Raw genomic sequence first — 57671 nt, forward strand, 5'->3', positions numbered from 1 at the left:
ATCTCGGCGATGACGGCGTCAGCCTCCTCGCCCAGCTGCTCGCACATGTACTCCCCGGCGCTGTGGCCCATGCCGTAGTTGTCACCCAGGACGGTGACGCGGGCGGCGTTCGGGTCGGAGAACTCGCGGTCGACGTTGATGACCGGGATGCCGGCCTCCATCGCCTCGAGCGCGACACCGGTGAGTGCGGCGCCGTCGAAGGGCAGGACGACGATCGCGTCCACGCCGTCGTTGATGAACGTCTCCATCTGGCTGATCTGGAGGTTGACGTCGTTGGTGCCCTCGGCCATCCGGAAGTCGATGTCCTCGTACTTCTCGGCCTCGGCCTGGGCCAGGCTGCTGATGGCGCCCATCCAGCCGTGGTCGGCGGCGGGAGCGGAGAAGCCGATGGTGACGGTGTCACCCGTGTCGTCGTTGCTCGAGCCGGCCTGCTGGGTGCCGGACCCGGTGGCGGCGTCGTCGCCCTCGACGTCCTCGGGGGTGTTGCCGGTGCAGCCGGCGAGGAGCAGGGCGGCGGAGACGCCGGCCACGACGGCGAACCGGCGGCGGGTGGTACGTGCGGACATGAGGGTCCTCCTTGAACGGGATGGGCTGGTACTGCTGACAGGGATGGAGTGGTCGGGCGAACGAGGGATGCGGCGGCGCGCTAGCTGGAGCCGCGGGCGGCGAAGCGCTGCTGGAGCAGCACGGCGAGGACGATGATCGTGCCCTGCGCCACGGCCTGCACCGAGGTGGACAGGTTGTTGAGGATGAAGATGTTCCTCAGCATCGCGAAGATGAGGACACCGAGGACGGTGCCGACGATGGTGCCCCGGCCACCGATGAGAAGCGTGCCACCGACAACCACTGCGGCGATGGCGTCGAGCTCGAAGAGTGAGCCGTGGGTCGACGTCCCGACTCCGGTGCGCGCGAGCATGGTGACGGCGGCGATACCGGCCGCCAGGCCGGAGAGGGCGAAGAGGTACATCGTGTGGCGCTGGACCTTGATACCCGCGAGCCGCGCGGCCTCGGGGTTACCGCCGACGGCGATGGTCCGGCGCCCGAAGGTCGTGCGGTTGAGCAGGACCCAGCCGAGTGCGGCAATGAGGGCGAACATCCACACCGTCATCGGCAGACCGAGGATGTCCGCGCCGAAGAAGTCCTTGAAGCCGGCGACGCTCTGTCCGTCCCTCAGGTCCCGGTGAGGGATGAGCTGGGTCTGTCGACCGGAGATGATCTCGGCGAGACCGCGGGCGCCGACGAGCATGGCGAGGGTGGCGATGAAGGACACCACCCGCCCGTAGGCGACGATGACCCCGTTGATGAGGCCCGCCGCTGTCCCCACCGCCAGAGCGGTGACGACGATGACCAGCCAGTGCGTGTCGCGCGCCATCGCCTGGGTCGCCAGGGTCGTGGCCCAGACGGTGGCCAGGCCCATGACCGATCCGACGGACAGGTCGATGCCGCCACCGGTAATGACGAAGGTCATGCCGATGCTGAGGATGCCGATCGTCGCTGCGAGGGCAAGGATCGTGGTGATGTTGTTGGCGCTGAGGAACCGCTCCCCCGCGGTCGCCACACCGGCCACGCCGATGAGGACGACGGCGATGACGAGGCCGAGGTTGCGCAGCACGCCGGAGCCCCCGCCTCGCCGGGGCTTGGTCTGCTGACCCGCGTCCGGGACGAGGTCGCGGTTCGTGGGCGGCAGGGCCGGGGAGCTGGCCCCGGCCGCGGAGGTGTCTGCCGCTGCGTTCTCACTCATGCGTGAGTCCCTTCCATGACGAGGTCGAGCACTCCGTGCTCGTCGATCTGGTGTGCGGGTCCGTGGTGGACCACGCGGCCCTCGGCGATGACAAGGACGTCGTCGGCCAGACCGAGGACCTCCTCGATCTCGCTGGAGACCATGAGCACCGCAGCCCCTTGGGCGGCGAGGCGTCGGATGAGGGCGTAGATCTCCGCGCGCGCGCCGACGTCGACGCCACGGGTGGGCTCGTCGAGCAGCAGGACGTCGCAGCCGTGCACGAGCCAGCGGGCGAGCATGGCCTTTTGCTGGTTGCCGCCGGACAGCGTCCGGATTCGCCGCTCACCGTCCGCCGGAGCCACCTGCAGGTCCTTGATCTGCTGCTTCGAGGCGCGACGCTCCGCGCGCTCGTTGAGGAAGCCGGACCGGGCGAAGCGCGCAAAGGTGGACAGGGTGATGTTGCGGTAGACCGGCTCGTCCAGGAGCAGGCCCTGGCTCTTGCGCTCCTCGGGGGCGAGGCCGATCCCCGCGCTGACCGCCCCGGGCACGGAGCCCGAGCGCAGCTTCTTCCCCCGGACCCGTACGGTCCCGGTCGCGGCCTTGCGCGCGCCGTAGACCGTCTCGAGGATCTCAGAGCGCCCCGCTCCGACCAGGCCGGCGAGGCCGACGATCTGGCCGGCCCTCACGCTGAAACTCACGTCCTCGAAGACGCCCGCCAGGGAGAGGTTCTCCACCTCGAGCAGGGCCTCGCCTCGCTCGTGTGTGCCGGGTCCGCCACCGAAGTCACCGATGACGTGACGGCCGGTCATGAGCTTGATGAGCTCGGTGGTGGGGGTGTCGGCGACGGTGAGGTTCTCGGCGACTGTGCGGCCGTCCTTGAGGACGGTGATCCGGTTGCCGATCTGGCGGATCTCCTCGAGGCGGTGGGAGATGTAGACGATGGCGACACCGTCCGCCTGGAGCGCACGGACGACCCGGAAGAGGTTGTCCACCTCCTCCGGGTCCAGGACGGCGGACGGCTCGTCCATGACGATGACGCGCGCGTCGTGGGAGAGCGCACGGGCCATCGACACCACCTGCTTGCCGGCGGCGGACAGGCGCCCGACCTCACGGCTCGGCGAGATCTCCGGGTGGCCGAGCCGTTTGAGCAGCTCACGGGTGCGGCTGTGAGCCTCGGACCGGCGAAGCAGCCCACCCCGGGACAGCTCGTGCCCGAGGAAGATGTTCTCCGCCACGCTCAGTCCGTCGACGACGTCGAGCTCCTGGTACATCGTGGCGATGCCGAGCTCGATCGCGGCCGTGGGCGAGCCGATGGTGACGACTTCGCCGTTCCACCGGATCTCCCCGGAGTTCGGCTGGTGCGCACCGGCGAGGACCTTGATGAGCGTGGACTTGCCTGCGCCGTTCTGGCCCAGGAGGCAGTGCACCTCGCCGGCGTGGACCTCGAGGTCCACGCCGTCGAGGGCCTTGGCGCCCGGGAAGTGCTTGACGATGTCGGTGAGCTGGAGCAGCTGTGCTGGGGGGTCTGCTGTGACCATGGCGACACTGTATGGGGGCATTCTGTTGTCCGTCAATCAAAAGTCGGGAAGAAGGGAGATAGTTACGTGAGCGTGACCTGGCGAAGCATCGGTGGTTTACTCAGTGCATGGTCACACTTCCGACAGACCTCAAGGAGCGAGGTGATGTCCGGCGCGAAGCCGACCCGAGGTCGGCCGGGACGCTGTTCCAGCTCGTCCGCGACGGGCGGCCCCGGACCCGAGCAGATCTCGCGGCCGTCACCGGCTTCGCGCGTCCGACGGTGGCCGCGCGCATCGACGAGCTGCTCAGCTCCGGCCTCATCGTGCCGGCAGGCGAGGCGTCCTCGACGGGCGGACGTCCTCCGGCCACCTTCGCCTTCAACCCCGGCGCACGCATCATCCTGGCGGCCGACCTCGGCGTGAGCCACGGCCGCCTGGCCATCACCGACCTCGCGTCGGAGGTCCTGAGTGAGCGGTCGCTGGAGATCGCCATCGCCGACGGGCCCCAGGTGGTCCTGGACGCCGTGACGACAGCGCTGTGCGAGATGGTCGATGAGCTCGAGCGGCCGGTGTCCGACGTCGCCGGCGTGGGCATTGGTCTGCCCGGCCCTGTCGAGCACCGACTCGGTCGCGCCATCAGCCCACCGATCATGCCCGGCTGGGACGGCTTCGACGTGTCGGGCCACGTGGCTCGCACACTGCCCACGCCGGTCCTCGTCGACAACGACGTCAACATCATGGCGCTCGGTGAGCACGCCGCCCGGTGGCAGGACGTCAAGGACCTCGTGTTCATCAAGATCGCGACGGGCATCGGTGCCGGGATCATCTCCGACGGCGAGCTGCGGCGTGGCGCCCTGGGCGCCGCCGGGGACCTCGGCCACATCGCCGTGCCCCGCGGCCGGCAGATCCCCTGCCGGTGCGGCAACGTCGGGTGCCTGGAGGCACTGGCGAGCGGACTCGCCGTGGTCGAGTCCCTGCGCGCGCAGGGCGTGGACATCCAGCGCACCGCACAGATCGTCGACCTCGTCCGGTCGGGGAACATCACCGCGAGTCAGACGGTGCGCCAGGCCGGTCGCGACATCGGTGACGTCGTCGCCGGCTGCGTCAACCTCCTCAATCCCTCGGTCATCGTCATCGGCGGGATCGTCTCGGAGGTGGGCGAGCACCTGCTCGCCGGCATCCGCGAGGTCGTCTACAGCCGATCCCTTCCGCTGGCCACGCAGCACCTGCGCATCGTGGCCTCGCAGACCCAGGGTCGCGCCGGTGTCCTGGGGGCCTCGCAGATGGTCTCCCAACAGGTCCTGTCGGCACCGGCGATCGACCAGCTCCTCGCCAGGTCCTGAGACGTCAGCGGTCCAAGGGCTCGGCGACGCGCATGTCGCGGAAGTACACATCGTCGTCCTCACCGTGATGCTGAAGGCCGACGTGACCGGACAGGTCACCGTCGGAGCGGTCTGAGACAAAGTCGTTGACGAGCACGCCGTTGAGGTGGACCGTGACGGTCCGCTCCTCGACGGTGATCTCGAAGGTGTTCCACTCCCCCGGTGGCCGCGGCGCCCGTGCGACGGCCGCGCCGTCAGCGCCCTGGCGGCGGTTGGTCACGCCGATCGTGCGGTCGCGCGCATCCGTCGCGTCGATCTGGATCTCGTAGCCCTCGTCCACTGCCACTCACGGGTCCTCGCCCGGCTCGGAGAAGCCGATGAAGACCCCGGAGTTGTCGTCCCCCACAACCCTCCAGTGGAGCCGGAGCCGTACCCCCCGAGCTCCTCGGGGAACCACAGCAGGCCCGTCCCACCGACGGTGCGCAAGGAGCAGTCCTCCTGCAGCTCGAAGCAGCCCGGACCGGCCATGCGCCAGCTGTCCAGACTGCCCTGGATGCCGCCGAAGAGAGCACGAGGGCTGCCGCCGTCCGACCCCGTCGAACATGTGCCTGCTGAAGCACATCGCCCACTGCGATGAGCCCCTCTGGTGCTGGGAGAGCCGGGGCCCGCAACCGATGTGGCCGCGGGCCCCGGCCCTCACTCGGTCACAGCGCGATCACCTGACCCAGGGGTGCCATGGCGGTCACCCTGACCTGGGGAAGGCGGCGCAGGCCGAGGCTGTCTCGACCGTCACCGTTCCAGTCACCCACGAAGGCCTCGTCGGTGGCGCGACCGTAGGTCACCACGACGTCCGCCGGCCCACCGGCCAAGGAGTTCTTCGCGTAGTAGACCGCACCCCGACGCACCGCCAGCGTGTCCTTGCCGTCACCGTCCCAGTCACCAGCAAGCGTGACGTCCCCGGCACGGCCGTAGTGGAACTCCACGTCCGCACGGCCACCGGCAATGGAGTTCTTCACGAAGTACTGACTGCCCCGACGCACCGCCAGGGTGTCCCTGCCGTCACCGTCCCAGTCACCGACCAGGACCGTGTCACCGGCCCGGCCGTAGTGCACGACCACGTCGGCCGGCCCACCGCGCAGGGAGTTCTTCACGAAGTACTCCCTGCCCCGGCGCACCGCCAGCGTGTCCTTGCCGTCGCCGTTCCAGTCACCCACCAGCACCGTGTCACCGGCCCGGCCGTAGTGGAACACCTCGTCAGCCACCCCGCCCCGCGGGGCGTTGGAGACGTAGAAGGCGTTGCCACGACGCACCGCGATGGAGTCGGTGCCGTCCGCGTCCCAGTCCCCGATGAACACCTCATCGGTGGCCCGGCCGTACTGGAAGGCGTAGTGCGTGGTGCCGCTCCAGTCGTTGGTGAGGAAGAACCCGTGCGTCAGGGTGGGATCCGGTACCTGACCGCCACCGCCGGTGAACGTGAACGTCCACTGCGTGCTTGCACCCTCGGCGAGCACGAAGCCCTCCGCGGCGCGCGCAGTCACGGTGACCGCCCCGGCACCCTTGTAGGTACCGGCCGCGACGACCTTGCCGCCCACCAGGTACTCCACGCCCTGGACCGCGGGGACCGTGTAGGTGTCGTCCTTGGTCCCGGCCGCGTCGGTGAAGGTCACCGCCGCGGGCGTCACCTCCACCGGCTCCGGCTCACCGCCGCCGGTGGTGAACGTGAACGTCCACTCCGTGCGCGCACCCTCGGCGAGCACAAAGCCCTCCATGGCACGAGCTGTGACGGTGACCGTCCCGGTGGCCTTGTGGGAACCGGCCGCGACGACCTTGCCGCCCACCAGGTACTCCACGCCCTGGACCGCGGGGACCGTGTACGTGTCGTTCTCGGTCCCGGACGCGTCGGTGAAGGTCACCGCCGCGGGCGTCACCTCCACCGGCTCCGGTTGCTCGTCGCCGACGACTCGGAAGTAGTCGAAGGTGACGGTTCGGTTGTCGGTCGAGGCGGTACCAAGGGCGAAGAGCCCGACCTTGCCGCTGGCAGCGGCAGGGGCGTTGGGGATCGAGGGGAACTCGGTCCACTCCTCGCCGTCAGCGGAGTAGGAGGCGGTGAAGTCGTTGCCGACCTTCGCCAGGCGCAGGTGCCAGACGGCCTGGTCCACGGCCGCGGCCGGCTGCGGGTTCTGGATGACCCCGCCGACCTCGCTGAGCGCCTCGAGACCGAGCGTGAGCGCGCTCCCGGGGTTGTTGCGGGCCGAGATGTCGAACTTGACGTAGTTGTCGTCGTCGACGTAGACGATCAGACCGCCCTGCTCGTACTGGCGTGTGAGCGTCGAGGCGTCGACCTTGGTCTCCACCGTCCAGTCACCGTCGAGCTCCTGCACGACAAAGTTGCTCGGCGTGCCGTTGTCGGTGCCGTAGATGTCACCGGTGGTGGCGTCCAGCTCGAGGTGTCCGTCCACGACCCGCATGTGCTCCGGGTCGGGGCGGACGATCTCCCAGCGGCAGCCGTCGATGGAGCTGCCGTCGAACTCGTCGGTCGGGTCGACCGGCGGCACGGTGTCGTCCGGAGTGATGTGGAAGTAGTCGAACTCCACGTCGACCGGCGCCTGCGTGCGGCCCGCGCCCTGGAGGGCGAACAGACCGATCTTCGGGTTGTCGATGCCCTCGAGGGACTTCGTCTCCGACATGCCGGTGAAGTCGGTCCCGTTCGAGCTGTACGAGGCGGTGAGGTTCTCACCGTCGCTGACGAAGCGCACCCACACCGTGCTCGGGTAGTCGCCACCCACCGCAGGGCTCATCGAGGCGTTGACCTCGTTCGGGGCGCCGGCCTCCTCGCGGATGAACTGGAAGACCCGGCTGGCCGGGTCAGATCCCGACGTGCTGCGGCCGGAGAAGACCATCTTGGCGTAGTTGTCGTCATCGCCGTAGATGAGGAGGCCGCCCTGCTGGTAGGCCTCCGCACCGTTCAGCGTGAGCCGAGTGGTCGCGGTGAACGGTCCCTCCGGCAGGTCCTGCAGCACGAGGTTCGGCACGGCGCCGTTGTTCGTGCCGTAGATGTCCGTCGCGGACGTCGGGATGACGAGCGCGCCGTCCTCCACCCGCAGGTCCTGGTTGACCCGGACGGACTGGTCCCAGCGCCCCGTGTCGAGCGCGTCACCGTCGAAGCCGTCGGAACGACCGTCAAGGCACTGCAGGCCCGGCGCGTTGACCGAGACCTGGACGACCTCGACCGTCTGGGCGCCGCGCGCGTCGGTCACCGTGACGGTCGCGGTGTAGCGACCAGGCACGGTGTAGGTGTGCGAGGTCTGGGCCGTGTCGGCCGTGGACCCGTCACCGAAGTCCCATGCGTAGGTGAGGGGTGTGTCGCCGTCCGGGTCGGTCGCCGTGGCGGTGAAGCTCACCGCCAACGGTGCCATGCCCGTCGTGGCTGTGGTCGTGACCTCGACCTGCGGGCTCTCGTTGTCCGTGACGCCCTTGCCGATGAACTGGACCCAGTTGACGTTCGCCTGGCCGGCCGTGATGACGAAGTAGAGCGGACCCGTCTCCGTCGTCACGTTCTCGGGCAGCTCGAGGTCGTAGTTGGCCCACGACTGCCACCCGCCCGCGGGGATGGTGACCGAACCGATCGAGTCCCCGTCCGGCGCACCGGTGCGGATGTCGACCGTGCCACCGGGCTGCGAGGCGCCGCGGACGCGGATCGAGTCGATGCCGGTGAGGTTTGTCGGGTCGAAGGAGAACCAGTCGTCCTTCTCCGCGAAGCCGATGTTCTGGCCGCCATCGGTGTCCTCGGTCTCCTCGACCTCGACACCGGGGTCACCCGTGCTCGTGGAGCCCTCGAGACGTCCGGTCTTCGCGAAGTACTCGGCCTCCTTGCGCTTGGGCTGGAGGATGAGCACCTCCTGGGAGGTGAGGGGGTCCACACCTTCGGCGCCCTTGTCGGTGTACGTCACGGTGATGACACCGAAGATGTTCGCGCCGATGTGGCCGGTGTCCCCGTTGATCGGGATGGCACCCTCGCAGCCGCGGTACTGGTCGTACGGGTGGGCGTGCTCGTCATGGCCGAGGGCCGGCTGGACGATGACATCCTCGCAGTCGATGTCCCCGTCCTCGGGGTCGGTGACCTTGATCTTGTACCGGACGACGTCGCCGAAGGTGAAGAAGCCACCGTTGGGCGGCATCTCGACGGTGATCGTCGGCGCCGTGTTGCCCGCCGAGATGAGGACGGTCGCGGAGGTCGCGACCCCGTCGGCGTTCGTCACGGTGAGCTTGGCGGTGTAGTTGCCCGCCTCCGTGTAGGTGTGGGTCGGGTTGGCCTCCGTCGACGTCTCGCCATCGCCGAAGTCCCAGGCGAGGGTGACCGCGCCACCGTCGGGGTCACGCGACCCTGCCGAGCTGAAGGTCACCTCCAGGGGGAGCGGACCGTTCGTCACGTCTGCCGCCGCACGCGCGATCGGCGCCCGCTGGCCGGAGAGGTAGTCGATGCGGTAGACGCCGGAGTCGGCGTTGTTGCCACCGAAGCCCGTGCCCCACTCGATCATGTAGAGCGCGCCGTCGGCACCCCACTCGAGGGCGTGCGGACGCCGGACGGCCATGTTCTCCAGGATCCGGTTGATGTCGACGACCTCAGTGGTGGCCTCGTTCACCTGGAAGGTGAAGAGCTTGTTGGTGTTCCACTCGGCGAAGACCGCCTTACCCTCGAAGTACGCGGGCCACTTGCGGGCCGAGCCGAGGTCCTCGTCGTAGACGTAGACGCTGCCGGCCATCGGAGCGCCGCCGCCGGGACCGATCTCCGGGGCGTTGTTGCGCTGGTTGTTGTTCTGGTACCAGATGGTCGCCGGAATCGCCGGCGGCAGCTGGGTCATCCCGGTGTTGTTGGGCGAGTCGTTGGTCGGCCCGTTCTCGCAGTCAAAGGCCGGGCCGGACTGCTGGGTCGCGAAGTTGTAGTCGCGGTACGCGTCGTTGGCGCCGACGCAGTACGGCCAGCCGTAGTTCCCCGGCTCCTGCACGATGTTCCACTCGACCATGCCGGCCGGTCCGCGGTTGGGGTTGGCCGAGCCGGCATCCGGACCGTAGTCGGCGACCAGCAGCGTGTCGGTGCGCGGGTCGAGACCGATCTTGAACGGGTTGCGGAAGCCCATCGCGAAGATCTCCGGGCGCGTCTTGTCCGTGCCGGGCGCGAACAGGTTGCCCGTCGGGATCGCGATCGTGCCGTCGTCCTGCGGGGTGATCCGCAGGATCTTGCCGCGCAGGTCGTTGGTGTTCCCCGAGGTGCCCTGGGCGTCCCACGCCGCACGGCCGGGCCGCTCGTCGATGGGGGTGAAGCCGCCGGAGTCGAAGGGGTTGGTGTTGTCGCCCGTCGCGATGTAGAGGTTGCCCTCGCCGTCGAACTGGAGGGCACCACCGGCGTGGCAGCACTCGCTGCGCTGGACCTCGATCTCGAGAAGGACCTTCTCGCTGGCCATGTCCAGGGTGTCCCCGTCGAGGGTGAACCGGGAGACCCGGTCCGAGGACGATCCCTGCGGCGAGTAGTAGAGGTAGAGCCAGCCGTTGTCCTCGAACGCGGGATCGAGCTCGATGCCGAGAAGGCCGAACTCCTGCACCTGCGTCACGGGGAGCGTGCCGGCGGTCACCGTGCCGCCGTCCGGCTGGATGACCTGTACCCGGCCGTCGCGCTCGACGTAGATCGTGCGCCCGTCGGGCGCGGGCGCCAGATCCATCGGGTTCTGGGTGTTGAGGTCGAGGGCGACCTTGTCGAAGCTCTCGTCCAGCGTGGCGGAGCAGTCGGCGTCGACGGCCCCGGCCGCGGTCTGCAGGCCCTTGAGGAGGTGCTCGCGGAACAGCGGCTCCTGGAAGGAGGCGTCGGTGTGCCCGCCGCCCGTGTACCAGGAGCGGCCGCCGTCGTAGTCGTGGCACCAGGCGATCGGGTGGTCCGGCGCCATCGCGCCGCTGCCGGCGTCGTACGTCGACTCGTCGAGGGAGGCGAGGACGTGGACGTCACCGCGCGGGTTGGTGCGGAAGGAGTACCACTCGTCCGTCCGCTCCCACTGCGCGGGCAGGTGCGCGGTGGAGGGGTGCGCCGGGTCCTCGACCACGACCGTCGCGGTCGGGGTCCCGGGCGGGTGGCTGGCGAAGTAGGCGCCGACGAGCTCGCCGTACCACGGCCACTCGTACTCGGTGTCGCTCGCGGCGTGGATGCCGGCGTAGTTGCCACCGCCCTGGATGTACTCCTCAAAGGCGGTCTGCTGCGACGCGTTGAGGACGTCACCGGTGGTGGAGAGCCACACGACGACGTCGTACTGGGCGAGGTTCTCCGCGGTGAACGCGCCGGCGTCCTCCGTGGCCGTGACCTCGAAGTTGTTCTCCTCGCCGAGTTCCTCGATGGCGGCGATGCCCGCGGGGATCGAGCCGTGGCGGAAGCCCGCCGTCTTGCTGAAGACGAGCGCGCTGAACTCCGCGTCGTCCGCCGGCGGCGGGTCCACCACCTCGGCGTTGGCGCCGCTCATCGCGAGCGGGAGCACCAGGGCACTGGCGAGCACGGTGCTCGCCCCCCGGGCCCACCACCGCCCGATCATTGGTCGACTGACCACGTTTCCTCCTCGAAACTGTGTGTCGGAAAAGCTCATGCCACGGCCAGCACTGGCTGTGGCGAGAAGCCGCCGGCGAGGGATCGCCTCACGGTCGACGGTTCACGAAAAGTCGGTCATGCGTGGTCCGCAGGATAGGGCGCTTTTTGGGTATCCGTCAACCAAAAGGCAGTCTCAGTCACACCGTGATCTGTGGTCGTGCGAGCGACGGGGCAGCGGGTGCTCGGCACCGGCCGACGACACCCTGCCCGCGCGCCCCTGGACCGGGCCGTCCTCCCGCGACCTGGAAGGGCTTGGCGCCGTCACGGACGAGGGCCCACAGCCGCAACGGCTGTGGGCCCTCGAACCGCTGACTGGTCAGACCGCGATCACCTGCCCCCTGGGCGCCAGCATGGCCCCTGCGGACACGGCGCGCCGCCGCAGGCCCAGCGTGTCGGTGCCGTTGCCGTCCCAGTCCCCGACGAACGCCTCGTCGGTGGCACGTCCGTACACGACCGTGAGGTCTGCCGGGCCACCGGTCAGGGAGTTCTTGGCGAGGTACACAGAGCCGCGCCGCACGAGGAGCGTGTCGGTGCCGTCACCGTCCCAGTCGCCGGCCATCGTCGTGTCCCCGCTCCGGCCGTAGCTGAACACGGTGTCGGCCGGGCCCCCGGTGAGGGAGTTCTTGACGAAGTACTCGCTGCCCCGACGCACGGTCAGGGTGTCCGTGGCGTCGCCGTCCCAGTCACCGACGAGCACTGTGTCCGCCGGACGCCCGTAGTGGACGACCACGTCGGCGGGGCCACCGGCGAGGGAGTACTTGATGAAGTACTGGTTGCCGCGGCGGACCGCAAGGGTGTCCGTACCGTCGCCGTCCCAGTCCCCGACGAGCACCGTGTCCCCGGGCCGTCCGTAGACGAACACGTGGTCGGCCGCACCGCCGCGCGGGGCGTTGGACACGAAGTACTGGTTGCCCCGACGCACCGCGATGGAGTCCACCCCGTCGCCGTCCCAGTCCCCGATGAGGACCTGGTCCGAGCTCCGTCCGTACTGGAAGGCGTGATGGGTGGTCCCGTCCCAGTCGTTGCTCAGGAAGAAGCCCTCACCTCCCGGCTCCGGGCCCGGTTGCGCCGTGGAGAACGTGTGCGACCACTCGGTGGTCGCACCCGCGGCGACGACGAAGCCCTCCAGGGCCTGCGCAGCCACGACCACCGTGCCCGACCCCGGGTAGGAGCCCGGCTCGACGACCGCGCCGTTGACCAGGTACTGCACGCCCACGTCGCGCGGGACGGTGTAGCGGTCGTCGGCACTGCCGGCCTGGTCGCTGAACGTCACCCCCTGGGGGGTCACCTCCACCGGCCGGGAGCCGACCTCCCCGGCCGGTTGACCGGTGAGGTACTCGAAGCCCGTCGTCACGAAGTCCTCACCGTCAGGAGCGACGTCGTACTCGAGGACGTAGTAGGCGATCTGTGCGTGGTCCCGAGCGGCAGCAAGAATCTCCTGCAGGGCCACGTCTCCCTCACCGAGGTTGGTGAAGGACGGGCCGTCCTCCGCGCCGAGGTTCGTCGCGTCCTTGATGTGGAGCAGCTCGATGCGGTCCCCGTACTCCTCGATGAGGGCCGGCACGTCGATCCCGGCGTGCGAGGCCCAGGCCACGTCCAGCTGGAAGGTCACGTACTCGGAGTCGGTCTCCTCCACGAGGATCTCCCACGCCGACATCTCCTCACCGCCGTGGTTGTACACGGTGGTGAACTCCCTGGCGTGGTTGTGGCCGAAGAACTTGCCGATGCCGGCCTCCACCGACGCGCGACCGAGCCGGTTCATCGTCTGCGCCGTCTGCAGCGTGCGCCCGTAGGTGCTGATCCCCGGCTGGGCGAAACCGCCCGAACCGACGTACTCCTGCCCCACCGTCTCGACGAACGCGAGCGTCTCGTCGAACGTCGCCTCGTTCGTGCTGTAGTGCGAGGAGGGGACGCCCAGCCCGATGAGGTCGGTCATCGCCCGGAACTGCTCGGCGGTGTAGCCACCGAAGGTCCCACCGTACGGCTCGATGTTCCTCAGCCCGATCTCGGCGAGCCGGGCGAGCACGGACGGGAGTCCGGCCTCGTTGACCCACGGGATGAGGGAGTACATCTGGACCGAGACCTTGTCCACGGGGACGTGGACGGGATCGGTCGGGACATCCTCGCCGATGACCCGGAAGTAGTCGAAGGCGAGGGTCGTCGGCGCCGCCTGCTGGGCGCCGAGGGCGAAGATGCCCGGTCCCGCGTCCCCGACGGCGCCGTTGGCCACGGCGCTGGGAAGGTCGGTCCAGGTCGCGCCGTCCGGGGAGTAGGCACCGGTGAAGGTGTCCCCGTCCTTGCTCAGCCGCAGGTAGAAGGCGTGGTCACCGGACTGCGTGAGGTCGTTGATGTCCTCCTGCGGGTTCTGGATGACGCCGCCCACCTCGCTGCGCAGCTCCACGCGGAACCCGTCGCCGCCCGTCGAGACGGCGTCGAGCTTCACGTAGTTGTCGGCGTCGCCGTAGACGATGAGACCACCTTGCTGGTACGTGCTCTCCAGCGATCCGGTGAACTTCGTCTCGACGGTCCACTCATCGCCCTGTGCCTGCAGCGAGCGCAGCACGTTGGGCACGGTGGAGTTGTCGGTGCCGTAGAAGTCGTTGTCCGTCGTGGTGAGCCGCAGCGCGCCGTCACCGACCTCGAGCAGGTCCTCCTCGCGGTCGATGACCTGCCAGCGGCACGGGTCGAGGTTCTCGCCGTCGAACTCGTCGCTCGCCGGGATCTCGGCCGTCGGGTCCTCGCAGACCGGGTCGGGGTCGGGTGCCTCACCGGACATGCCCTGGCCCTCGAAGTGGATCTCGTCGATCTCCACTGCTGCGTCACCGGCGACGACGAAGTACACCGGGTCCGGTCCCCCGACGGGGGTCACGGCAGCGGTCGCGGAGCTCGTCCACCCGTCGGTCGCCCCGAGCTCGACGGTCGCGATGAGCTCGCCGTCGACAGCTCCCTTGCGCAGCTCCACGGTGCCGGCACCCGTCGAGGTGTAGCGCAGCGAGACCTCGTCGATGTTCGTGAGGTCCATCGGCGCGAAGGAGATCCAGTCGCCGTCGCCGAGGCCACCCGCCGCGCTGCCGCCATGGGCGCCCTCGCGGTCCACGACCTCGACGCCCTCGCCCTCGGTGAAGAACTCCGCCTGCTGGTGGCGCAGCCGCAGCATGGCCTCGTCGTCGGACGACAGGGCCGGCAGACCCTCGGCACCGAGGTCGGTGTACGAGGCGTTGATGACGCCGAAGACGTTGGCGTCCAGGCCGTGCCCCTCGTCGCGCGGGGTGGTGATGGTGCCCTCGCAGCCGGTCGCCGAGCTCAGCGGGTGGCCGTGCTCGTCGTGGCCGAGGATGTACTCGACCCGGACGCGGGAGCAGTCGATCTCGCCGTCCTCGGCGTCGGCGACGGTCACCCGGAAGGGCACCTCGTCCCCGAAGCTGAAGATGCCGCCGTCGACCGGCAGCTCGAGGGTGACCTCGGGCGCGGTGTTGCCGACGATGACGTTGGTCGTGATCGTGCCCGTGCGGAGCTCCTCACCCTCGCCGGCGCTCACGGTGAGCCGTGCGGTGAAGACGCCCGCCGTCTCGTAGGTGAAGCTGGCCGTCGGCTCGGTCGAGTCGATCTCGCCGTCGTTGTCGAAGTCCCACGCGTAGGACAGCGGCATGCCCTGCGGGTCGGTGGACGCGGTGCCGTCGAACTCGACGGTCAGGGGGGGCTGCCCGTTGTTCGCCGACGTCGTGATCCTGGCGACCGGGTTGGGGCTGTCGGCCACGTAGTCCACGCGATAGAGCGCGGAGTCCCAGGCGCCGGAGAAGAACCCGCCGCTGCCGTAGTCGAGGACGTAGAGCGCACCGTCCGGCCCGAACTCCATGGCCATCGGCGTCGAGGGGTTGAGCCAGTCGAGCGACGGGACGATGTCGACGAGACCACCCTCGTCGTCGATGACGAACTCCCGGATCCAGTCACGGCCCCACTCGAAGTTGAGCGTCTTGCCGTCCCAGTACTCCGGCCACTTGCGGTCGGAGTCGAGCTCGGGGTCGTAGCGGTAGGTCGGGCCGCCCATGGGGGCCTCGCTGCCGCTGCCCAGGTCCGGGACCGACCCGTCGTCGTAGGCGAGCCACGCCGGCCGCGCCGCCGGGAGCTCGGTGAGGCCGGTGTTGTTCGGGCTCTCGTTGACCGGGTTGGCGCAGTCGAAGGCGTCGCCCGAGACGCCGGAGCCTGCCGGCTCACCGCGGGGCGGGAACTCGTAGTCGATGTAGGCGTCGTTGTCGCCGTGGCAGTACGGCCAGCCGTAGTTGCCGGGTTCCTTGATGAGGTTGAACTCGACCTGGCCGCCCGGACCACGGCCGGGGTTCGCGCTGCCCGCATCCGGCCCGTAGTCACCGAGGTGGACCCAACCGGTCTCCTTGTCCACCGCGAAGCGGAAGGGGTTGCGGAAGCCCATCGCGTAGATCTCCGGCCGCGTCAGCTCCGTCCCGGGGGCGAAGAGGTTGCCCTCGGGGATCGCGTAGGTACTGCCGGGGCCGGGCTCGGCGCCGCCGGCGATGTCCTCCATGACGTCGATGCGCAGCAGCTTCCCGCGCAGGTCGTTGGTGTTGCCCGCGGAGCGCTGAGCATCCCACGCAGGGTTGCGGCCCTCGCGCTCGTCGATCGGGGTGTAGCCCTCCGAGGCGAAGGGGTTGGTGTCATCACCGGTGGACAGCCACAGGTTGCCCTGGGCGTCGAAGTCGATCTCCCCGCCCGCGTGGCAGCAGGTGCCGCGGGAGGCCTCCACCCTGAGGATCTCCTCCTCGGACTCGAGGTCGAGCACGCCGTCCTCGGCCAACCGGAAGCGCGAGAGCCGGTTGTACCCGTCAAAGGGCGCGAAGTCCTCCGGGGCGCCCCACTCCGGCGCGTCACCGGCCGGGGTGTCGAGCGGTGGGGCGTAGTACGCGTAGACCCATCGGTTCTCCTCGAAGCCCGGGTCGATGGCGATGCCCTGCATGCCGTCCTCGTCGTGGCTGTACACCGGCACGGTGCCCGCCACGCGCGTCCCGCCGTCGCCGTTCGTGTAGAAGACCCGGCCGTCGCGCGCGGTGTGGAGCACGTCGCCGTTCGGCAGCACGGCCAGCGCCATCGGCTCGCCGACGTTCTGCTCGCCCTGCACGAGGGTGACCTTCTGGTAGGAGCTGGCGACTGTCGCGGCACAGTTCGCGTCCTCGACGCCCGCCGCCGTCCGGATCCCACCCAGGACGTGCTCGAGGAACGCCGGATCGGCGAAAGAGGCCTCGGTGTGCCCGCCGCCGGTGTACCAGGACCGGCCGCCGTCGTAGTCGTGGCACCAGGCGATCGGGTGGTCCGAGCCCATGGCGAGGCCACCGGCGTCGTAGGTCGTCTCGTCCAGCGTCGCCAGGACGTGCACCTCACCGCGCACGTTCGGCTCGTAGCTGTACCACTCGTCCGTCCGCTCCCACTCGAAGGGCAGGTGCTCGGTCGAGGGGTGTACGCGGTCGGCGACCTTCACGGTGCCGTCCGGGGTACCTGGCGGGTGGCCGGCGAAGTAGGCGCCCACGAGGCTGCCGTACCAGGCCCAGTCGTACTCGGTGTCACTCGCGGCGTGAATACCGGCGTACCCGCCTCCGCTCTGGATGTACTGCTCGAAGGCCGCCTCCTGCTCGGCGTCGAGCACGTCACCCGTCGTGGACAACCACACGACGACGTCGTAGTCGGCGAGGTTCTCCTCGGTGAAGTCTGCGGCGTCCTCGGTGTGGGTCACCGAGAAGCCGTGCTCGGCGCCCAGCTGCTCGATCGCCGCCACGCCCTCCTCGATGGAGCCGTGCCGGAAGCCCGCTGTCTTGCTGAACACCAGCGCACTGAACTCGGTGTCGTCGGGTGGCGGTTCGGTGTCCGCGCTGGCGCCGCTCACAGCGAGCGGCAGCACGAGGGTGCTGGCGAGGACGGCTCCGGCGCCCCGGGCCCAGCCCCTGGAGCCCATTGGTCGTTCGACCACAGTTTCCTCCTTGGAGTTGCTGTCACAGTGCAGGTCGCGACCTCCTCGGCGCGGCCGGCTGCGGCCGGGCGCCAGCGTCGGCGTCCGGCTGGACGTCGCCCCCTGCAGCTGTGCAAGTTCCAGCGACCCCCACTCAGCACACAGTGTGTGCTACGTCACTCTCACCGCGAGCGTATGGGCGCCTTCGCGCCACGGTCAATCAAAAGGGAGACGGGTCCGACCTCGGAGCGTGCAACTCCTCCTTCGGAAGGAGGCGGAGGGTTGGGGGCAGCACTGGGCGCGTCAGTGCTCGCTGATGCGGATGTTCCGAAAGCTCACTCGGTCAGGGGCGCCATGGTTCTGCAGCCCGATGCGGCCGCGAGCGGCCCGCCCGCCGAGGACGTCGTTGACGAGGACGCCGTTGAGGTAGACGGCGATGCGCGGACCGTCCGTGACGATCTCGTACGTGTTCCACTCCCCCACCGGCTCGAGCGCCTCGTCGCGCTTCGTCACGTCTGCCCCCTGCACGCCGTAGACGGCGCCGGTGGTGCGCTCGGGCTGGTCGCTCGGGTCGATCTGGACCTCGTAGCCGTGGGAGACGGCCACCCATGGGTCGTGTCCCGGGTCGGGGAAGGCGATGAAGACACCGGAGTTGTCGTCGGCCTGCATCGCCCAGTCCAGCCGAAGGTGATAGTCCTCGAAAGTCTGCGGGAACCACAGCAGACCCATCCCACCCACTGTCACCATCGCGCAGCCCGCCTGCAGCTCGAAGCGTCCAGCGCCCGCCATCCGCCAGGTGTCCAGGCTCGCCCGGGTACCGTCGAACAGCGAACGGTAGCCCTCCTCGCCCTCGACGGGCACGCACGCGGGGTCGCCCGTCGGGGCGACGCTCGTCGCGGCGGGCTGCGGCCGGGGACGTTCACCATGGCACCCCATCGTCACGAGTGCGACGCCGGCGAGGGCAGCGGTGACACTGCACGGCTTCCTCGGCACTGACGGCTCCTCGGTGTCTCCCTCCCGCCCACCGTACGCGGAGTGGGCAGGGGCCCCCAGCCGTCGGCTGGGGGCCCCTGTCGAGCACGTGGTGGCGTCAGCTCACCTTGCTCAGCGAGCGCACCTCCTTGGTGGCGGTGGCCGGCGCGGACGCGGCCGTCGTCAAGGCGGCGGGGCGGCGGATACCGAGGGTGTCGGTACCGTTACCGTCCCAGTCGCCCACGTAGACCTCGTCACCGAGGCGGCCGAAGGTGACGACCTTGTCGGCGACCCCGCCACGCAGCGTGTTGTTCACGTAGAACGTGCGACCGCGCTGGACGGCGAAGGTGTCCTTGCCGTCGCCGTCCCAGTCGCCCGTCAGCGTGACGTCCGCCGCCCGACCGTAGGTGAAGACGACGTCGGCCTTGCCGCCGGACATCGAGTTCTTCACGTAGTAGGTCGCGCCACGGCGCACCGCGAAGGTGTCCTTGCCGCCGCCGGTCCAGTCGCCGACGAGGACCTGGTCGCCTGCGCGACCGTAGTGGATGACGACGTCCGCAGGACCACCGGTGAGGGAGTTCTTCACGTGGTACTCCGAGCCGCGGCGGACCGCGAAGGTGTCGGACCCGTCGCCGTTCCAGTCACCCACGAGGATGACGTCACCGGCCCGACCGTAGGCGAGCACCACGTCGGCGCTGCCACCGCTCAGGGCGTTGGACACGTGGAACGTGTTGCCCCGGCGCAGTGCCACGGTGTCGCGACCGTCGCCGTCCCAGTCACCGATGAACACCTCATCGGTCATGCGCCCGTACGCGAAGCGCACGTCGGTCGTGCCGTGCCACGTGTTGGACAGGTGGAACTCCCCGGTGCCGGCAGCAACCGCTGTGGAGAAGGTCTGGCGCCACTCGGTGGCGCCTCCGGCCAGTGCGAACCCGGCCGCTGCACGAGCGGTGACGGACACGGTGCCCGACCCCGGGTAGGTGCCGGGTGCGACGACCGCACCATCGACGACGTACTCCACGCCCGTGACGCGCGGCACCGTGTAGGTGTCCTTGTCCGTTCCGGGCTGGTCGGAGAACGTGACCGGGCTCGTCGTCACCTCGACGAGCCGGGAGCCCTGCTCGCCGGCCGGCTGGCCGGTGAGGTACTCGAAGCCCGTGGTCACGAAGTCCTCACCGTCAGGAGCGACGTCGTACTCGAGGACGTAGAGCGAGATGTTCGCGTAGTCACGCGCCGCCCGCAGGATGTCCTGGAGCGGGACGTCGCCCTCACCGAGGTTGGTGAACGTCGGGTTGGTCGTGCCACCCAGGTTCGTCGCGTCCTTGATGTGCAGCAGCTCGATGCGGTCGCCGTGCTCCTCGATGAGAGCAGGGACGTCCACCCCGGCATGGGTAGCCCAGGCGACGTCGAGCTGGAAGGTCACGTACCGCGGGTCGGTCTCCTCCACGAGGATCTCCCACGCCGACATCTCCTTACCACCGTGGTTGTACACGGTGGTGAACTCCGTCGCGTGGTTGTGGCCGAAGAGCTTGCCGATCCCGGCCTCGACCGAGCGCTGGCCCAGACGGTCCATCGCCTCGGCCGTCCTGAGGACGCGCCCGTAGGAGCTGATCCCCGGCTGGGGGAAGCCACCGGAGCCGACGTACTCCTGACCCAGCGTCTCGACGTAGTCGAGAGTCACGTCGAACGTGCCCTCGGCAACGTTGTAGTGCGAGGAGGGCACCTTCAGCCCGATGAGGTCGGTCATCGCGCGGAACTGCTCGGCGGTGTAGCCGTTGAAGGTTCCACCGAAGGGCTCGATGTTCTCGAAGCCGATCTCCGCCAGCCGTGCGAGCACGGACGGCAGGCCGTCGGTGTTCACCCACGGGATGAGGGAGAACATGCCGATCGAGACGTCCTCGGTGTCGACCCGGACCGGGACGAGCTCCTCGCCGGTGAGGTAGGAGAAGCCGGTCTCGGCGAAGGTCTCACCCTGCGGTGCCTGGTCGAACTCCAGGACGTAGTACGCGATGTTCGCGTGCTCCTCGGCCGCGCGCAGGATCTCCTGCAGCGGGACGTCACCCTCACCGAGGTTGGTGAAGGCCGGACGGTTGCCACCCAGGTTGGTGGCGTCCTTGATGTGGAGCAGCTCGATGCGGCTCCCGTACTCCTCGAGGAGGGCCGGGACGTCGATCCCACCGTGCGTGGCCCAGGCCACGTCCACCTGGAAGGTCACGAACTCGGGGTTCGTCTCGCGCGCGAGGATCTCCCACGCGGACAGCTGCTCGCCCTTGTGCTCGTAGACGGTGGTGAACTCACCGGCGTGGTTGTGGCCGAAGAGCTTGCCGATGCCTGCCTCGACGGACCGCTCACCGAGCCGGTTCATCGCGGCAGCGGTCTCGAGGGTCTTCTCGTAGGTCCCGATACCGGGGTCGGGGAAGCCGCCCGAACCGACGTACTCCTGGCCCAGCGTCTTGACGTACGCGAGCGTGTCGTCGAAGGTCGCCTCCTTCACGTTGTAGTGGGAGGACGGGACGCTCAGGCCGACCTCGTCGACCATCGCGCGGAACTCCTCGGCGGTGTAGCCGTTGAAGTTGCTGCCGTAGGGCTCGATGTTCTCGAAGCCGATCTCCGCGAGCCGCTCGAGGACGGTCGGCAGACCTGCCTCACGGACCCACGGGATGAGGGAGAACATGCCGATCGAGACCTTCTCCGCGGGGATGCGGACGTCGTCTGCCGGGGGCTGCTCGCCCGAGGCGGTGAAGGTGAGGGAGTCGAGGTCGACGCCACCGGTGCTGGTGACGACGATCTCGCCCGCACCCTCGGGGATCTCGGTGAGACGGGTCTCGACGTCCTGCCAGCCACCCTCACCGGGGGCTGCCGGGGCGTTCTTGTAGGCCTCGATGAGCTCGGCCAGTGCGTGGTCCGAGAAGGCGCCCTCAGACAGCTCGACAAGGCCCTCGAGAGGGACGTCGCCGATCTGGCTGACGGCATCCGCGGGGATGACCGCACCGATGATCGGGCCACCGACCGGGTCGGCGAACCACTGGTTGATGGTGGACTGCGCGGTGAGGTTCTTCTCAGCAGTCCCGCCGCCGGTGAACTCGAAGCTCGCGAACGGAGCCTCGGAGTCGCCCCAGCTGAGGAAGATGCTGCCCTCTCCGTTGCCACGAGCGGTGACGATGTCGATGACGTCGCCGGTCGGCGCGTGCGTCATGGCCATCGGACGGAAGGTGATCGAGTCACCCTCGTCGAACTCACTCACGTAGCTGCCGGCGTCGGCCTCGGCGTCGTCAACCACGGTGACGCCCTCGGCGTCGTCGTACCACTCGGCCTGCTGCACCTCGGGCTTGAGGATGAGCGTGGCCTCGCCGGTGATGGACGGGACGTCTTCCTGCGCCTGGTCGGCGTAGGTGACGACGAGCGTGCCGTAGATCTTCTCGCCCGCTCCGTGCTCGACGGCGTCCTCACTGGTCGGGATGGTGAACTCGCAGCCGCGTCCGGAGAGCTCCGGGTGGGCGTGCTGGTTGTGGCCCAGGCCGAAGGTCCACCGCACGGCGTTGCAGTTGAACTCCTCGCCGTCCTCGGCGTCGGTCACCGTGACCGAGACCGGGACGTCGTCGCCCCAGTTGAAGATCGCGCCGTTGTCCACGCTCAGAGTGATCTCCGGAGCGGTGTTGCCGACGCTGATCTGCCGGGTGGCCAGGCCTGCCTTGCCCTCCGGGTCGACGGCGCGCAGCGCCGCGTTGTACACGCCGCGCTCGCTGTAGGTGTACGTCGGGTTCACACCCGTGGCGTCGTCGTACTGACCGTCGCCGTCGAGGTCCCACTCGTAGGTGAGCTCCTCGCCCTCCGGGTCGCGGGACGTCGAGGCGTCGAAGACAACCTCCAGCGGGGCGTCGCTGCTGGACGCCGGCGTGGCCGTGAAGGACGCCTGCGGGGTCTTGTTGCCCTCGCCGACGTAGTTGACGACGTACAGGCCCGCGTCGGGGTTCTGACGGAAGAAGCCGTCCCCGTACTCCAGCACGTACAGCGAACCCTCCGGACCGAACTCCATGTCCATGACGTTGTCCCAGATCGGCTGGTTCACCGTCTCGAGGTGCAGGTTGGGCAGGAAGTTCTCCACGGCCGTCACGACACCGTCGGACGAGAGCTCGTCCATGGTGATGGCGGCGACGTAGTCCTGGGAGAACTCCGCCATGAGCGGCTTGCCGTCCCAGTAGGCGGGGAACTTCGTCGGGGAGTCGAGCTCCTCGTTGTAGCGGTAGATCGGGCCGCCCATGGGGGCCTGGCCGTTCGCCGTGCGGAACTCGATGAACTCGTCCCAGGGCTGGTCGCCGACGTTGTCGCCGTAGTAGACCTGCGGCTCGGTGACCGGCGGGAGCGTCTCCATGCCGGTGTTCCAAGTGGACCTGTTGGTCGGTCCACCGTCGCAGTCGAAGAAGCCGTTCTCGCCCGGGGCGTTGTTGGCGTAGTCCCACTCGTTGTACGCGCCACCGTCGTTCGGGCCGTGGCAGTAGGGCCAGCCGCCGTTCATCGGCTCGGTGGTCAGCTGCCACTCGACGTAGCCCATGGGGCCACGGTCGGCCTGGGCCGCACCGGCGTCGGGGCCGTAGTCGCCCCAGACGAGGGCGCCGGACTCGACGTCGTAGTCGATGCGGAAGGGGTTCCGCAGGCCCATGACGTAGATCTCCTCGCGGACGAGCTCAGAGTCGACCTCGTCCGTGTCGAAGAGGTTGCCCGCGGGGATCGTGTACGTCGAGTCCGGGCCGGGCTCGGCGTCCGCGGCGATCTCGTCGTTGACGTTGATCCGCAGGATGGAGCCGCGCAGATCGTTGGTGTTGCCGGCGCCACGACGCGAGTCGAAGCCCGGGTTCATCCCCGGGGCGTTGTTGATCGGCGTGTAGCCGTTCGCGCCCGGTGTACCTGCGGGGGTGTTGTCGCCCGTCGACAGGTAGAGGTTGCCGTCACCGTCGAAGGCGATGTCCGCTCCGACGTGGCAGCACTGACCGCGCTGGGCGTCGACCTTGATGATCTCCTGCTCGGAGTCGAGGTCGAGCGTGCCGGCCTCGGCGTCGAACTGGAAGCGGGAGAGTACGTTGTAGCCGAGCCACTGGTTCCAGTAGGTCTCGGGGTCCGCGCCCTCGGGCACGGAGTTGGGGGCGTTGCCGCTCGGCGTCGTCTCGGGGTACGCGACGCCCGTGGGGGACGTCCCGGACATGACACGGGGTGCGTAGACGAGGTAGACCCAACTGTTGTCCTCGTAGTTCGGGTCCAGTGCGACACCCTGGAGGCCGTCCTCCGAGTTCGCGTACACGTCGAGCTGGGCGATCTGCGTCGTCGAGCCCGTGGCGGGGTCCGTGAGGCGGACGACGCCGTTGCGCGCGGTGTGCAGGACACGGGAGTCGGGCAGCACGGCGAGGTCGATCGGCTCGCCCGTGTTCTTCGTCAGCAGGACCTTCTCGTAGTTGTTCCAGTCCAGGGCCGGGTCCTCGGCAACCTGGGCCGGTGCGGCGTCTTGTGGCGCCTGCGGCTGTGCTTGCGCACCGCTCATTGCGAGCGGCAGCACGAGTGCGCTGGCCAGCAGCGCGCTCGCACCTCGGGTCGCCCAGCGGCGCCCCGTTGATCGTCTGACCACGATTCCTCCTTGAGTCGCGCACGCGGAGGTCCCACCGTCACTCACGGCAGGTCCTGACTGGCCCGACGACTGGCGGGGGGTCCGCCAAACTGCCTCTCGGGTCGGCTGGCGACAGTGGCAACCGGTACGCACTTCGTGGTGCGCGGGGCGCCCTCTCCCACCAACGTGCTTCAGATCACGACGCGCCCCACGATAGACGGGGGTTTAGCAACCGTCAATTCAAAAGTCATCATTCAGACACACATGTTCGGTCACTATCGCGCTCCTGCGCGCGTCGCTCGGCTCCCCCGTGGGCCGGCAACGGCCCGTCAGCCGCGTCACGGACGTGGCCGAGGGCGTCGTCGAGACTGGCGGCGACGACGGCGCGAGCGGTGCCGATGACGCCGGCCGCCTCGGAGAGGAGGGAGGAGGCCTCCAGCACGCGGTCGACGGCGAGGAGCTCCTCACGCGCCTGGCTCACCACCCGCTCGGGAGCCTCGGACCGCGCGAGCTCCCGGCGCATGACCGCGGCCGTCCCCTCGTCCAGGTCCGCCCGCCCGACGTCCGACCCGATCCGCGACCACACCGGCAGCGTGCGGGCGTGCAGGACGAGGGTCGTCGCCTTGCCCTCGCGCAGGTCCGACATGGCACTCTTGCCCGTCACCACCTCGGGAGCGAAGACGCCGAGGAGGTCGTCGACGAGCTGGAAGGCCTTGCCCAGCGAGAGCCCGACCGCCTCCACCTCCTCCCGCAGGGCCGGTGGCGCACCCGCGAGGATCGCACCGGCGCGCAGCGGCGCCTGGAAGGAGTACCGGGCCGTCTTTTCCGCGGCGATGCGCAGCGCGTCCGTCAGCGAGACGTCCAGCAGCCCGAGCGCGGCCGCCACGTCGCCGAGCTCACCGGCGACGCTGACGAAGACGGTGTCCCACAGCAGCTCCTGGAGGGGTGCGTGCACGTCGGCAGGTGCCTCCACCGTGGCGACCAGCCGGTGCGCCAGGGAGATCGCCAGGTCCCCGGCGAGCACCGCGGCCCCTTCGGCAAGCTCCTGCGCGCCGTGCTCGTCCGCTCCGTGCGCGCGTGCCACGCAGGCCATCCGGGCAGCGAGGTTCGGCTCGCCGCGGCGCATCGTGTCATGGTCGATGAGGTCGTCGTGGACGAGGAACCCCACGTGGAGGAGCTCGAAAGCCGCCCCCACCCGCGCGGCCGCCGCTCGCCGGGTCCCCCCGAGCGCGTCGTGCAGCTCCACGACGAGCCTGCCTCGGAAACGCTTGCCGCCCGCGGCCGCTCGACCGAGCTCCTCCCAGAGCCGGCCGTAGAGGGGCCCGTGCCGCTCCGCGACCGGCCGCAGCTCGGCCAACAGGCCGGTAAGCACGGCGCTGATCTCCGCCTCGGCGGGGGGCGCGGCACCGGCGCGCGTCGGCGTGCTGTCCACACGGTCTCCTCTCACGGGCTCGTGCACGGGCTGCCAAGTCCTCCGCCGAGCCCCGCAACGACGAGTAGGCTTAGGAGAAGAGCACGATGTGTTAACGTCTTTTGTCAAGCCGTGTTTGGCGTCTGCGACACTGTCTTACGTAACATTGCGTAGTTCGGGAACCACAGTCGGTTGCCCGAAGCACATACAACGAGGTGATGTGATGACTCAGCCTAATGCCGTTCACGACCAACGGGTCGGGATGTGGTTCGTCGGCGCGCGCGGCTCGGTGGCGACCACGGCCACCATCGGCGCCCTGGCCATGGCAGGCGGGCTGGCCCAGCGCACGGGTCTGGTGAGCGAGCTCCCGGAGGTGGCCGTCGCCGGCCTGCCTCCCCTCGAGGGACTCGTCACCGGAGGCCACGACGTCCTCGAGACGCCGCTCGCGCACCGCGCGCAGGTCCTCGCGGACGCCGGCGTCTTCCCGCCCTCGCTCGTCGCGGCCCTGGCCGAGGAGCTCGCCGCCGCCGACTCCCGCATCCGCCTCGCCCCTCGGCTCGGCACCCAGCGCGAGACCGCGCAGGCCGTCGAGCAGGACATCCGCGCCTTCCGCGAGGACAACAACCTCGACCGCGTCGTCGTCGTCGACGTCTCCAACACCGAGCCGCCCGCCTCCCAGCGGCCCGAGCTCGACAGCCTCGCCGCGCTCGAGGCTGCCCTGGACGCCGGCCACGCGCCCCTGCCCACGAGTTCCCTGTACGCGTACGCGGCCTTCCGCGCCGGCAGCCCGCTCGTCTCCTTCACCCCCAGCCCGGGCGCGACGCTCGGCGCACTCACCGAGCTCGCCAAGGAACAGGCCCTCCCCTGGGCCGGACGCGACGGCAAGACCGGCGAGACTCTCGTGAAGTCGGCGCTCGCCCCCATGTTCGGCACCCGGGCGCTCAAGGTCCGCTCCTGGGCCTCCTACAACATGCTCGGCGGCGGTGACGGCCACACGCTGGCCGACCCGCGCGCCGCGGTGAGCAAGACGACCACCAAGGGCGCCGGCCTGGACGCCATCCTCGGGTACCACGTCGAGGGCCCCATGCACATCGACTACGTCGAGGACCTCGGGGACTGGAAGACCGCCTGGGACAACATCTCCTTCGAGGGCTTCCTCGGCACCCGGATGACCATGCAGTTCACCTGGCAGGGCTGCGACTCGGCCCTGGCCGCGCCGCTCGTCCTCGACCTCGTCCGGCTCACCGCCCGCGCCCACGAGCGCGGGGAGAACGGGGTCGTCGGCGCCCTCGCCTTCTTCTTCAAGGACCCGCTCGGCGGCATCGACCACACCCTCGCCGGGCAGTGGCGCACGCTCGCCCAGTGGTGCGAGACCCTGGGCGCGTCGGCGTGACCAGCGCGCGCGACATCGCCGAGCTCGTCCGGCTGCCGGCCGCCCTGTCGGTGCCGGGCGACGCGCTCGCCGGCGCCGCCGTCACCGGCACGCTGGGATGGCGCACGGCCGGTCTGGCCGCGTCCTCCACGTGCCTGTACTGGGCCGGCATGGCGCTCAACGACTACGCCGACCGGGACCTGGACGCCGTCGAACGGCCCGAGCGGCCCATCCCGTCCGGCCGCGTCAGCCCGACGACGGCGCTGCGCGTCGCCGGCGGCCTCACCGCCGCCGGCATCGGGCTGGCAGCGGTGGGCGGACGGCGCGGCGTCGCCGTCGCCGTCCCGCTCGCGGCGACCGTGTGGGCCTACGACATGCTCGCCAAGCCGACCGCGTTCGGTCCTGTCGTCATGGCTGCCGCCCGCAGCCTCGACGTCGTGCTCGGCGGCTCGGCCGACCCGCGCCGCGCCGTCCCGGCCGCCCTCGCTCTGGGTGCCCACACCTGCGCCGTCACCGTCCTGAGCCGCGGCGAGGTCCACGGCTCGAGCACCGCCGTCGCGCGCGGCGCCCTCGCGACGACGACGGCGGTCGCCGCTGCCGTCGCCGCCGGCGGCCTGCGCCGGGGCCGGGCCGGGACGCTCGGCCGACTCGCGTCGGCCGCGCTCGCCGGCACCTACGCCCTCACCGTGGGCCGAGCGCAGGCGGCCGCCGCCGCCAGCCCGGACGCGGTCACCGTCCGCCGGGCCACCGGCACCGGGATCCGCGGCATGGTGCCCCTCCAGGCCGCCCTCGTCGCGGGTGGGGGCGCCGTCGCGACCGCCGTCGGCCTCATGGCCGCCGGACCCGCACTCCGCGCCGCCGCGAAGGGAATCTCACTGACATGAGCCTGCTCCTGTCCTACGGGACCAACGGCTTCACCGACCACCGTCTGCCCGAGGCACTGGCGATCATGGCCGAGCTCGGCTACGAGGGCGTCGCCCTCACCCTCGATCACCAGCACCTGGACCCCTTCGCGCCCGACCTCGCCGCGCGGGTCTCGCAGACTGCAGCGCTGCTGGAGCGGTACGGCCTCGCGGTCGCCGTGGAGACCGGGGCCCGGTACGTGCTGGACCCGTGGCGCAAGCACGAGCCCACCTTCGTCTCCGAGGAGGGTGCCGAGCAGCGGGCCCGGCTCATCCGGGTGGCCGTCGACGTCGCCGCCGACCTCGGTGCCGACATCGTCCACCTGTGGTCGGGCACGCTCCCGGCGGGGACCTCCGACGACGTTGCCTGGGAGCGGCTCGTCTCGGGTCTCGCGCCGGTGCTCGAGCACGCCGAGAGCGCCGGGGTGCGCCTCGCCTTCGAGCCCGAGCCCGGGATGTTCGTCAACCGCCTGTCCGGCGTGCGCGAGCTGCGCGCCCGGCTGGGTAATCCCGCCTCGCTCGTCGCGACCGTCGACGTCGGCCACGCCGTCGTCAACGAGGAGGCCAGCCCGGCCGACTGCATCCGCGATAACGCCGACCTCGTCGCCCACGTCCAGATCGAGGACATGCGGCGCGGGGTCCACGAGCACCTCGAGTTCGGCGAGGGCGAGGTCGACGTCACCGCCGCCCTGCGTGCCCTGATCGACATCGGCTACGACGGCCTCGTGTCCGTCGAGCTCACCCGCCACAGCCACGACGCCCCCGCCGTCGCGGCCCGCTCCCTCGCCGTCCTGCGCAGCGCCCTCGACGCCGCCCAGGCCTGACCCCCGTCCGTCCCCAGGAGCAGACATGAGCCGCACCCAGCAGCTGCGCGACGCCATCGCCGCGGACCTCTCCCCCGCCGCCGCGAGCCGGCTGTCGCAGATGACGGCGGAGATCTCTGCCGACCCCTCCGCCGCCGCCCGCCTGTTCCCGGCCGCCGCCCGCGAGGTCGCGCGCGGACCCCTCGACCCCGACGACCCGAGCGGCATCCACGGCCCGACCCTCGACGACGCCGTGCGCGGCGTCCTCCTCGCCGCGCTCGCCGAGGCGGTCGACGACGACGCCCGCCTGCTGCGGGAGGTCAGCGACCTGTACCGCTACGGCGACGGTGACGAGAAGCGCGCCGTGCTCCGCGCCCTCGACCTCCTCGGCCCCGAGGCGCAGCCGGTCGTCGAGGACGCGCTGCGCACCAACGACATCCGGATCGTCGCCGCCGCCATGGGCACCTGGGCCGGCACCCACCTCGACGACGCCACCTGGCGCCAGGGCGTGCTCAAGTGCCTCTTCGTCGGCGTCCCGCTCACCGCCGTCAGCAGTCTCGGCGAGCGGACCGACCTCGAGCTCGCCCGCATGGTGGCCGCCTACGCCCACGAGCGGCTCGCCGCCGGACGCAGCGTCCCCGGCGACGTCCACCTCGTCCTCGACCAGGAGCCCGGCGCCCTAGACCAGTTCCCCGACGTCGCGGCCGCGCTGCGCCCGTCCGCCTGACCCATATCCCTCGACCAGGAGCCCCGCCATGCGCATCTTCGACCCGCACATCCACATGACGTCCCGCACGACGGACGACTACGAGGCCATGCACGCGGCCGGCGTGCGGGCCCTGGTCGAGCCGGCGTTCTGGCTGGGGCAGCCGCGCACGAGCGTGGAGTCCTTCGTCGACTACTTCGACAGCCTCGTGGGCTGGGAGCGCTTCCGCGCCTCTCAGTTCGGCATCGCGCACCACGCGACGATCGCGCTCAACCCCAAGGAGGCGAACGACCCCCGCTGCCGCGGCATCCTCGACCTCCTGCCCCGCTACCTCGCCAAGGACGGTGTCGTCGCCGTGGGCGAGGTCGGCTTCGACTCGATGACGCAGGCCGAGGAGGAGGTCTTCGTCCGCCAGCTCGAGCTGGCCGGGGAGCACGGTCTGCCCGCCATGGTCCACACCCCGCACCGTGACAAGGTCGTGGGGACCCAGCGCACCCTGGACCTCGTCGCCCAGGTGGGCATCGCGCCGGGGATGATCGTCGTCGACCACCTCAACGAGACGACCGTCGACATCGTCGACGACGCCGGGGCGTGGATGGGCTTCTCCGTCTACCCCGACACGAAGATGGACGAGCACCGCATGGTCGCGATCCTCCAGGAGCACGGGCTGGAGCGGGTGCTGGTCAACTCCGCCGCGGACTGGGGCCGCAGCGACCCCCTCAAGACCTACAAGACCGGGCAGGCCATGCTCGCCGCCGGCTTCACCGAGGACGACGTCGACCGCGTGCTGTGGCGCAACCCCGTCGAGTTCTTCGGGCAGAGCGGACGCCTCATGCTCGGCTACGACACCTCCGACACCACCGCCGCCACCTTCGAGGGCAACTCCATCCTCCGCGGTGAGCGCCCGTCCGCCGAGGCCTGAGCCGTGCGCCTGCGCCACCCCGACGGCACCGTCGTCCACCTCGCCTACTGCAGCAACGTCCACCCCGCCGAGGACCTCGCCGGCATCCACGAGCAGCTGCGGCGCTTCGCCGGACCGGTGCGTGAGCGGCTCGGCGTCGAGCGCCTGGGCCTGGGGCTGTGGCTCCCGGCAGCGGCGGCCGGCCGCCTCGCCGCCGAGCACGGTGAGCTCGACGACCTGCGCCGCGTCCTGGACGAGCAGGGCCTGGAGGTCGTCACCCTCAACGCCTTCCCCTACGGCGGCTTCCACGACCCCGTGGTCAAGCACCGCGTCTACCGCCCGGACTGGACCGAGCGCGCGCGGCTGGACTACACGCTGGCCGCCGCTCGCGTCCTCGCCGGGTTGCTGCCCGCCGACGCCGCCCGCGGGAGCATCAGCACCCTGCCCCTCGCGTGGTGGACACCGTGGTCCGACGAGGCGGCGCAGGCCGCCCGGGCCAACCTCGACGCGCTCGCGACCGGCCTGGCGCGGCTGCGCGAGGAGACCGGCCGGACGGTCCGGGTCGGCTTCGAGCCCGAACCGGGCTGCGTCGTCGAGACGACGACCGACGCCGTGCGCGAGCTGGCCGGCATCGACACCGAGTACCTGGGCGTGTGCGTCGACACCGCCCACCTCGCCACCGCCTTCGAGGACGCCGACGAGGCGATGGGCCGGCTCACCGGTGCGGGGCTGCCCGTCGTCAAGGCGCAGCTGTCCGCCGCGCTCCACGTCGCCGACCCTGCTGCGGCCGTCGCGCAGGGACTGCTCGACGACTTCGTCGAGGACCGCTTCCTCCACCAGGTGCGTGAGCCCGTCGCGGCCGGGGTCGTCGGTCGCGACGACCTCCCGGACGCACTGGGCGGCTCGCCGCTTCCGGCGCAGGCCCCGTGGCGGGTGCACTTCCACCTGCCGCTGCACTCCGCCCCCCGCGCCCCGCTGGCCGCGACGACGACCGAGCTCAGCGCCTCGGCGCGGGCCCTCGTGGGCGGCGAGCGACCGCTGACCGACCACCTCGAGGTGGAGACCTACACGTGGTCGGTGCTACCCGCCGACCAGCGGCCGACCGACGACGACGGACTCGTCGCGGGGATCGCCGCCGAGCTGGACCACGCGCGCGCTGAGCTCCACGCGCTCGGACTGGAGGACGCATGACCGACAAGCTGCTCGTGCTCAACGTCGTCGCGCTCACACCGCGGCTCCTCGAGCACATGCCCCGCCTCAGGCGGGTGGCCCAGCAGGGCTACCGCGCCCGGCTGGACACCGTGCTGCCGGCGGTCACCTGCACCGCGCAGTCCACCTACCTCACCGGCCTGCCGCCCAGCGAGCACGGCATCGTCGCCAACGGATGGTTCTTCCGCGACCTCGGCGACATCCTCCTGTGGCGCCAGCACAGCGGCCTCGTCGAGGGCGAGCGGGTGTGGGAGACGATCCGCCGCCACCGCCCGGACTACCGCGTCGCCAACGTGTGCTGGTGGTACGCCATGGGCGCCGACGTCGACACGACGGTCACCCCGCGCCCGGAGTACCACGCCGACGGGCGCAAGGAGCCGGACTGCTGGACGTGGCCGCCGTCCCTCCACGACCAGCTCGTCGCCGAGCTCGGTCCCTTCCCGCTGTTCACCTTCTGGGGCCCGGGCGCCAACATCGAGTCCTCGAAGTGGATCATCGGCGCCACCCGCCGGGTCCTGCCGGACCACGACCTCACGCTCTCCTACATCCCCCACCTCGACTACGACCTCCAGCGCTTCGGCTCCTCCGGGCCCGAGGCCGTGCGCGCCGCCAAGGAGGTCGACGAGGCGCTCGCCCCGCTCCTGGACGACGCCGAGCGGATGGGCGTGACCGTCGTCGTGCTCAGCGAGTACGGGATCACCGACGTCGACCGGCCCGTCGACGTCAACCGGGCGCTGCGCCGCGCCGGGCTGCTCCACGTCCACACGAACTCCACCGGCGAGATCCTCGACCCGTGGACGTCCAAGGCCTTCGCCGTCGCCGACCACCAGGTCGCCCACGTCTACGTCCGCGACCCCGACGACGTCCCCGCCGTCCGCGACCTCCTGGCCGGGCTGCCCGGCGTCGAGCAGGTGCTGGACGAGGAGGGTAAGAAGGCCGCGGGCCTGGACCACCCGCGCTCCGGCGAGCTCGTGCTCGTCGCCGAGCCCGGCGCGTGGTTCACCTACTACTACTGGCTCGACGACAAGAAGGCACCCGACTTCGCCAAGCTCGTGGAGATCCACAAGAAGCCTGGGTACGACCCGGTCGAGCTGTTCATGGATCCCAAGGACAAGTGGGTCAAGCTGCGCGCCGGCAAGGCGCTGCTGCGCAAGAAGCTCGGCATGCGCTACATGATGGAGGTCGTCCCGCTGGACCCGGCGCCGCTGCGCGGCAGCCACGGCCGGCTGCCCGAGACCCCGGACGAGGGACCGGTGCTCCTGTGCTCCGATCCGTCCGCGGCGACGGACCACGTCCGGGCGACCGAGGTCCGCGACCTCCTCCTCCGGCTCGCGGGAGTCCCGGTCCCCGCCTGACCCACGCTCCCGCCCCCACATCCCTCGCCGACAGCTGACTTCCTACTCCAAGCCCACCCCGCCGACCGCTCGGTTGTTACCGCGTGTCACCGACAGGCGACAGCTGACCGGTAAGAACTCAGCTGTCGGCGGGGGTGGGTGGTGAGGCGGGGAGGCGGGGGGAGGCGAGGTGTGGGCGGTTACGGGACGTCGGCCTGGACCAGGGTGCCGCTGCCGTGAACGGTGAGCGGGCCGTCGTCCGCGCGCACGAACGCGGCCTGCCCGCGGCGCAGTCGCAGGGCGTCGGTGGCAGCAGCGACCTCCACCTCACCGTCCAGGCACACGAGCATCCGGGGGCCGCGGCCGGGCAGGGGGCGCGCACCGTCGGCGCAGTCGCCGTCGGCGAGGGTGGTGACGGACAGCTCGAAGTCGTCCACCGGCGCGTAGAACACTCGGGTGGCGCCGTGGAAGAGCTCGGGTGCCACGCGGATCGGCGGGGCGGCGACGTAGTCAACGCAGTCGAGGACCTCCCCGACGTTCACGTGCTTGCTCGTCAGGCCGGCGCGCAGGACGTTGTCCGAGGAGGCCATGACCTCGACCCCGAGGCCGGACAGGTAGGCGTGCACGCCTCCGGCGGGGACGAACAGGGAGTCCCCGGGCTGCAGCGTCACGGGGTTGAGCAGCAGCGAGGCGACGACGCCGGGGTCGTGCGGATGGTCCTCGGCGAGCCGTCCGACGATTGCGTCCGCACGCGGCGAGGGCGAGCCGTCCGCCACCCGCTGCCGGCACGCGGCGACGACGTCGGTCACCTCGCGCGCCGAGGGGCGGGTCGCGGGGTCGAGCAGGGAGGTGAAGGCCGTACGCATCCCACCGGGGGTGGGGTCGGCGACCAGGGCGGCGTGGAGGGCCCGGGTGAGCGGCGCGTCAAGGTCCGCGAGGAGCTCGGCAGCGCGGCGTGGAGCGCGGAAGCCGGACACGGCCTCGAAGGTGGTGAGCGCGAATACGAGCTCGGGCTTGTGGTTGGCGTCGCGGTAGTTGCGCCACGGCGCGTGCAGCGGCACCCCCGCTCGGTTCTCGGCGGCGAAGCGGGCACGGGCCCGCTCGAGGTCGGGGTGCACCTGCAGGGACAGCGGCCGGCGCGGGGCGATGAGCTTGAGGAGGTAGGGCAGCTGGACGCCGAAGCGGGCCAGGACGTCGCGGCCCAGTGTGCCGGCCGGGTCTGCCTCGATGAGCCCGAGGACGTCACCGGCGCCGTCCTCCGCGCGTGCCGGGCCGCTGGGGTGCGCCCCGAACCACAGCTCGGCGAGCGGCGTCCCGTCCGGCTCGGTGCCCATGAGCCGGTGGATCGCCGACGGCGAGCCCCACGAGTAGTCCCGCGGGACGCCGAGCACTCGCCGCATCTCCACCTCTCACCGCGGCAGGCGGGCGCCTGCCGGCCCGCCTACCGTATCGGTCGGCTCGGTGGGCACGCCGCACCCGCGCGCCGGGAGGCACGATCGCGGGCCGGACTGAGGAACGGCTGCCCGCCAGACGCTCGACGCCCTGCTCGTGTCCGCCTGCGCCCGTTCCCGCGAAAAAGCGGGGAAGCGGGGTTGTGAGTGCCCGGATCGTCGCCCGTCAGGGCCGTCAGGCCAGGACCTGCGGGGCGGCGACGGTCCACCGCTCCGCCCAGCTGCCGATGGGCTCCACCCCGGCCGCGAGGAGAGCGTCGTGGCCGAGCACCGAGTACGCGGGCCGCGGTGCCGGCCGCTGGAACGCCTCGGACGTCGTCGGAGCCACCATGGCGGGGTCCTTGCCCAGCGAGCGCACGATCTCCTGGGTGAACCCATGCCATGACACCGCACCGCTGGCGGTGCCGTGGTAAGTGCCGGGCACGGCATCGGCCTCGACGAGCCGCAGGATGAGGTCGGCGAGGTCGGCCGTCCAGGTCGGCTGGCCCATCTGGTCGGCCACCACAGTGAGCTCGTCGCGTTCGGCTGCGAGGCGAGCCATCGTCTTCGGGAAGCACTGGCCGTGGGCGCCGTAGAGCCACGCCGTACGCACGACGAGGTGGTCCGGGGCCTCGGCGCGAACCGCCCACTCCCCCGCTGCCTTCGTCCGGCCGTAGGCGGATCGCGGCGCCACCGGGGCCGACTCCGGGTAGGGCCGCTCCCCGTCCCCCGCAAAGACGTAGTCGGTCGAGACCTGCACCATCCGTGCCCCTGCGAGCCGGGCAGCACGCGCGAGGAGCTGCGGGGCGACGGCATTGAGGGCAAAGGCCTCGGACTCACGCGTCTCGGCGTCGTCGACGGCAGTCCACGCCGCACAGTTGACGACGACGTCGACGTCTCGTACCAGCTGGGCCACGTGTGAGGGGTCGGTGACGTCCAACGTCGAGCGGTCATACGACCGGAGGTCTGCGCCACGCCGTCGTAGCTGCTCGCACAGGTCGCTGCCGAGCATTCCTCCGGCTCCCGTGACCAGCCAGCGTGCATCCGTGATCATCACGCCCTCCAGCGTAGTGTCCTTCGGTGAGAGGAGTCACCGCTCTCGGTCCTGCGGCCGGCACGTCGGTGAGGTGTGCTGATCCTCCCGGCGTGAGGAGTCGCTGCGGCGGAGGTCTCACCTCAACGCGCATCTCCATGACTAGGGTGTCCCCATGCAGATTTCGGTGATCGGTTGTGGGTACCTCGGTGCGGTGCACGCGGCGTCGATGGCGGAGCTGGGCCATGACGTCGTCGGGATCGACGTGGACGAGGACAAGGTGGCACTGCTCAACGCGGGCGAGGCGCCCTTTCACGAGCCCGGGTTCACCGAACTCCTGGAGCGCAACGTGAAGGCGGGGCGGCTGCGCTTCTCCACCGACTTCGCCGCCGTGGCCGGCGCCCGAGTCCACTTCATCGGGGTGGGCACCCCCCAGCAGGCCGGGTCCTACGCCGCGGACATGTCCCAGGTCAACGGCGCCGTGGCCAACCTGCTGCCCCACCTGGCCCCCACCGGCGACGGCCCGGTGCTCGTGGTGGGCAAGTCCACCGTGCCGGTGGGCACCGCCGCCCAGATCGCCGACCAGGTGACCGCCGCCGGTGGCGTCCTGGTGTGGAACCCGGAGTTCCTCCGCGAGGGCTTCGCGGTGCAGGACACCATCTCCCCCGACCGCATGGTCTACGGCCTGCCGACCGACTCCGAGGCCGCCCGGGTGGGCCAGGAGGTCCTGGACGAGGTCTACGACAACCTCATCAACACCCAGGGCATCCCCCGCCTGCTCACCGACTACGCCACCGCCGAGCTCGTCAAGGTCGCCGCGAACTCCTTCCTGGCCACCAAGATCTCCTTCATCAACGCCATGGCCGAGCTGTGCGAGGCCACCGGCGCCGACGTCACCCAGCTCGCCGCCGCCATCGGCCACGACGACCGCATCGGCCACAAGTTCCTGCGCGCCGGCGTCGGCTTCGGCGGCGGCTGCCTGCCCAAGGACATCCGCGCCTTCATGGCCCGCGCCGAGGAGCTCGGCGTGGACGAGGCCCTGGGTTTCCTGCGCGAGGTCGACTCCATCAACGACCGCCGCCGCGACCACGTCATCACCCTGGCCACCGACCTCCTCGACGGAGCCGTGGCCGGGAAGAAGGTCGCCGTCCTGGGCGCCTCCTTCAAGCCCGACACCGACGACATGCGCAACTCCCCGGCCCTGGACATCGCCCACCGCCTGTCCCAGGCCGGCGCCCACGTCGCCGTCACCGACCCCCAGGCCGGCCCCATCCTCGCCACCCAGGACAACCACGGCCTCAGCGTCGCCGACACCCCCGAGGACGCCATCACCGGCGCCGACGTCGTCCTGCTCCTCACCGAGTGGCGCCAGTTCCGCGACCTGGACCCCGCCGCCGTCAAGGACCTCGCGCGCCGGCCGGCCATCATCGACGGCCGCAACGTCCTGGACCCCGCCCAGTGGCGCGCCGCCGGCTGGACCTACCACGGCATGGGCCGTCCCTGACCGACCGTCCGTGCGACCGACCAAGGAGTAGGCCCGGGCGCGCGCTCGTGACCGGTGGGACCGGTTCACCGGTGCCAACCTCGTCCGCCAGACCCTGACCGAGCGTCCGGGCGTCCAGGTCACCGCCCTCGACACGCTCACCACGCGGGCAGCCGCGAGTTTCCGGCCGGCCTGGACGTCGAGCGCGCACCACATCTGCACCGACGAGGTGTACGGGGACCTCGAGCTCGACGACCGGCCACGTTGGCCTCCGGACAGTGGCCGCCCGCTCCCGCCGGCCTGTCGGCGGCTGCCAGGACTGTTGCAGTGCACGCCCCTCTGCCAGACTTTTCTGGTGCCCGAGCTTCCGGAGGTGCAGGCCCTGGCGCAGGTGCTCGCCACCCGCGCCACGGGCCGGACGGTGCGCGCCTTCCACGTCACCTCCTTCCCCGCCCTCAAGACCTACGACCCGCCGCCGACGGCGCTCGTCGGGGCCACCGTCACCGGCGCCTCTCGGCACGGGAAGTGGCTCGGCCTCGCGACGACGACGCCCGACGGTGACCTCCACCTCGTCTTCCACCTCGCCAGGGCGGGGTGGGTGCGCTGGCACGAGACGGCGCCCACCGGGATGCCACGGGCGGGGAAGTCCGGGCTCGCGGCGCGCATCGTCCTCGACGAGGGCGCCTTCGACCTCACCGAGGCGGGCACGAAGAAGAGCCTGGCCATCCACGTCGTCCGGGATCCCGCCACGGTCGAGCGGATCGCCACGCTCGGGGTCGAGCCGCTCTCGGCGGCCTTCACCCGCGAGCGTCTCGACGAGCTGCTCGACGGGAAGAACCAGCAGGTCAAGGGCCTGCTGCGGGACCAGGGGGCCATCGCCGGCATCGGCAACGCCTACTCCGACGAGATCCTCCACGCCGCCCGGCTCAGCCCCTTCGCGCTGACGCGCACCCTCGACGCCGACGCCCGCGACCACCTGTACGGCAGCATCGGCGGCGTGCTCGAGGCCGCGATCGCCGCGGCGGTAGGGCGGGAGGCGGCCGAGCTCAAGGACGTCAAGCGCTCGGGGATGGCCGTGCACGGACGCGCGGGCCAGCCCTGCCCGCGGTGCGGGGACACCGTGGCGGAGGTGTCCTTCGCCGACTCCTCGCTCCAGTACTGCCCCACCTGCCAGACCGGCGGCAAGCTCCTCGCCGACCGCCGCATGTCCAAGCTCCTCCGCTGACCGCACCCCCTCGCTGACCGCCCCCCTTCGCCGACAGCACCCCTCGCTGACCGCACCTCTTCGCCGACAGCCGGAATCCTCCGGCGGTCGAGGGATCCGGCTCTCGGCGCGCGGGGATGGAGCGGAGAATCCGGCTCTCGGCGCGCGGGGATGGAGCGGAGAACCCGGCTCTCGGCACGCGGGGAAGGAGCGGAGAACCCGGCTCTCGGCACGCGGGGAAGGAGCGGAGAACCCGGCTCTCAGCACGCGGGGAAGGAGCGGAGAACCCGGCTCTCGGCACGCGGGGAAGGAGCGGAGAATCCGGCTCTCGGCACGCGGGGAAGGAGCGGAGAACCCGGCTCTCGGCACGCGGGGATGGAGCGAGGAATTCGGCTCTCCGCGGGGGTAGAGGACCCACCGTCAGAGGGTGACGGTCGTGCCCTCCTGCGCCGCCTGGAGGATGGCTTCGATGACGGTGAGGGTGTGGACGCCCTGGTCCATGGTGACGATGTCGGCGCCGTTGCCCAGGACGGCGTCTCGGAAGTTCTCCTGCTCCACGGCCAGGGGCTCGCGCTTGGGCAGGGCGTAGCGCACGACGTCACCTTCGGTGACGCCGCGGAAGTGGGCCACCCGGTCCCAGGTCGTGGGGACGGTGCCGTTGGCGTAGAAGATGAGGTCCCCGCTCATCGTGTCGGCCACGAGGGCCCCGCGCTCACCGGTGACGACGGTGGTGCGCTCCTTCATCGGCGAGAGCCAGTTGACGACGTGGTTGACGATGACCCCGGACTCCAGCACCCCGGTGGCCACGACCATGTCCTCGTGCTCACGGCCCGAGCGGTGGGTCACCTGCGCGGACACCTGCCGGTAGGTCGAGCCCGCGATGAACGCGGCGAGGTCGACGTCGTGGGTCGCCAGGTCCTTGACCACACCCACGTCGGAAATCCGCGCCGGGAACGGGCCCTGCCGGCGCGTCTGGATCTGGTACACCTGTCCCAGCTCACCGGCCGCCAGCCGGCGGCGCAGCTCCAAGATAGCGGGGTTGCACCGCTCCACGTACCCCACCGCCCCGACCAGGCCGGCCTCCGTGAAGGCGGTCGCGACCCGCCGCCCCGCCTCCACGGTGTGCGCGATGGGCTTCTCGATCATCGTGTGGACCCCGGCCGCGGCCAGCGTCAGGCCCACCTGCTCGTGGTACACCGTCGGCACCGCGACCATGGCCGCGTCGATCCCCGCGGCGATGAGGGCCTCGACGTCCGGGAGCACCTCCAGGCCACCGGCCACCCCGTAGGTGTCACCGGCCGGATCGGCGACCGCCACCAGCTCCACCCCCTGCGTCGCCCGGATCACCCGGGCGTGGTGGCGGCCCATCGACCCCAGCCCGATCAGGCCCACCCGCACCGGCCCACGCTCCGCCGTCGTCATCACGCGCCCGCCCCGACGACGGCGTTGACGCCCGCCACCACCCGCTCCAGGTCCCCCTGGGACAGGGAGGGGTGCACCGGCAGGGAGATCACCTCACCCGCCGCACGCTCGGTCTGGGACATGTCCACCGTGGGCACGTACTGCTCGAGGGAAGCGAGCCGGTGGGAGGGAGTGGGGTAGTACACGCCCGTCCCGATCCCGTGCTCCTCACGCAGCGCGGTGACCATCCGGTCCCGCTCGCCCGCGTCGACGCGGACCGTGTACTGGTGGTAGACGTGCACCGCACCCGCCGTCACCGGCGGGGTCACCACACCGGACAGGTGCGCGTCGAAAAAGGCCGCGTTGGCCTGCCGCTGCGCCGTCCAGCCCGGGAGCTTGCCCAGCTGCACCCGCCCGATCGCCGCGTGGATGTCAGTCATCCGCACGTTCAGGCCCACGACCTCGTTCGCGTACTGCCGCTCCATGCCCTGGTTACGCAGCAGCCGCACCTGCCGGGCGACCTCCTCGTCGGCGCAGGCGACCATGCCGCCCTCACCGGAAGTCATGTTCTTCGTCGGGTACAGCGAGAACATCGCAAAGCGCCCCCACGTACCCACCAACCGCCCGTCCAGGCTCGCCCCGTGCGCCTGCGCGGCGTCCTCGAAGACCTCCAGCCCGTGCTCCGCGGCCACCGCACCGATGCCGTCCATGTCGGCCGGGTGCCCGTACAGGTGCACCGGCATCACCGCCCGCGTCCGCTCCGTCACCGCCGCCGCCACCGACTCCGCAGACAGGCCGAACGTGCCGGCGTCGATGTCCGCGAACACCGGCATCGCCCCCGTCAGCGCGACCGAGTTCGCGGTCGCCGCGAACGTGAAGGACGGGACGATCACCTCGTCCCCAGGGCCGATCCCGCACGCCAGCAGACCCACGTGCAGACCCGCCGTCCCCGAGCTCACCGCCTGGCACCGCCGCCCCGCCACCAGAGCAGCCGCGAACTCCTCCTCGAAGGCCGCCACCTGCGGCCCCTGCGCCACCATCCCCGAACGCAGCACCGCATCGACAGCGGCCCGCTCCTCGTCCCCGATCAGGGGCTTGGCAGCAGGAATCAGTGGCTGGTTCATTCGGTGACCTCGCAGAGCTCGTCGTTCCGGATCTCGTAGCGCCGGCCGGTGGCCGGGCAGCGCAGCTGGTCGCCGTCCGGCTCGAGCCGCCGGCCGGCATGCCCTACCCAGCCGACCCTCCGGGCGGGGACGCCGGCGACCAGGGCGTGGGCGGGGACGTCGCGGGTGACGACGGCGCCTGCGGCAACCGTCGCCCAGGCCCCGATCGTCACGGGCGCCACGCACACGGCCCGGGCGCCGACGGCGGCGCCGGTCCCGATGGTGACGCCCACGGGCTGCCAGTCCTCGGCGGTCTTGAGGGTGCCGTCGGCGTTGATCGCGCGCGGGTGGGTGTCGTTGGTGAGCACGGCAGCAGGCCCGATGAACACGCCGTCGGCGAGCTCGGCGGGCTCGTAGACCAGGGCGTAGTTCTGTACCTTGCAGTGCCGACCCAGGCGCACGCCGCTGCCGATGTAGGCACCACGTCCGATCACGCACCCGTCACCGAGGACCGCACCTTCGCGGACCTGGGCCAGGTGCCAGACGGTGCTGCCCTCGCCGATCTGGGCATCTGCCGCGACATCGGCAGTGTCGGTGATCCGTGCAGACATGCATCCCTTCCCCCGCTGACGTGGCGCAGCGCTCCGCACAGACTAACCGAGCCGAGGACCGAGGCCGCCGCCCTGCGGCCGGGTACCGCTCGAGCGGTACTGCGCGGGCCGTTGGGGTGGGAGCGCCCGTTCCTGTCACAATGGGGCGATGAGCTCGACGCAGGTCACCGACGCGTGGCTCGTCGTACCGCTCTACCAGGAGGAAGCCGTGATCGGCGACGTCGTCGCCGAGGCGCGCGAGACGTTCCCCGGCATCGTGTGCGTCGACGACGGCAGTGCCGATGACTCCGCAGCACGGGCGCGGACGGCCGGCGCCGTCGTCGTCCGTCACCCAGTGAACCTGGGCCAGGGCGCTGCGCTCCAGACCGGCATCGACTGGGTCCTGGAGCGCACGGACGCCCGCTACCTCGTGACGTTCGACGCCGACGGCCAGCACCAGGTGAGCGACGCCGTGGCCATGGTGCACAGGGCGCGGGAGGAGGACCTCGCCGTCGTCTTCGGTTCACGCTTCCTGGACCGCCGCACCCGTCCCGGTCTGCTCAAGCGTGTCGTGCTCATGGTCGCGGTGTGGGTGACGAACAGGTCGACGGGACTGCGTCTCACCGATGCGCACAACGGCTTGCGCGTCATTCGTCGCGATGCCGCACAACGGGTGCAGCTGCGGCAGAACCGGATGGCGCACGCGACGGAGATCGTCGCGCAGCTCGGCCGTACCGGTCTACCGTGGGCCGAGCAGCCGGTTCACCTGCTTTACACCGACTACTCTCGGGCGAAGGGCCAGTCGCTGCTCAACTCGGTGAACATCCTCGTCGAGCTCGTCTTCCGCTGACTGCAGGAGCGTCATGTCCGAACAGATCGTCATCCAGGTGCTGCTGCTCGCAGGGGTGAGCGTGGTCGCGGTACTGCTCACCAGGACGACGGCGAACGCGCGGCACCAGGCGATCCGGCGAATCCTGCTCGTCGGCTTCGTCGCGGTCGCTGCAGGGTCGGTCATGTTCCCGGACTGGCTCTCCTGGCTCGCGCGGCGCGTGGGTGTCGGTCGTGGTGCCGATCTGCTGCTCTACGCGCTCGTCATCGCGTTCCTCTCCTACATCGCGACCAGCTACCGCAGGCTGAGCGAGCTCGAACGGCGCATCACCGTGCTCGCGCGCGAGGTGGCACTGACGCGCTCGCGCATCGAGGACGTCCAAGGGCCCCCGAACCGCCTCGGCTGACCCTTCGCGGGCGTACCTGCACAAACCCTCCACGCTCACCCCACGATGTCGGCGCCCCTCCCTGGGGGCACGGTCCTATGATCGACTGTTGTGTCCGCCAGAACTCCTCGCCACGCCTCCCTGCAGCGCAGTCCCCGCCGGCTCGCCCGCGGAGCCGGGGTGGCCGCGTTGAGCCTGGCCCTCTTCGCGGGCAGCAGTTTTGCGCTCGCGTACAACGACTTCCAGACCAACATCGACCGGCACGACATCGACGACTACCTCGGTGAGCGGCCGACGGCGGACGGCGCCGAGCCGGCGCCCCTCGACCCGTCGTCGGGGGAGGACATCAACGTCCTCATCCTCGGTTCGGACACCCGCACCGGCGAGGTCAACAACGAGTACGGCGAGACGCCTGAGGGCGGCCAGCGCTCGGACACCACCATGCTCGCCCACATCTCGGCCGACCGCTCACGCGTGGAGGTCGTCTCGATTCCTCGTGACTCCCTCGTCACCGTGCCCCGCTGCATGATGGCGGACGGCACCTGGGTCGAGGAGCGGACCGAGGCGATGTTCAACTCGGCCTTCGCGGAGGGCGCCGACGGCGGTGACCTCGGGACCGCGGCGGCCTGCACGATCCGCACGGTGGAGAAGTTGAGCGGGGTGCTCATCGACGACTTCGTCATCGTCGACTTCGCCGGCTTCATCAATGTCATCGACGCACTCGGTGGGGTTCCCATGTGCATCCCCGAGCCGATCAACGACGAGAAGGCGGGACTCGAGCTGAGTGCCGGGGAGCAGGTGCTCGGCGGCCGTGACGCGCTCGGCTTCGCCCGTGCCCGTTACAACGTGCCCGGCAGCGACGGCTCGGACATCGACCGGATCGGGCGGCAGCAGGAGCTCGTCGCAGCGATCGCCCGCGAGGCCCTGTCCAAGAACCTCCTCACCGACCTGCCCAAGCTCTACCGGTTCCTCGATGCCGCGACGTCCACCCTGACCACCGGCACCGAGCTCGGATCCATCCCCACGATGGCCGGTCTGGCCTACTCGCTGCGGGGGATCGACCTCGAGAACATCGTCTTCGAGACGATGCCTTTCGACTGGGCCGGCAACCGCGTGCGCCCCTCCGCGGACGCAGAGGCGCTGTGGGAGGCCCTGCGCAACGACGAGCCGATCCACGGAGCGTTGAACGCGACCGGCGAGGAGCCCAGCGACGAACCGACCGTCGGCGGCACCACCGAGGAGCCGCCGGAGGCGCCACCGCTGACCGCCGAGCCCGAGGCAACGGACACCCCGATCTGCCCGTGAGCGCCTCCCACACGCAGGGCGGGGGGCGCACTACATTGGCGCAGCACGGACACTCTGGAGTGAGATGAGTCAGGACGGACCTCGGGACCGCGGACGCCGGCCACAGCCGGACGGCACTGGCATGCCCCCGAGCTTCGCGCCCGGCGGCTCCTCTCCCCGGCCCGACGCCCGCGGCGCCCGGCCGGTGGGTGAGGGCAAGCCCGCCCGACCGGTACCCGCCCCCGGCCCCGCGGTGCCCGAGCGCCGCTCCGTCCAGGGCCGGGCGGAGCAGCCCGGGCGCGTGCCGCCCTCGCAGCGGCCCGCCGCCTACGCCCGTCGTTCCACCACCCCGGCGCAGGCCACCCCGGGCCCGGCCGCGGCGCAGCCCCGTCCCGTCCCACCACCCCACGGCGCGCCCGCGCCTGAGCGGCACCGCCGGCGCGGACGGTGGGCGGTCGTCGCCGTCGTCGTCGTCCTCGCGCTCGTCCTCGCGTGGCCCGTCGGACTGCTCCTGTGGGCCAACGGGCGCATCAACCACGTGACCGCGCTGTCCGGCGCGGCGGACACCCCGGGCACGACATATCTGCTGGCCGGGTCCGACTCCCGTGCCGACGGCGCTGCCGACGACGGGACGGAGGGGCAGCGCTCGGACACGATCATGCTGCTCCACAAGCCCGCGGGTGGCCCCGCCGCGCTCGTCTCACTCCCGCGGGACACCTACACCGAGGTGCCCGGCCACGGACCGGCGAAGCTCAACGCCGCCTACTCCGTGGGCGGGCCGGAGCTCCTCGTCGAGACCGTCGAAGACCTCACCGGTCTGACGGTGGACCACTACGTCGAGATCGGGATGGCCGGCGTGCGCGACGTCGTCGACGCCGTCGGGGGCGTCGAGCTATGCCTGGACTACGACGTCGACGACTGGCGCAGCACGCTGGTCTGGGAGGCAGGATGCCACCGCGCGGACGGCGAGACGGCGCTGGCCTTTGCCCGGATGCGCTACTCCGACCCCGACGGTGACATCGGCAGGACCGAGCGGCAGCGACAGATCGTCGCCTCGATCATCTCCGAGGTCTCCGAGCCCGGGACGCTGCTCGACCCCCGCGGCCACGTCGAGCTCATGGACTCGGCACTCGGCGCGCTGGTCGTCGACGACGCCACCGGGATCGTCGACCTCGCGCGGATGGCACTGGCGTTCAGGTCAGCGACCGGTGCGGACGGTCTCATCGGTCCGCCCCCGATCTCGAACTACGACCACCGGCCCGGCGCCGTCGGGTCCACGGTCCTCCTCGACCCCGAGCGCGCGCCCGGGTTCTTCGAGCGGCTGGCCGCCGGCGAGCTCACGCCGGCCGACTTCGAGTAGGCACCGCGTCCACCACCCGGCTCAGTGGCGCAGACGCGGCGCCTCGATGGCGGGGCAGGTGTCCATGACGACGTCGAGGCCTGCGTCCCTGGCGCGTCGGGCGGCGGCCTCGTCGAAGACGCCGAGCTGGAGCCACACGGCCCTGGCCCCGGCGGTGATCGCCTCGTCCACGACGCCTCCGGCGAGGGAGGAGTTGACGAAGACGTCGACGACGTCGATCTCGCCGGGCACGTCCGCGAGCCGCGCGTAGCCCTGCGCACCGTGGACGCGCTCGGCCCGAGGGTGCACCGGCACGATCTCCATGCCGAGCCCCTGGACGTAGGCGGCGACGCCGTACGCGGTGCGGGCCCGGTTGGCCGAGAGACCGACGACGGCCCAGCGGCCCGGCGTGGTCAGCAGCCGCTCGATGACGGCGGGGTCGTTGCGGTGGCTCATGCCCGGCGCAACGCCGGGGTGCTCACCGGCATTCCGCTGCCGTGGTGAGGTGGCTCAGCCGATGCGGCGCGGCCCGGCCTGCCAGGCGGCCCAGGCGCTGGCGATGATCTCGGGCAGTCCCTGCTGAGCCGTCCAGCCCAGGACCTCGCCTATGCGGTCCGCGGAGGCGACGAGACGGGGCGGGTCACCTGCCCGCCGGGGTGCGACGTCGGTGGTCACGTCCAGGCCGGACGCGCGACCGATCTCGGCGATGACCTCGGCGACCGACGCGCCATGGCCGGTCCCGACGTTGAGGACCGAGGCGCGCTCGCCCTCGTGCCCGAGGTGGTCGAGCGCCGCGAGGTGCGCGTGGGCGAGGTCCAGGACGTGGATGTAGTCGCGCACGCAGGTGCCGTCCGGCGTCGGGTAGTCGTCGCCGAAGATCGTCGGCCGCTGCCCTCGCGCGAGGCGGTCCAGCACCATGGGGACGAGGTTGAGGACGGCCGGGTCCCCGAGGTCGGTCCACCCGGCGCCCGCGACGTTGAAGTACCGCAGGCTGGCCGAGCGCAGCCCCCAGGCGCGCTGGGCGTCGGCGATGAGCCACTCCCCCACGAGCTTCGTCTCGCCGTAGGGGTTGATCGGCTGCGGCGTCGTGTCCTCGGTGACGACCTCGACGTCCGGCATGCCGTAGACGGCTGCGGAGGAGGAGAAGATGAGCCGGTCCGCCCCGACGGCCTCCATCGCGGCGAGGACGTTGGCCAGGCCGGTGACGTTCTGCTGGTAGTACCAGGCCGGGCGCTGGACCGACTCGCCGACCTGCTTGCGGGCGGCGAAGTGGATGACGCCGTCGACCTCGCGCTCGCGCATGACCAGCTCCAGCCGCTGCTGGGCATCGCCGGCGGCGACGTCGAGCTCGACGAGGGTGGCCTCGCCGACGCGGTCCTCCTGACCGGTCGACAGGTCGTCGACGACGACGACGTCCTCACCCCGCTCCAGCAGCAGCCGGACGACGTGCGCGCCGATGTACCCGGCTCCACCGGTGACCATGATGCTCATGGGGCCAGGCTACCGGAGCAGCCGTCCGGGGTCCACCAAATCCGAACAGTCTCGATCAGGCCGAGAAGCCCGGCGTGTGATTGCGGCTGGAGCGCAGGCGCGCCCCCTTGTCCTGCGCCTGCTGGCGCAGGTTCTCCTGGAAGTCGACCATCCGCGCCCGGAGCCGAAGGTCGGCGTCGGCCGTCCCCGCGGCGAGGATGCGCGCGGCGAGCAGGCCGGCGTTGCGCGCCCCGCCGATCGAGACGGTCGCGACGGGCACCCCGGCCGGCATCTGGACGATCGACAGCAGGGAGTCCATGCCGTCCAGGTGGCGCAGCGGCACGGGCACGCCGATCACCGGCAGCGGGGTGACGGCCGCGAGCATGCCGGGCAGGTGGGCGGCGCCGCCCGCCCCGGCGATGATGACGCGCAGGCCGCGCCCGGCGGCCTCACGGCCGTAGGCGAGCATCGCGTCGGGCATGCGGTGGGCCGAGACGACGTCGACCTCAAAGGCCACGCCCAGCTCCTCGAGCGCGTCGCCGGCAGCCTCCATGACGGGCCAGTCCGAGTCCGACCCCATGACGATCCCGACGTCCATCCCGATCTCCCTCTCGCTCAACCCGCGTGCTCGCCCTCGCCGCGCAGGAGCGCGACGGCGGTGCGTGCCTCGGCCCGGACGGACTCGAGGTCCTCACCGTAGACGGTGACGTGGCCGAGCTTGCGTCCGGGCCGCACCTCCTTGCCGTACAGCTCCACGCGCGCGCCCGGGCAGCGGGCGAGCACCTCACCCAACGCGGCGCCAGGGTCCGGCAGGGCGCTGCCGAGGAGGTTGACCATGACGCTCACCGGCGCACGCGGCTCGGTGGGGCCGAGCGGCAGGTCGAGCACCGCGCGCAGGTGCTGCTCGAACTGGCTCGTCACCGCGCCGTCGATGGTCCAGTGGCCGGAGTTGTGCGGGCGCATCGCCAGCTCGTTGACGGCGATCCGGGTGCCGCCGTCGTCGTCGGGGTACTCGAACATCTCGACGGCGAGCACCCCGGTGACGTCGAGGCCCTCGGCGATGCGGGTGGCGACGTCGACGGCGGCGGCCGCGAGGACGGGGTCCAGGCTCGGGGCGGGGGCGAGCACCTCGGCGCACACGCCGTCGCGCTGGATCGTCTCCACGACCGGCCATGCGCGCATCTCCCCGCTCGGGCGGCGGGCGACGAGGACGGCGAGCTCACGGGTGAAGGGCACGCACTCCTCGGCGAGGAGGGCGTCCTCGCCGGTGAGGGCGTCGAGCCAGTCCCCGGCGTCGTCGGCGGCGGCGACGACGCGCACGCCCTTGCCGTCGTACCCGCCACGGGCGGTCTTGACGACGACCGGCCAGCCGGTGGCGTCCCCGAAGGCGGTGAGCTCCTCGCGGGTGCGGACCGCGGCCCAGCGCGGGCACGGGATGCCGAGATCGGTGAGGGCGGTGCGCATGACGATCTTGTCCTGGGCGTGACGCAGCGCGTGCGCGCCGGGACGGACGGCGACGCCCTCGGCCTCGAGCTGCCGCAGCAGCGCGCCGGGAACGTGCTCGTGCTCGAAGGTGAGCACGCGGGCGCCGGGGAGGATGCCGCGCACGGCCGCCTCGTCGTCGGCGCGGCCGACCGGCGCGTCGGGGACCACCTGACCGGTCGAGCCGTCCGCGGCCTCGACCAGGACGCGCAGGTGCACGTCCAGCCCGATCGCCGCCTGCTGCATCATGCGGGCCAGCTGCCCGCCTCCCACGACTGCCACCACTGCTGCCACGGTTGGCGAGCCTACTGCCGGTACGCTGGCGAGGTGACCTCGTCCCACACCGCGGCGGAGCTGCCCACCGGCAGCCGGGAGGACCGCGAGGCGGTCGGAGCCCGGGTGATGGCGGGTGCTCGGTGGCTGCGCTGGCGGCAGCGGGCGATCGAGATGCTCAAGTTCGGCGCGGTCGGCGGGGTGGCGTTCGTCGTCGACGTCGGGCTGATGAACCTCCTGCGCTTCGGCCCCGGTGAGGTGCTGGGCGACAAGCCGCTGACGGCGAAGGTGCTGTCGGTCGTCGTCGCGACGCTCGTGTCGTGGCTGGGCAACCGGTACTGGGCCTTCGCCGCCTCGCGGCGGGAGGAGCGCGGGCGCGAGCTCGTGTGGTTCCTCCTCGTCAACGCGGGCGGGATGCTCCTTGCCGTCGGGACGCTGGGCGTCTCGCACTACGTCTTGAACTTCACGTCACCGCTGGCGGACAACATCGCGGCGAACGGCGTCGGTCTGGTGCTCGGGACCCTGTTCCGGTACTTCTGCTACCGCCACGTCGTCTTCACCGCCCGCTGACCCCCACCCCCACCCCCTCGCCCCCCTCGCCGAGCGCTGAGCTGTTATCCGCTCCGCGGCGGGCACGGGCGAGGACAGCGTGCGCGCGCTATCCCCATCGGAACAGCGCTCGGCGTGAGAGGAGGGGGCGGAACAAGTCGGCTCTCGGCGCGACCAAGGCGAAGCGCAACCGACAGAGCAGGTAGCGCACAAAGCGCCTTTCTCATGGGTAGGGAGAGGTCTGCCCAAAATCATGAACTGGCAGCGCGACGTGTTCTGGTGGGACGAGTAACTCTGTTGTGGTCGACTTCCTACTTGTCCCTCTACCGTTTGAGCATGTGGCGTAGGAAGAGGCAGCCGGACGCCGTGTCCGACTGGTTAGATGAACAACCAGGGTCGGTTCGCGATGCGATCAACGACGTGTGCAAGCCACTCTGATTCTGTCAACCCGAGTTGGCCCCATCTCGACGGCCCGACCTGGCCCCACGATCGCACCGAGTTGGACTGTCAACTCGGGCCGGTTGGCAGTGCTAGGCGCCCGCGCCGTTGCTTCTGCCGGATCAGCGCCGACTCCTACTCGTGGAGTTGCCGCGATCGGAGGTCACGTCGCTGGGCTGCTGCGGTTGACAGGGCGAACAGCACGCTGATTGCCGAGGGCAGCGCGATCGCGAGCATTGCGAAGGTGGGGGAGGGCTGGAAATAGGCGAGGTACTCAGAGAGGCTGGCCGACGGTGTGATTCCCATCGGGAGCATCCAGTAGCCAAGGGTTCCCAGCAGGGACGCCGCGACGACCGGGATGGTGGTTCGAATGAGCGCCAGGGGGGTGAGCCAGGCGCTGGCCCCCGTTGCCGCGGTGATCGGGAGCAGCTGCTGGTTCGTGTCGGACGCGTCCCTGAGCAACATCCCGCTGATGGCGATGACGATGACGCAGGTGGCTAGCGCTGCGATGAGGGTCGTCCAGCCTTTCCAGGCTTGTTGGACGGTTCCGGTGGCCATCGAGCCGGCGTAGGGGCTCGCAAGCTGCAAGCCGCCGGGGATAAACTCGTAGGCATCCTTGTTCAGGTGGTCAACGTCGAGGTCGCCGCCGTCGCGTGAGATCAGCGTGAGTACGGTGTCGCTCTGGTCTGACGGTGACGGTGGCAGCTCGTCCGAGATGACGATCTCCACGTCCTCGGTCGCCGCCTCGTCGATGAGGCGCCGGAGGGCGTCGCCAGGCTGCGTCGTCTGTACCTGGTCTCCGCACGTCAGGTCGAGCGCCTGCGCTGCATCGCAGGTCATGACCAGCTGACTGGGCAGGAAGTCGTTACCGGAGTAACGATCGAGGGTCCAAACCGCGACCGCCGGGTCGGACTCAGCGGCGATGAATGCTGCGACGCCGGGTGCCGCCGGGTCGGATCTGGCGGTCACCTGGCTGGTGCCGTACTCCTCGAGAGCCTGTTCGGACACGTAGTAGGTGCCGCCCAGCATGCTGGCGAACAGCTGAGCCATGCCCAGGAGGATGACCGTGAGCCCGATTCCCGCTGACACACGTGCCGTGCGACCGGGGTAACGCTGAAGTCCGCGCCCGCCCACAAGCGCAGCCGGTGACCCGTACCGGGTCCCTGCAGAGCCGAGCAGGGAGCCGATCCCATGCAGCACCACCGCCACCAAGGAGGGAAGCAGCAGCGCGAACACCGTGCATCCCACGACGAATGCCAGAGTCCGGTACTGCGAGGACTGTGAGTTCGCTGTCGTCCAGATCACGACCAGGATGACTGGCGGGGCGATGGCGGCCCGTGCGAGTGGAATGCCCTCACCGGCGACGACCAGCTCGCGGCTGCGGTAGCGCCTCCCGACCTCCCGCGCCGCGACTGCGACCAAACCTGCCAGGAGCCCGGCACCGAGTAGAGCCAGCACCAACGCGCCCCAGTTCTGGCGGAACTGGCTCGCAGGGTAGAACGAGTGGAACTGCTCCAAACGCAACCCGAAGACACCACCAGCAGCCGTCACGATCGCACCGAGCGCCACACCAGCGGCGATCGGTACCGCCGACTCGCCACTGCCGATGAGGGCGGACTCACCACGTGTCGCTCCGAGCGAGGTCAGCACGGCACCTCGACGTCGAGCGGAGCTGCTGACTGTGAGCACCGCGATCACGACCGCCGCGGCACCCGGAAGGGCCACCCCGACCGCTATCAGCATCAGCACCATGTACAGCGGCGCCGCGTACAGAAACCCGGCGCCGTAGCCAGACTCGGCGGCGCCTGGGCCGCCGAAGCCCGCTATCGGTGACATTCCCACGTCTTGCGGGCTGTGCTCGGCGCTGGGGCGAAGATAGACGCGTAGTTCGGTGGTTGTCTCAGTCCCGCCGGCGGTCAGAACGCTGTCGACCGGTCCGAACCGGCCCTCGTACCGCCCCGTGAGCAATCGCGCGAGCTCAGCCGAAACGGCGGCGTGTCCCGGCGCCGGCCACTGGCTCAACCCGGGCGGCAGGACGGACGCGGGCCCCTGGTCGGGCGCGATCATGATGACAGTGACGGGCCGCCCATCGATGCTGTCAAAGCCGGCGAACTCGTAGTAGGTCGACGCATCGGAACCAGTTCCGTCGACTGGCCGCATGGTGGCCGAGCGCGACACTGTCGTCTGAGCAGCGTCGATAGCGATGATCGCGGCAACCGCGCTCAAGCAGATAAACAAGGTGCCCAGAGCCAGCACCAACGACCTCATGCCCGACAGGCGACCCCGCGTGCCGAACCTGACTCCATGACGGAACAGACTGATCAAGCGACCGTTCTGCATCAGACCGCAGCCCCCGAGGATGCACTGGGCGTTCCCAGGCAGTCTTCGCCCCGCAGCAGATGTCCGCGCTCCAGGATGTAGCGCTGATCGGCCTGGGCCGCGACCTCTGGGTCGTGCGTGACCACCACAAGCGCGCAGTCGTAGTCGCGGGGCACCTGGCGGAGCATCGCGACGACGTTGTCACGGTTGGCCGGGTCCAACGACCCCGTCGGTTCATCGGCGATGAGCAGAGGTGGCCTATTGATCAGAGCCCGAGCCACGGCGATCCGTTGCTGCTCGCCACCGGAGAACTCAGCCACCGATCGGGCCTGCGACTCGATTCCCAGGCTCGCCAGGAGTGTCTTCGCCCGCTCGTGTGCAACGTCAGCGGGCAAGCCGCCAAGCAGACCGGCGAGCACGACATTCTCGACCGGGTCCAACTCGGGCAACAGGTGCCCCGCCTGGAACACGACACCAATCGATTCCGAACGCTGCTTGGCGGATGAACGCGACAGCCCGTGGCGCACCTTCCCGCCACGGATGGACACACTGCCGCGGCGAGGCTTGGTCAGGCCGAGGACGACGTTGAACAACGTGCTCTTGCCGCTACCGCTCGAACCCACGATTGCGACGAAGGAGCCCGCCTCGACTGAGAGAGCCACATCGGTCAGGATTTCGCGCTTGCCGAGGCGAACGGTGAGGCCCTCAATGGACAACACGGGCATCGAAGGCCCCACCTTGCTCACAAGCCCCAGTCGCTGCAGGGATCGGAGGCGAGCGGGATGTCCGTGCACGCTTGTACGGCTGTAATCTTGAAGCCGTACGTCTTTTGGACAGTCGTCCCCACGCCACTCAAGTTGTTCAGCCTATTGTTGGTGTTGTTGGCGTAGCCATAGACCGACTTGTTGTCATCCTTGCTGTCCTTGACTTTCAGGGTGTAGGTCGCGCTGCGCCACACCGTGGAGCCGCCGTCCGGCGAAATCATAGTTGCCATCGCGGGTCCAGCCGATAGGCCCAGCCTATGCCAGCCATAACGGCTGATGCGAGCAGACGTTTTCGAGTCCTTGTACTCATATCGCACTCACTCCCTTGAGATGTGGATGATGCTTGGGCCTCTTTGCCAAGCATCTGCACGAACGCTACTGCAGGAAGCCGGCTCGGCGCAGGCTGTTGCGCAGCTGGGTTCTGAAGCCACCCCGCTACGCTGGACCCTAGCGCGGGGTCAGCGGGGCACGTCGGCCCGACCCGGACGAACGCGCCGCCATGCCTCAACCGACGAGCGGGGGCTGATCGATAGCCTCGTGAAAAACTGAGGCTAACGTCAAAGAATGATTCGAAGGCAGAGCCAGCTAGACGCGACGAACAGGCCAATCTGGCTCGCGTTGGGCAGCCTCATGGGCGTGCTCCTATTGGTGACTTTGAGGGCTTGCAATGACAACGGCGACCTGAGAATCAGCAACAACGGTCCGACCGACGTCACTGTCGACACCGGTGACGACGAGACCACTGTCGACGCAGGGGGCGGAGCAGGTCTCCTCGACAACGGCTGCACGTCGGGCGATGTCACCATCAAGTTCACTGCCGATCAGAGAGGTCGTCCTGACCGGACCGGTATGCCCTGACCAACAGATCGTGATCGGCGACGGCACAGCGCGGCTGGAGCCCGCTTCGACGAGCGAGACATGAGCGAGATGGGCCAATGCAGCCGCTCCGCCGAACAGCGGCCTCAAGGGGCCGCCCGGAAACGCGGGCACCGACCGCAACTTCGTCCCTTCATCGACCCAACGGGTGTTCTAGACGACGTGTCACGGGCCTCCGCACGCATCCGTCATGGAGTATCCGGCCGCCTCCGTCTAGGGCCACGTCTGCCCAGTATGGCCGATCGCGATACGCAGGGGTGCCAGTACCCCTCTCCGTCACAACGGAAGGCGAACAGACCGCGCGCCGGAGGCTACTAGGGTCGCCGGTCGAGGGTGACGCCCACGCGACTGGTGGCATCGATCCACCAAGCAAGCCGGACGTCGATCCGCTCGGCGGTCTGCAGGATTCGGGTGTACTCGGCGGCCAGGTCGTACGCGATCAGCGGCTCGTGGTGCGCGATGCGGTTGCGGAGCAGCCGAATCTTGTCAATTTCGGAGTGCAGCCGGTCCCTGCGTGCCTGTGGGAACGCATGGCGAAGCGAGGGCGCCCACAAGGTCCGGTTGTAGGATTCAGCAAATAACGTCCACCAGAAGCCGAGCGACAACTCGGCGACCACTCGACCATGTGTAATCTGATGGCCAGCTGCCGTGACCCGCCCCTTGGCCTGGGCAACTTTGCCCTTGCCACCGCCGCTCAGCGGCATCGTCGGCGCGTCGAACCACGACTGCGATCCGCCGAAGTCCTTGGTCAGACGCATGTCGATGGTGTTACGCAGGGCAACCTCGAAGTAGTGGATCGGCGTGAAGAGAGCCGAGGACACCTCCAGGTTCCACTGGTAGAGCTCGATGGCGGCCTTGACGTCACCGCTGCAGGCAGTGGTGTACGTGCGGAGACGTGGCACCGACAAGAGCCTGATCATCTCGTCCCAAACCGGCTGGTAGATCGACACACCGCACCCCGCTCGTCCTCAGCTCGCACTAGACAGCGGAGCAATCCCCAGTAGACTACAGATCCACAGAGAGCCCCGGGATTCACGGCGTACCCACCACGGTGAGGGAAACCCCCCGGGGCCTTGTGGTTCCAGATCCTCTACGGCAGGTACCGGCCCTAGACTGTGAAACAGCCTCCAACACCGTTTCCTCGGCGTGAAGGGCTGTGGCCCGGCTACGGCGTGCGGACCAGCTACAACCACACGGATACATCGCCGGGACGCTCGTGTCGCTGAGTGTCGGTTTACCGATCCAGCCCGCCACGCTGACGCTGCGGTGCGCGCACTTTGGTCCTGCGCGCCTTCGGCACCTTGCCCATGCCCTTGACCGCCTCGGTCGCCGGCCTGCCCTGGCTCATGTCGGCCCGTATCCTGGTTGCGACGATCCTCTGGTCGATGCAGCCTCCAGGCGCGAGTGCATCTCCCGCGTCTCCTGCTCGCTCTGTGCCTGGACGCGGCGCAGCGCCTGCTCACGGGCCCGAGCGAGCCGCTCTCCGATCTTACCCGCCGCCGTGACAAGCACGCGGACCTGGCCCTCGAAGGCTTCCTCGATGCCGTCGGTCTCCTCAACCATGATGACTCCCCCTTGTTCATCGTTCCGGGCCTCGGTCTGCGCCCGGCTTCGCTGTGGTGCGCCGCTGGTCCGGCTGCAGCTTCGTGGGCAGCGCAGACGCGGCCTGGGGGGCCTCGTGCGCGTGGCCAGCGTTCATCCGTTCAAGCATCTGCTGGGCCTGCGGGTCCAGCGCACTCGGCTGCTGAGCTGAGCCCGCCGGTGTCGGCTGTGCCGGTTGCGGCAGCGCGTCGCGCAGCCGCAGCAGACGGACCCTGGTGTCGTTGGCCAAGAGCTGGGCTTGGCGCAGCTGGCCGGCGGCCACCGAGGCGTCATAGACGGCCTGGGTGAGCCGCAGGAGCTGGCGGACCATCACCGCTTGGGCGACGCTTCCCTTCCCGCCTCGGGTGGCGCTGGCCAGAAGAGGGCAGAACACCTCAGCGCTCGGCGGGAGGGGAGGGGCGGGTCACCAGCGGCGGCGGCGGCGGCCCATGCTCACGAGGGAGCCCTGCGGGAGGACGACGGCGGGGTCGAAGGTCTTCGGCACGGCCGACAGGAAGATCGCGAAGACCGGCGGGCGCCGCTGCGCCAGCTCGAGCCGGCCGCCGTCGGCGGCGACCAGGTCACGGGCCAGAGCCAGGCCGCGGCCGGTGCCCTTGCCCGCGGTGACGTAGCGCTCGAAGATGTCCGGGGCGAGGTCGTCGGACACACCGGGGCCCTGGTCGCCCACCTCGATGACCACCCCGTGCTCGGAGGCCGAGGACCGCGCACCGACCGTCGTCCGGCCCTCGCCGTACTTGAGCGAGTTCTCCAGCAGCGTCGACAGGACCTGGGCCAGCGCGCCGGGTGTGGCGAGGACCGCGAGGTCGGTGGTGCCGGGCAGCACGAGCTCACGGCCGGCCGCGGCGAAGGTGGGCGCCCACTCCTCCGCCTGCTGGGCGAAGACGTCCTCGAGGCGCAGCGCCTCGGTCGTGCCGCCGCCCGCCTGGCGGGAGTTGCGCAGAAGGTCGTCGACGACGCCGGTGAGGCGCTCGACCAGCTCGAGGCTGATCCGGGCCTCCTCGGCGATGTCGTCGTCCGAGGCGATCGCCTGGATCTCCTCCAGCCGCATCGACAGCGCCGTGAGGGGCGTGCGGAGCTGGTGGGAGGCGTCGGCGGCGAACTGCCGCTCGGCAGCGAGCCGTCCGGCGAGGCGGTCACCGGTGCGGGTGAGCTCGGCGGCGACGAGGTCGATCTCCTCGATGCCCGACTTCCGCAGGTGCGGACGGACCTGGCCGGAGCCGATCTGCTCGGCGCTGGCCGCGAGGTAGATGAGGGGCGCCGCGAGCTTGCGGGCCTGCCGCCGGGCGACGAGGACGCTGACGCCGAGCGCGACCGTCGCCGCTACGACGACGAGCGCGACGACGCGCACGACCATCCACTGCACCTCGGCGGCGCGGACCTCCATCCGGACGGTCGCGCCGCTGGGGGTGGTCTCGAGGGAGCGGATGACACGGCCCGTGATGGGCGGGCCGGCGACGAAGTGCCGACCGAGGGCGTCCTGCACGACGATCCGTGCCTCGAGGTTGCTGTCACCCCCCACCCACGGGGAGAGCATCGCGTCGTCGAGCTCCTCGCCGTTGGAGACGCGACGCTCGACGGAGCGCGCCAGCGATGAGGCCCGGAGGTCCAGCGTGGCGTGCTCGGAGTCCCAGATCATGAGCCCACCGAAGACGGCGAGCGGAACCCCGAGGAGCAGGACCGCGACGGTGACCGCCACGAGCGTCATCGTCACTGCACGACGACGCACGCTGCCTCAGCCCTCGCCGGAGGTCTCGAAGCGGAAGCCCATCCCGCGCACGGTGGTGATGTAGCGGGGGTCGTTCGCGTCGTCGCCGAGCTTGCGGCGCAGCCAGGACACGTGCATGTCCAGGGTCTTGGTCGAGCCGGTCGGGTCCGAGCCCCACACCTCGCGCATGAGCGCGTCGCGGGCGACGACGGAGCCGGCCTCACGCACGAGCACGCGCAGGAGCTCGAACTCCTTGGCGGTCAGCTGCAGCTCCCGGTTGCCCTGGAAGGCGCGGTGGGCGGCGACGTCGACGCGTACGTCCTGGGCGTCGAGCTCGTCCTCGTCGGTGAGCTCACCTCCGGCGCGGCGCAGCAGCGCCCGCACCCGGGCGAGCAGCTCGGCCAGCCGGAAGGGCTTGGTCACGTAGTCGTCGGCACCGGCGTCCAGGCCCACGACGAGGTCCACCTCGTCCGCGCGTGCGGTGAGCACGAGGATCGGGGTGGTCATCCCCTGGCTGCGCACCCAGCGGGCGACGTCCAGCCCGTCCATGTCCGGCAGACCGAGATCCAGCACGATGAGATCCACGCCGGAGGAGTTGTCGATCGCCCCCTGACCCGTGCTGAAGGCCCGCACGTCATAGCCCTCACGCGTGAGTGCGCGGGCCAGCGGCTCGGCGATCGCCGGATCGTCCTCGACAAGAAGTACGTTGGTCACGCCGCCATCGTAAAGGGTTCTCCGCGGTGGCGGGCCAGGAGTACACCGACGTTCTGCTCACGGCGCCCGAGGCGCCGTGACGCGCCAGAGGCCCGCAACCTGGTGGCTGCGGGCCCCTGCGGCGATACGCCTGCGGTCAGGAGCTAGGTCACACCGCGATCAGCTTCCCGACGGCGGGCAGAGCCGTGCTCACCACGGCCGCGGGCAGCCGGCGCAGGCCGAGCGTGTCGGTGCCGTCGCCGTCCCAGTCCCCGACAAAGGCCTGGTCTCCCGCGCGCCCGTAGGCCACGACCATGTCGGCCGGACCGCCGGTGAGGGAGTTCTTGGCGAAGTACACCTGGCCCCGACGCACGAGGAGCGTGTCACGGCCGTCACCGTTCCAGTCACCGGCCATCGTGACGTCGCCGGCACGCCCGTAGGCCACCACCTCGTCGGCCGGTCCACCAGCGATGGAGTTCTTCACGAAGTACTCGTTGCCACGACGCACCGTCAACGTGTCACGGCCATCACCGTTCCAGTCACCGACGAGCACCGTGTCCCCCGTACGCCCGTAGCCGACCACTGCATCAGCAGCGCCACCGGCGAGGGAGTTCTTCACGAAGTAGACGTTCCCGCGACGCACCGCGAAGGTGTCGTACCCGTCACCGTTCCAGTCACCGACGAGCACGTGGTCCCCGGCACGGCCATAGGCGAAGACCTCGTCGGCCACGCCACCACGGGGAGCGTTGCTCACGTAGAACACGCCATCTCGCCGCACCGCGATGGAGTCGGTGCCGTCCCCGTCCCAGTCACCGATGAACACCTCGTCGGTGAACCGGCCGTACTGGAAGGCGTGAGCCGTCCTGCCCTGCCAGTCGTTGGACAGGAAGAACCCCTGCTCCTGCGGTTGGCCACCGGCAGCGGAGAACACGTGGCTCCACCGCGTGGTCGCGCCCTCCGCGAGCACGAAGCCCTCCGTGGCACGGGCCGTGATGGTCACCGCGCCGGTGCCGCCGTACTCCCCGGCCGCGACGACCGCTCCGTCGATGAGGTACTCGACGCCCTGGACGGCGGGG

General features: G+C 70.5%; 43 protein-coding genes (2 of these 43 only partly in view). 16 read left to right on the plus strand and 27 right to left on the minus strand.

Annotated features, from left to right (window positions below; genetic code table 11):
- From M3148_RS08740 to M3148_RS08750, 3 genes are all read right to left on the minus strand, one after another.
- Positions 1–566, minus strand: partial view of a substrate-binding domain-containing protein gene (locus M3148_RS08740; RefSeq protein ID WP_251304290.1) — the 5' portion only. Its footprint begins 493 nt before the window's first position; 566 of the gene's 1059 nt are visible here — the first part of the coding sequence; it begins with the start codon at positions 564–566; its stop codon lies beyond the left edge, outside the window.
- An 80-nt stretch (positions 567–646) separates the two neighbouring features.
- Positions 647–1741 carry an ABC transporter permease gene (locus M3148_RS08745; RefSeq protein WP_251304291.1) on the minus strand — a complete coding sequence of 365 codons (1095 nt, stop codon included), beginning with the start codon at positions 1739–1741 and terminating at the stop codon, positions 647–649.
- A complete protein-coding gene (locus tag M3148_RS08750) occupies positions 1738–3258 on the minus strand; it encodes a sugar ABC transporter ATP-binding protein (RefSeq protein ID WP_251304292.1) in 1521 nt (506 codons plus the stop codon). The genes M3148_RS08745 and M3148_RS08750 overlap by 4 nt, the downstream gene beginning before the upstream one ends.
- Before the next feature lie 107 nt (positions 3259–3365).
- Between M3148_RS08750 and M3148_RS08755 the strand changes: the two genes are divergently transcribed.
- Positions 3366–4580 (plus strand): ROK family transcriptional regulator, encoded by a 1215-nt coding sequence (locus tag M3148_RS08755; RefSeq protein WP_251304293.1) that lies wholly within the window; start codon positions 3366–3368, stop codon positions 4578–4580.
- A gap of 4 nt (positions 4581–4584) precedes the next feature.
- On the opposite strand, the gene M3148_RS08760 is transcribed toward M3148_RS08755, so the two are convergent.
- From M3148_RS08760 to M3148_RS08795, 6 genes are all read right to left on the minus strand, one after another.
- Positions 4585–4905, minus strand: coding sequence for a 3-keto-disaccharide hydrolase (locus M3148_RS08760; protein ID WP_251304294.1), 321 nt, complete (start codon positions 4903–4905; stop codon positions 4585–4587).
- Between the two features lie 358 nt (positions 4906–5263).
- Positions 5264–11146: a ThuA domain-containing protein gene (locus M3148_RS17870; RefSeq protein ID WP_308203229.1), complete on the minus strand. Its 5883-nt coding sequence runs from the start codon at positions 11144–11146 to the stop codon at positions 5264–5266.
- A 354-nt stretch (positions 11147–11500) separates the two neighbouring features.
- Entirely contained in the window at positions 11501–17158 is a 5658-nt protein-coding gene (locus M3148_RS08780; RefSeq protein WP_251304295.1) for a ThuA domain-containing protein, read from the minus strand.
- A 282-nt stretch (positions 17159–17440) separates the two neighbouring features.
- The gene (locus tag M3148_RS08785; RefSeq protein ID WP_251304296.1) at positions 17441–18130 is read right to left on the minus strand and encodes a 3-keto-disaccharide hydrolase; all 690 of its coding nucleotides are present in this window, start codon (positions 18128–18130) and stop codon (positions 17441–17443) included.
- Between the two features lie 97 nt (positions 18131–18227).
- On the minus strand, positions 18228–23726 hold the full coding sequence (locus M3148_RS08790; RefSeq protein ID WP_251304297.1) for a TIM barrel protein: 5499 nt from the start codon (positions 23724–23726) through the stop codon (positions 18228–18230).
- 229 nt (positions 23727–23955) lie between these two features.
- Positions 23956–25137, minus strand: coding sequence for a polyprenyl synthetase family protein (locus tag M3148_RS08795; RefSeq protein WP_251304298.1), 1182 nt, complete (start codon positions 25135–25137; stop codon positions 23956–23958).
- A gap of 202 nt (positions 25138–25339) precedes the next feature.
- Between M3148_RS08795 and M3148_RS08800 the strand changes: the two genes are divergently transcribed.
- The 7 genes from M3148_RS08800 to M3148_RS08830 are packed head-to-tail and all read left to right on the plus strand — an operon-like array spanning position 25340 to position 32364.
- A complete protein-coding gene (locus tag M3148_RS08800; RefSeq protein WP_251304299.1) occupies positions 25340–26509 on the plus strand; it encodes an inositol-3-phosphate synthase in 1170 nt (389 codons plus the stop codon).
- Complete coding sequence (locus tag M3148_RS08805; protein WP_251304300.1) at positions 26506–27372, plus strand: SCO3242 family prenyltransferase; 867 nt, start codon at positions 26506–26508, stop codon at positions 27370–27372. The genes M3148_RS08800 and M3148_RS08805 overlap by 4 nt, the downstream gene beginning before the upstream one ends.
- On the plus strand, positions 27369–28214 hold the full coding sequence (locus tag M3148_RS08810) for a sugar phosphate isomerase/epimerase family protein (protein WP_251304301.1): 846 nt from the start codon (positions 27369–27371) through the stop codon (positions 28212–28214). Before M3148_RS08805 ends, M3148_RS08810 begins: the two co-directional genes overlap by 4 nt.
- A 25-nt stretch (positions 28215–28239) precedes the next feature.
- Positions 28240–28920 (plus strand): EboA domain-containing protein, encoded by a 681-nt coding sequence (locus M3148_RS08815; RefSeq protein WP_251304302.1) that lies wholly within the window; start codon positions 28240–28242, stop codon positions 28918–28920.
- Between the two features lie 28 nt (positions 28921–28948).
- The gene (locus M3148_RS08820) at positions 28949–29821 is read left to right on the plus strand and encodes a TatD family hydrolase (RefSeq protein WP_251304303.1); all 873 of its coding nucleotides are present in this window, start codon (positions 28949–28951) and stop codon (positions 29819–29821) included.
- Positions 29822–29824: 3 nt separating this feature from the next.
- Complete coding sequence (eboE, locus tag M3148_RS08825) at positions 29825–30991, plus strand: metabolite traffic protein EboE (RefSeq protein ID WP_251304304.1); 1167 nt, start codon at positions 29825–29827, stop codon at positions 30989–30991.
- Positions 30988–32364 carry an alkaline phosphatase family protein gene (locus M3148_RS08830; RefSeq protein ID WP_251304305.1) on the plus strand — a complete coding sequence of 459 codons (1377 nt, stop codon included), beginning with the start codon at positions 30988–30990 and terminating at the stop codon, positions 32362–32364. Before eboE ends, M3148_RS08830 begins: the two co-directional genes overlap by 4 nt.
- Positions 32365–32543: 179 nt before the next feature.
- On the opposite strand, the gene manA is transcribed toward M3148_RS08830, so the two are convergent.
- Together manA and rfbD are read right to left on the minus strand one after the other, a co-directional pair.
- Positions 32544–33743: a mannose-6-phosphate isomerase, class I gene (gene manA / locus M3148_RS08835; protein ID WP_251304306.1), complete on the minus strand. Its 1200-nt coding sequence runs from the start codon at positions 33741–33743 to the stop codon at positions 32544–32546.
- Between the two features lie 226 nt (positions 33744–33969).
- Positions 33970–34827: a dTDP-4-dehydrorhamnose reductase gene (gene rfbD / locus M3148_RS08840; protein ID WP_251304347.1), complete on the minus strand. Its 858-nt coding sequence runs from the start codon at positions 34825–34827 to the stop codon at positions 33970–33972.
- A gap of 154 nt (positions 34828–34981) precedes the next feature.
- Here rfbD and M3148_RS08845 point away from each other — a divergent pair, with 154 nt between their 5' ends.
- Both M3148_RS08845 and M3148_RS08850 read left to right on the plus strand, forming a co-directional pair.
- Complete coding sequence (locus M3148_RS08845; RefSeq protein ID WP_251304307.1) at positions 34982–36310, plus strand: UDP-glucose dehydrogenase family protein; 1329 nt, start codon at positions 34982–34984, stop codon at positions 36308–36310.
- A gap of 334 nt (positions 36311–36644) precedes the next feature.
- A complete protein-coding gene (locus M3148_RS08850; protein WP_251304308.1) occupies positions 36645–37514 on the plus strand; it encodes an Fpg/Nei family DNA glycosylase in 870 nt (289 codons plus the stop codon).
- 399 nt (positions 37515–37913) lie between these two features.
- Here M3148_RS08850 and M3148_RS08855 read toward each other — a convergent pair whose 3' ends face one another.
- The 3 genes from M3148_RS08855 to M3148_RS08865 are packed head-to-tail and all read right to left on the minus strand — an operon-like array spanning position 37914 to position 40608.
- Positions 37914–38915 (minus strand): Gfo/Idh/MocA family protein, encoded by a 1002-nt coding sequence (locus M3148_RS08855; RefSeq protein WP_251304348.1) that lies wholly within the window; start codon positions 38913–38915, stop codon positions 37914–37916.
- Positions 38915–40018 carry a DegT/DnrJ/EryC1/StrS family aminotransferase gene (locus tag M3148_RS08860; RefSeq protein ID WP_251304309.1) on the minus strand — a complete coding sequence of 368 codons (1104 nt, stop codon included), beginning with the start codon at positions 40016–40018 and terminating at the stop codon, positions 38915–38917. The genes M3148_RS08855 and M3148_RS08860 overlap by 1 nt, the downstream gene beginning before the upstream one ends.
- Positions 40015–40608 carry an acyltransferase gene (locus M3148_RS08865; protein WP_251304310.1) on the minus strand — a complete coding sequence of 198 codons (594 nt, stop codon included), beginning with the start codon at positions 40606–40608 and terminating at the stop codon, positions 40015–40017. Before M3148_RS08865 ends, M3148_RS08860 begins: the two co-directional genes overlap by 4 nt.
- 148 nt (positions 40609–40756) lie before the next feature.
- Here M3148_RS08865 and M3148_RS08870 point away from each other — a divergent pair, with 148 nt between their 5' ends.
- The 4 genes from M3148_RS08870 (at position 40757) to M3148_RS08885 (ending at position 44445) form a co-directional block, all read left to right on the plus strand.
- A complete protein-coding gene (locus tag M3148_RS08870; RefSeq protein WP_251304311.1) occupies positions 40757–41437 on the plus strand; it encodes a glycosyltransferase family 2 protein in 681 nt (226 codons plus the stop codon).
- A gap of 13 nt (positions 41438–41450) precedes the next feature.
- A complete protein-coding gene (locus M3148_RS08875; RefSeq protein ID WP_251304312.1) occupies positions 41451–41822 on the plus strand; it encodes a DUF2304 domain-containing protein in 372 nt (123 codons plus the stop codon).
- A gap of 90 nt (positions 41823–41912) precedes the next feature.
- Positions 41913–43106, plus strand: coding sequence for an LCP family protein (locus tag M3148_RS08880; RefSeq protein WP_251304313.1), 1194 nt, complete (start codon positions 41913–41915; stop codon positions 43104–43106).
- A 121-nt stretch (positions 43107–43227) separates the two neighbouring features.
- Positions 43228–44445 carry an LCP family protein gene (locus tag M3148_RS08885; RefSeq protein WP_251304314.1) on the plus strand — a complete coding sequence of 406 codons (1218 nt, stop codon included), beginning with the start codon at positions 43228–43230 and terminating at the stop codon, positions 44443–44445.
- Between the two features lie 21 nt (positions 44446–44466).
- Here the strand turns inward: M3148_RS08885 and M3148_RS08890 are convergent, their stop codons facing one another.
- From M3148_RS08890 to M3148_RS08905, 4 genes are read right to left on the minus strand one after another with little or no spacing between them, the layout of a single operon-like run.
- The gene (locus tag M3148_RS08890) at positions 44467–44880 is read right to left on the minus strand and encodes a CoA-binding protein (protein ID WP_251304315.1); all 414 of its coding nucleotides are present in this window, start codon (positions 44878–44880) and stop codon (positions 44467–44469) included.
- Between the two features lie 54 nt (positions 44881–44934).
- Positions 44935–45915, minus strand: a complete 981-nt coding sequence (galE, locus tag M3148_RS08895; protein ID WP_251304316.1) for a UDP-glucose 4-epimerase GalE — start codon at positions 45913–45915, stop codon at positions 44935–44937.
- Positions 45916–45970: 55 nt separating this feature from the next.
- Positions 45971–46492, minus strand: coding sequence for a 5-(carboxyamino)imidazole ribonucleotide mutase (purE, locus tag M3148_RS08900; RefSeq protein ID WP_251304349.1), 522 nt, complete (start codon positions 46490–46492; stop codon positions 45971–45973).
- 17 nt (positions 46493–46509) lie between these two features.
- Positions 46510–47661, minus strand: coding sequence for a 5-(carboxyamino)imidazole ribonucleotide synthase (locus M3148_RS08905; RefSeq protein ID WP_440136912.1), 1152 nt, complete (start codon positions 47659–47661; stop codon positions 46510–46512).
- A gap of 42 nt (positions 47662–47703) precedes the next feature.
- Between M3148_RS08905 and M3148_RS08910 the strand changes: the two genes are divergently transcribed.
- Complete coding sequence (locus M3148_RS08910; RefSeq protein ID WP_308203231.1) at positions 47704–48219, plus strand: GtrA family protein; 516 nt, start codon at positions 47704–47706, stop codon at positions 48217–48219.
- A gap of 552 nt (positions 48220–48771) precedes the next feature.
- Here the strand turns inward: M3148_RS08910 and M3148_RS08915 are convergent.
- The 3 genes from M3148_RS08915 to M3148_RS08925 all read right to left on the minus strand — a co-directional run bounded on the left by M3148_RS08915 (position 48772) and on the right by M3148_RS08925 (position 51949).
- Positions 48772–50892: a hypothetical protein gene (locus M3148_RS08915; RefSeq protein WP_251304317.1), complete on the minus strand. Its 2121-nt coding sequence runs from the start codon at positions 50890–50892 to the stop codon at positions 48772–48774.
- Positions 50893–50975: 83 nt separating this feature from the next.
- Positions 50976–51680, minus strand: coding sequence for an ABC transporter ATP-binding protein (locus M3148_RS08920; RefSeq protein WP_251304318.1), 705 nt, complete (start codon positions 51678–51680; stop codon positions 50976–50978).
- A gap of 17 nt (positions 51681–51697) precedes the next feature.
- On the minus strand, positions 51698–51949 hold the full coding sequence (locus tag M3148_RS08925; protein WP_251304319.1) for a hypothetical protein: 252 nt from the start codon (positions 51947–51949) through the stop codon (positions 51698–51700).
- A 334-nt stretch (positions 51950–52283) separates the two neighbouring features.
- On the opposite strand from M3148_RS08925, the gene M3148_RS08930 reads away from it, so the two are divergent.
- A complete protein-coding gene (locus tag M3148_RS08930; protein WP_251304320.1) occupies positions 52284–52577 on the plus strand; it encodes a hypothetical protein in 294 nt (97 codons plus the stop codon).
- A 332-nt stretch (positions 52578–52909) separates the two neighbouring features.
- Here M3148_RS08930 and M3148_RS08935 read toward each other — a convergent pair whose 3' ends face one another.
- The 6 genes from M3148_RS08935 to M3148_RS08960 form a co-directional block, all read right to left on the minus strand.
- Entirely contained in the window at positions 52910–53545 is a 636-nt protein-coding gene (locus M3148_RS08935) for a hypothetical protein (protein WP_251304321.1), read from the minus strand.
- 394 nt (positions 53546–53939) lie between these two features.
- Complete coding sequence (locus M3148_RS08940; RefSeq protein WP_251304322.1) at positions 53940–54158, minus strand: hypothetical protein; 219 nt, start codon at positions 54156–54158, stop codon at positions 53940–53942.
- 16 nt (positions 54159–54174) lie between these two features.
- Positions 54175–54507 (minus strand): hypothetical protein, encoded by a 333-nt coding sequence (locus M3148_RS08945; RefSeq protein WP_251304323.1) that lies wholly within the window; start codon positions 54505–54507, stop codon positions 54175–54177.
- Positions 54508–54600: 93 nt separating this feature from the next.
- A complete protein-coding gene (locus M3148_RS08950; RefSeq protein WP_285883989.1) occupies positions 54601–55902 on the minus strand; it encodes an ATP-binding protein in 1302 nt (433 codons plus the stop codon).
- 27 nt (positions 55903–55929) lie between these two features.
- Complete coding sequence (locus M3148_RS08955) at positions 55930–56616, minus strand: response regulator transcription factor (RefSeq protein ID WP_251304325.1); 687 nt, start codon at positions 56614–56616, stop codon at positions 55930–55932.
- A gap of 148 nt (positions 56617–56764) precedes the next feature.
- Positions 56765–57671: the end of a family 16 glycoside hydrolase gene (locus tag M3148_RS08960; protein WP_251304326.1), read on the minus strand. The gene runs 4457 nt beyond the window's last position; 907 of the gene's 5364 nt are visible here — the last part of the coding sequence; its start codon lies beyond the right edge, outside the window; it ends in the stop codon at positions 56765–56767.

It is taken from the genome of Georgenia satyanarayanai, from assembly GCF_023715365.1.
Taxonomy (GTDB): Bacteria; Actinomycetota; Actinomycetes; order Actinomycetales; family Actinomycetaceae; genus Oceanitalea; species Oceanitalea satyanarayanai_B.

Bases quoted from the DNA above. Each gene is read 5' to 3' on its own strand.
- M3148_RS08745 (WP_251304291.1), bottom strand. From the start codon at position 1,741: ATGAGTGAGAACGCAGCGGCAGACACCTCCGCGGCCGGGGCCAGCTCC.
- M3148_RS08750 (WP_251304292.1), bottom strand. From the start codon at position 3,258: ATGGTCACAGCAGACCCCCCAGCACAGCTGCTCCAGCTCACCGACATC.
- M3148_RS08755 (WP_251304293.1), top strand. From the start codon at position 3,366: ATGGTCACACTTCCGACAGACCTCAAGGAGCGAGGTGATGTCCGGCGC.
- M3148_RS08800 (WP_251304299.1), top strand. From the start codon at position 25,340: ATGACTCAGCCTAATGCCGTTCACGACCAACGGGTCGGGATGTGGTTC.
- M3148_RS08810 (WP_251304301.1), top strand. From the start codon at position 27,369: ATGAGCCTGCTCCTGTCCTACGGGACCAACGGCTTCACCGACCACCGT.
- M3148_RS08815 (WP_251304302.1), top strand. From the start codon at position 28,240: ATGAGCCGCACCCAGCAGCTGCGCGACGCCATCGCCGCGGACCTCTCC.
- M3148_RS08820 (WP_251304303.1), top strand. From the start codon at position 28,949: ATGCGCATCTTCGACCCGCACATCCACATGACGTCCCGCACGACGGAC.
- M3148_RS08830 (WP_251304305.1), top strand. From the start codon at position 30,988: ATGACCGACAAGCTGCTCGTGCTCAACGTCGTCGCGCTCACACCGCGG.
- manA (WP_251304306.1), bottom strand. From the start codon at position 33,743: ATGCGGCGAGTGCTCGGCGTCCCGCGGGACTACTCGTGGGGCTCGCCG.
- rfbD (WP_251304347.1), bottom strand. From the start codon at position 34,827: ATGATCACGGATGCACGCTGGCTGGTCACGGGAGCCGGAGGAATGCTC.
- M3148_RS08845 (WP_251304307.1), top strand. From the start codon at position 34,982: ATGCAGATTTCGGTGATCGGTTGTGGGTACCTCGGTGCGGTGCACGCG.
- M3148_RS08855 (WP_251304348.1), bottom strand. From the start codon at position 38,915: ATGACGACGGCGGAGCGTGGGCCGGTGCGGGTGGGCCTGATCGGGCTG.
- M3148_RS08860 (WP_251304309.1), bottom strand. From the start codon at position 40,018: ATGAACCAGCCACTGATTCCTGCTGCCAAGCCCCTGATCGGGGACGAG.
- M3148_RS08865 (WP_251304310.1), bottom strand. From the start codon at position 40,608: ATGTCTGCACGGATCACCGACACTGCCGATGTCGCGGCAGATGCCCAG.
- M3148_RS08870 (WP_251304311.1), top strand. From the start codon at position 40,757: ATGAGCTCGACGCAGGTCACCGACGCGTGGCTCGTCGTACCGCTCTAC.
- M3148_RS08875 (WP_251304312.1), top strand. From the start codon at position 41,451: ATGTCCGAACAGATCGTCATCCAGGTGCTGCTGCTCGCAGGGGTGAGC.
- M3148_RS08885 (WP_251304314.1), top strand. From the start codon at position 43,228: ATGCCCCCGAGCTTCGCGCCCGGCGGCTCCTCTCCCCGGCCCGACGCC.
- M3148_RS08890 (WP_251304315.1), bottom strand. From the start codon at position 44,880: ATGAGCCACCGCAACGACCCCGCCGTCATCGAGCGGCTGCTGACCACG.
- galE (WP_251304316.1), bottom strand. From the start codon at position 45,915: ATGAGCATCATGGTCACCGGTGGAGCCGGGTACATCGGCGCGCACGTC.
- purE (WP_251304349.1), bottom strand. From the start codon at position 46,492: ATGGACGTCGGGATCGTCATGGGGTCGGACTCGGACTGGCCCGTCATG.
- M3148_RS08920 (WP_251304318.1), bottom strand. From the start codon at position 51,680: ATGCCCGTGTTGTCCATTGAGGGCCTCACCGTTCGCCTCGGCAAGCGC.
- M3148_RS08925 (WP_251304319.1), bottom strand. From the start codon at position 51,949: ATGGCAACTATGATTTCGCCGGACGGCGGCTCCACGGTGTGGCGCAGC.
- M3148_RS08930 (WP_251304320.1), top strand. From the start codon at position 52,284: ATGATTCGAAGGCAGAGCCAGCTAGACGCGACGAACAGGCCAATCTGG.
- M3148_RS08940 (WP_251304322.1), bottom strand. From the start codon at position 54,158: ATGGTTGAGGAGACCGACGGCATCGAGGAAGCCTTCGAGGGCCAGGTC.
- M3148_RS08945 (WP_251304323.1), bottom strand. From the start codon at position 54,507: ATGGTCCGCCAGCTCCTGCGGCTCACCCAGGCCGTCTATGACGCCTCG.
- M3148_RS08950 (WP_285883989.1), bottom strand. From the start codon at position 55,902: ATGACGCTCGTGGCGGTCACCGTCGCGGTCCTGCTCCTCGGGGTTCCG.